Source organism: Amycolatopsis nalaikhensis, assembly GCF_030264295.1.
GTDB classification, from domain to species: Bacteria; Actinomycetota; Actinomycetes; order Mycobacteriales; family Pseudonocardiaceae; genus Amycolatopsis; species Amycolatopsis nalaikhensis.
In genome coordinates this window covers 8,912,019-8,968,321 of sequence record NZ_CP127173.1, presented here as the reverse complement: position 1 = coordinate 8,968,321, position 56,303 = coordinate 8,912,019, and the positions used below count along the sequence as shown (strand labels likewise).

Sequence of the window (56,303 nt, the reverse complement as noted above, 5' to 3'; positions counted from 1 at the left end):
TGGGACCCGGCAGATCGCCGAGGTCATCGCCGCCGAGCTCGGCGAGTCCGGCCTGAGCGTGGACGTGCGCGACGCCGCGGACGTCGCGGGGGTCGACGACTACGCCGCGGTCATCGTCGGCAGCGCCCTCTACTACCACCGCTGGCGCCCGGAGGCCGTCCGGCTGCTGGAGCGCAATGCCCGTGCCCTCGCCGAGCGTCCGGTTTGGTTGTTCCACAGCGGACCGTGCGGGCCGGGGGCGGCGACGCACCAGGTCAGCCTGCCGGCGAACGTGGCGCTGCTGGCCGCGCGCATCGACGCCGAGCGCACCGCCACCTTCGGCGGCAAGCTCGACCCGGCGACCGTGCGCGGCCTGATCCCGCGCCTGATGGCGTCCGGGCGGCGGGCAGGCGACTTCCGCGACTGGGACCGGATCAAGGCGTGGGCGCGTGACGTCGGCCGGCGCGTCCGGACCCGCGTCGCGCTCTGATCGCTCTTGCCCGCACGCGGTGGTGGGTGCTACACCGTCCTGGGGGTCTTCCGGTGAGAAACCGACGGGACGGGGCGAACGTGACGGATCGGCAGACGGCGGGCACTCCGGCCAAGAAAGCGCTTACCCCCGATCAGCGCAACAGTTTCCTCGCCGCACTGCTCGGCTGGAGCATGGACTCGTTCGACTACTTCCTCGTCGTGTTCGTGCTGGCGGACATCGCGAAGGACAAGTCGTTCGGCGCGACCGCGACGCAGCTGGCGTTCATCACCACGGCGACGCTGGTCATGCGCCCGGTCGGCGCCCTGCTGTTCGGCCTGTGGGCCGACCGCGTGGGACGGCGGATCCCGCTGATGGCCGACGTCCTGCTGTACTCGGTGGCCGGGCTGCTGTGCGCGTTCGCCCCGAACTTCACCGTGCTGCTGGTGCTGCGGTTCGTCTACGGCATCGGCATGGGCGGCGAGTGGGGGCTGGGCGCGGCGCTGGCGATGGAGAAGATCCCGGTGGCGCGCCGCGGGTTCTTCTCCGGCCTGCTGCAGGTCGGCTATTCGATCGGGTACCTGCTGGCCGCGCTCGCGTACCTGCTGTTCCACTCGGTGCTCGACCTGCAGTGGCGCTGGATCTTCGTGCTGAGCATCTTCCCGGCGCTGATCACGCTGCTGATCCGGGCGCGCGTGCGCGAGTCGGAGGTGTGGGAGAGCGCGCGGGAGAAGCTGCGCGTGACGCGGACGTCGGTCAAGGACATCCTGCTCAACCCCAAGGTGATCCGCCGCTTCGGCTACCTCATCCTGCTGATGACGGCGTTCAACTGGATGAGCCACGGCACCCAGGACGTCTACCCGAGCTTCCTCAAGGCGCACGAGAACGGCGGGGCCGGGCTCAGCGCGTCGACGAGCACGTGGATCGCGGTGCTGTACAACGTCGGCGCGATCATCGGCGGGCTGACGTTCGGCACGCTGTCCGAACGGCTGGGCCGCCGCCGCACGATCGTCACGGCGGCGGTGCTCGGCCTGCCGGTGATCCCGATCTTCGCGTTCGACCACGGGGCCGGGATGCTCGCGCTGGGCTCGTTCCTGATGCAGGTGATGGTGCAGGGCGCGTGGGGCGTGATCCCGGCGCACCTGACCGAGATGTCGCCGGACGCGATCCGCGGCTTCTACCCGGGTGTCACCTACCAGCTCGGGAACCTGCTGGCCGCGCTGAACCTGCCGATCCAGCAGGCGATCGCGGAGTCCCACGGGTACACCTCCGCTCTGGTGTGGACGGTGGTGCCGGGGCTCGTGGTGGTCGCGGTGCTGACCGCGATCGGCAAGGAGGCCAAGGGAATCCGCTTCGGCGAGTCGGCGGTCGCGACGGCGCCGACGGGCACGCGGTAGCTCACCGGGCGCGGTCCGCTGGGCTGAAGGGCCCTTTCCTCGCATCAGATGCGAGGAAAGGACCCTTCAGCGCGTCAGATGAGATGAACGTCCCCTTCAGCGCGCCCGGGTCCCGGCGGCGAGGAAGAACGGGACGGCCACGAACAGCCGGTCCTCGCGGGCCCGGGCCGTCTGCTCGTCGAGCCAGGCGCCCTCGCCGCCGAGGTTGACCAGCAATGGCAAGGCACCCTCGCCGGTCCAGACGATCGTGTGCACCTCGACCGTGACGTCGGTGAACCCGTTGTCCAGCAGGAGGTTCCGGTACCGGCGGGCGATCCGCGGGTGCGGCATGCCGTCCGCGCGGGCGTGGACGAGCGCGCGGGTGCGCGCGGCGTCGTCCGAGTCGATGACGAACGTGTCCCAGTCCTGGCCGACGAGCACCGCGCGGCCGCCGTCGGCCAGGACCCGGTGGGCCTCGGCGACTGCCGCGGCGGGCTCGGCGAGGGCATGCAGGACCTTGTCGGCGCGGTAGCCGGTGACCGAGCCGTCCGCCAGGGGCAGCGCGGTCGCGTCGGCGACGTGGAACTCGGCGCCCGGCCAGCGTTCGGCGGCGAGTCGGACCATGGCCGGGTCGGCGTCGACCCCGACGGCCGCGACCCCGCGGGCGGCCAGCTCGCCGACGACCCGCCCACCGCCGCAGCCGACGTCGACGACCGTGCCGCCGAGTCCGGCGTAGGTGTGTTCCCGCAGGGCACGGGCCTGGGGGAGGGCGTCGTAGGCGTCGAGGAGGTTCAGCATCGTGGACATGTCCGCCATGCTGCGACTTAATGGTGACATGAAGTCAATCGGCGAAGTGGCCGCGCGCTTCGGGCTGCCCACGCACGTGCTGCGGCACTGGGAGGCGGAAGGCCTGCTGTCCCCGGCGCGCGTGGGCGACCGGCGCCGCTACGCCGACGAGGACGTCCAGCGGGTCGCGGCGATCCTGGTCTCGAAGGAGGCGGGCTTCGGGCTCGCGGACATCCGGGCGATGCTGGCCGCGCGGACCGCGCCGGAACGCACCGAGGTGATCGCGCGCCACCGCGAGGAGCTGCTGGCCCGGATCGCCCGCGCGCAAGCCGCGCTCGAGATGCTCGAGGGCGACTGCCCGCACGACGACATCATGACCTGCCCGCACTTCCGGGGGCTGCTGGCCGAAGTCACGGCGTGACGAGCCCGGCTTCGTAGGCGAAGATCGTCAGCTGGACGCGGTTGCTCACGTCGAGCTTCGCGAACGTGCGGGTGATGTGCGTCTTCACCGTGGCCTCGCTGAGGAACAGCTCCGCGGCGATGTCCGCGTTCGGCTTGCCCCGGGCGACCGCCGTGACGATCTCGCGTTCGCGGCCGCTGAGCAGTTCCAGCTTGCCCTGCGCCCGGGCGCGCCGCGGGTTGGCGCGGGCCGCGACGAACTGGCCGATCAGCTGTTTCGTCGTGCGCGGCGACAGCATCGCGTCGCCGTTGGCCACCACCCGCACGCCTTCGATGATCTCCTGCGGTGAACCCTCCTTGAGCAGGAAGCCGCTCGCGCCGGCGGCGAGCGCTTCGAACACGTACTCGTCGAGGTCGAACGTCGTCAGGATCAGCACCTTCGGCGGCCGCGGCTGGGCCAGCACCGCCGCAGTCGCGGCGAGGCCGTTCATCCGGCGCATCCGGATGTCCATGATCACGACGTCCGGTGCGTGCCGCGCGACCTGCTGGACCGCCTCGTCGCCGTCACCGGCTTCGCCGACCACGGAAATGTCGTTCGTGCTGCCGAGGATCATCGACAGCCCGGTGCGGACCAGCGGGTCGTCGTCGACGAGCAGTACGCGCACGCTCACCCGCCCATGCTAGGGCGCGGGTGCCGCCCACGGCAGCCAGGCCCGCAGCGCGAACGCCCGCTCGCCGTCCGGGCCCGCGGTGAGCGTGCCGCCGAGCAGGGAGATCCGCTCGGTGACGCCGGTCAGCCCGGTGCCGGACCCGGGCGAGGGCACCGGGTGCGGCGGCAGCGGGTTGACGACCTCGAGCACCAGCCCGGCGCCGGGACCGCCGCGCACACTGACGTCCGCGGGCGCGCCCGGCGCGTGCCGGAGCACGTTCGTGAGCGCCTCCTGCAGGATGCGGTAGGCGGCGGTGCCGAGCGGGGCGGGTGCCGAGCCCGCGTGGTCGAGCAGGATGGTGACGTTGACCGGAAGCCCGGCCTGCCGCGCGCCGGTGACGAGGTCGGGGATGTCGGCCAGGGTCGGCTGGGGCGGTTCGGCGGGGCCGCCGGGCGCCCGGTCGGCGAAGCCCGCGCCGCGCAGCACGCCGATCACCTGGCGCAGGTCGTCGAGCGACTGCCGGGCGGTGGTCCGCACGGTCTTGGCCGCCTCGGCGGCGTCCGGCGTCGTGGCCGTGGTGACCTCCAACGCGCCCGCCTGCAGGGAAAGCAGCGACAGGCGGTGCCCGAGGACGTCGTGCATCTCGCGCGCGATCCGCGCCTGCTCCTCGCGGCGCGCCATCTGGTCGCGCAGCGCTTCCTGCTCGGCGATCCGGCGGCGCGTCTCGGCCAGGCTGTGCCGCACGATCCCGACGGTGAGCGGGATCCCGGTGAACAGCAGTGCGGTGAGGACGACCCCGGTGAGCTTGGCGCCGGTCGTCTCGGTCGACATCCAGGCCTCGGCGAGCGACACCTCGGGGTAGCGGCTCGCGTCGTGCCAGACCGCGAGCCCGGTGGCGGCGAACGTGAGCGTCGCCGCGCTCCAGCGCCACCAGCCGACGTACTGGGTGGTCAGCGCGGCGAGCGCGATCAGCGCGGCCATCGAGTCGCCGGTCAGCAGCAGCGGCGGCACCAGCGCGATCCCGGTGACCAGCAGCGGCCAGCGGTGCCGCCAGACCAGCATGACCGACGCGCCGATCCCGGCGAACCAGCCGAGCAGGCCCAGCGCCGACAGCACCGTGTCCGGCACACCGGGCACCGAACTGTCCAGTGCGACGTTGACGGTGCTGCTCAGCACGCCCGCCGCGACCGCGAGCACGGTGCACACCACCCGAAGCACGGACCGTCCCATGGGGGAGAGCGTACGAGGCGGTCCGTCAGCCCTTCCGCTCGTCCACCCCGCCGCCGGTGACGACTTTCGTCGTACGCGGTCGAGGCCCGCGGATGACGCGGGCCGGGCCGCCGCGCTGGTTTCCTGCTCGCCGTCCAGCAGAGGTGAAAGGAAAACCCCGATGACCGACTACACCCCGATCCAGCAGCAGTACCCGGCCCCGCAGGCCGCGCCGCCCCGCAACGGACTCGGCACGGCAGGGTTCGTCCTCGGTCTGGTCGGGCTGGTGTTCTCGCCGATCCCGTTCGTCGGGGTCGTGGCCTGGCCGCTGGTGGTGCTCGGCCTGATCCTGTCCGCGGTCGGCGTCGCGCGGGTGCGGGCCGGGAAGGCCACCAACAAGGGGCTGGCGATCGCCGGCGTCGTCGTGTCCGTGCTCGGCCTGGTGGTGAGCGTCCTGTGGGTGGTCGTCATCGGCAAGGCGATCAGCGACGTCAACGACCAGGCCACGCGGAAGTACACCATCGTCTACTCGGTGACCGGGGACGCGAAGACCGCCGACATCGACTACAGCACCTTCGAGCAGTCGACGTCGGTGCACAGCGAAACCGGCGCGGCCGTGCCGTGGACGAAGACGGTCGAGGCCACCGGCATCTACGTGGGCGCGTTCACCGCGACCACCGGCGAAGACGGCGGCACGGTGACGTGCAAGGTCGTCGTCGACGGCAAGGAGGTCAAGACGGCGACCGCGTCCGGGGAGTACGCGGTCGCCAGCTGCACCGGCTTCTGACGGAGGCGGGAGGAGCGGGTGGGACCCGGCCAGGGGGCGGGTCCCACCCGTGTTCGTCAGCCGCAGTGCTCGAACTCGCTGTTGTAGGCCTGGCCGTCGGCCGAGCCACCCCACTTCACGCACTTGTCCGCCGCGGCCGCGGAAACCGGACCGGCGAAGTAGGAGAACGCGCCGGAGTCGGTGATCCGCGACGAGCCCTGGACCTCCAGGTAGGCCGACGTCTGCGTGGCCTTCCCGGCGGACGTGCTCTTCATCGCGCTGACGCAGTTCTTGCCCGTGGAAGCGTTGTAGGACAGGTAAGCCGTGCCCGCCGTGCCGAGCGGGGCCGAGTCGATCACGCCGTAGCCGAGGCCGCAGGCGGGGGCGCCGAGCGCGGCGTCGGTGACGGTGGCGTAGCGGATCGTGTCGTTGGCGTGGTACTCCGGCCCGGCCTCGAACAGCACGCCGGCCGAGGTCTGGGACAGCTGCACCATGTCGGAGTAGGCGGCGTCCTGGCCCCAGACGAGCAGGCTGCCCGCGGTGCCGGTCCAGTTCGCGCCCTCGTCGAACGACGAGTGCACCCGCAGCTCCTTGCGGCGGTCGCAAGTGGACGGTGCGGCGAACAGCACCCGGTTGTACTTGCCGCCGGTGTCGGTGGCGCTCATGCGGGCCGTCGAGCCCTGGACGGTCGGCGCGACGAGGTCGGTGGCGAAGGCGAACTTCGAGCTGAACGTCTCGCCGCCGTCGGAGCTGATGGCGAAGGTGCGGTTGCGCGTACCGCCTTCCAGGCACTTGTTGTCGTCGTTGGCCTGGTTGCGCGCGGCCGCGTAGACCCGGCCGTCGAGCAGTTCGGTGACGCTGATCTCCTGCGGGTTGATCGCGGTGGTCGGCGAGTCGGTCGCGCCGCGGTGCCAGGTGACGCCCTGGTCGTCGCTGTAGATCACGGCGCCGGTGTTCTTGCCGCTGATCGTCCAGCTGATGCCGGCGACGAGCCGTCCGGCGTGCGCGCCGCGGGTGAGCACGATGCCGTGCGACGGGCCGGTGGCGAGCCAGCCGGGCGCGCTCGCGAAGCCCAGCTCCGTGGTCAGGACCTTCGGCGCGGCCCAGGTCTTGCCGTTGTCGTCGCTGATGGACACGCGCGGGATCCGGCCGCAGGAGGGGTTGGTGTAGCACTGCATGGTCGACAGCAGCACGATCCGGTTGCTGCCCGGGATGACGATCGGCGCCGGGTTGCCCTTGACGTCGCCGTACGCGGTGATGACGGTTTGCAGAGCACTCCACGTCTTGCCGTTGTCGGTCGAGCGCTTCATCACGAGGTCGATGGCGCCGAGGTCGTTGCAGAAGCTGGCGCCGCCGTTGCGGCCCTCGGCGAAGGCGAGCAGGTCGCCGTTGTTCGCCTTGACGATGGTGGGGATGCGGTAGCAGTCGTGGCCTTCGGTGTTCTTGGTGAACACCAACGTGCTGGCCACGTCCGCCTGCGCGGTGGCGGTGCCGACCGCCGCCGGGGCGGCGACGGCGGCGCACCCCAGCAGCCCGGCCAGCAGGCCTCGGGCGAGTCGGGTGATCTTCACGGGTACTCCCTGTGGATTCGTTCTACGTCCTACGTCTCGGCGGTAGCGTCGACGCGGCCCGTACAAGACCCGTACAACCCGGCGTATAACGACCTATACGTGACTTCGAGGGAAACTTCAGGTGAACGCGGCCAGCGCGCCGAACCCGGTCGCCAGCACGAGAAGCGTGGACAGGAGACCCAGGAGCAGCGCCCGGCCGCCGCCGCGCAGGAGCGGTCCGAGCCGGACGGCGCAGCCGAGGCCGAAGAGCGCCCCGGCGAGCAAGAGTGTCGACGCCGTTTTGGCGACGTCGAGCGCGAACGCCGGGACGAGCCCGGTGCTGCGGACGGCGACCATCGCGAGGAATCCGAGGACGAACAGCGGCACGAGCGGCGCGTGCCCGCCGCGGCGGGTGCGTTCGGTGGCGCCGACGAGCGCGACCACTGGGGCGAGGAGCACCACGCGGCTCAGCTTGACCACGATCGCGATCGCGACCGCGGCGGCCCCCGCCGGGCCGGCCGCCGCGACGACCTGGGCGACCTCGTGCACCGAGATCCCGGCCCAGCTGCCGGTCCGGGTGGCGTCCAGGCCGAGGGCGCTGGCGAGCAGGGGCAGGACGCCGAGGGCGATGCTGCCGTAACAGGTGACGAGGGCGACGGCGGTCGCGACGTCTTCGTCGTCGCGGTCGACCACGCCTTCCATCGCGGCGATCGCGGAGGCGCCGCAGATCGAGAACCCGGTGGCGACCAGCAGGGCGAGGCCGCGCGGGACGCGGACGATCCGGCCGAGGCCGAGCGTGCCGAGGAACGTGACCGCCACGGTCACCACGACGGCGGCCAGCGTGCCGGGGCCGAGCGCGAGCACCGCCGGGACGGCGAGCTGGAGCCCGAGCAGCACGACACCGGCGCGCAGCAGGCGTTTCGTGACGCGCGCGACGCCGTCGCGGAGTTCGTCGGTGAGGAAGGGGGTGCTCCCCGCGACGATGCCGAGCACGACGGCGACGGTCAGTGCCCCCGCGACGGGCCAGATCGAGCTCAGCGCGTACGCCGCGGCGACACCGAGTGCGGTGATCGCCAGGCCGGAAGTTTTCGCCGACGTCAATGCCATGGCTCCAGCGTCGCCTCGCCGGTGCGTTTGCGGTAGCCACCCGTCGCCGGGGAGGTCATAGACTGGGGCTATGACCGGACCGGATCTGGACTCGCTGCGCCTGCTGGTGCTCGTCGAGGACCTCGGCAGCATCGGCCAGGCGGCGGGCGTGCTCGGCATCGCCCAGCCGTCGGCGAGCAAACGCCTGTCCACTTTGGAGCGCCAGTTGGGACTGTCCCTGGTGGACCGCACCCGGCGCGGCTCGGCGCTGACGCCGGACGGCCGGGTGATCGCGGGCTGGGCCCACCGCGTCCTGACCGAAGTGGACGGACTGCGCACCGGCGCGGAGGCCCTGCGGACCCAGCGCGGCGCGAAGCTGAGGGTGGCCGCGAGCATGACGCTGGCCGAGCACTTCGTCCCGGCGTGGATCGGCGAGGTGAAGCGGACCGGGCCGGACACCTACGTCGGGCTCGAGGTGGTGAACTCCGAGCACGTGGCGGACCTGGTCGCCCGCGGGAAGGTGGACCTGGGCTTCGTCGAGTCCCCGGGACCGTGGCGGGGGCTGGCGACGCGCCGGGTGGCGGTCGACCGGCTGGTCGTGGTGGTCCCGGCCGGGCACGCGTGGACCCGTCGGCGGCGAGGGTTGACCGCGGCGGAGCTGGCGGCGACCCCGTTGGTCGTGCGCGAGCCGGGCTCGGGAACGCGCGAGACGGTGGAGGCGGCGTTGCGCCGGGCGGGCGTGGGACCGGTGAAGCCGTTGCTGGAGCTGGGATCGGCGTCGGCCGTGCGCAACGCGGTGATCGCGGGTGCGGGTCCGGCGGTGATCAGCGAGCTGGACGTGGTGCGCGAGGTGGCGGGGCGGCGGTTGGTACCGGTGCCGGTGGCGGGCGTGGAGCTGGGCCGGGTGCTGCGGGCGGTGTGGCCCGCGGGACGGCGGCTGACGGGCCCGGCGGCGGACCTGCTGACGCTGGCGGTGAAGTCCGGGCAGGGCTGAGGCGCGCGTCTTGAATGAGTCATTCAGGTCTTCGGAGGTCCTGAATGACTCATTCAAGACCTCGGTGCCGCCGCGAGGGCCGCCGACTCGGGCCCGGTCAGGTGCGCCTCCAGGGTCTTGCACGCCGCCGGCAGGAGGCGGTTGCGGTCGCCCGCGCGGGTGGCCAGAACGACGTGACATGGCTCGACGCCCTTGAGCGGGACCGTCGTGACGTCCGGGCGGAGACGGCTGAACCGCACGCCCGCCGGGACGATCGACACGAGCTGACCTGCCGCGATCAGTTCGAACTTTTCTTCGTAGCCGCCGATCAGCGGGCCGTCGGGGGCACTGGAGCCGTCGGGGCGGGGGTCGATGCGCCAGAACGCGTTCCACGCCGGGTCGTCGAGGCGGGGGAGCGGCTCGTCCGCGATGTCCTCGAGCGTGACCGACTCCCGGCTCGCCAGGCGGTGGTCCGTGGACACCACGAGCACGCGCTCTTCGTCGTAGAGCACGGTCACGCGCAGCTGGTCGGTCGCCAGTGGCAGCCGCGTCACGGCGACGTCCACCCGGTGCTCCAGCAGCGCCTCGCGAGCTTCGGTCCAGCCGAGGTGCCGGGTGAGCACCTCGGCGTCCGGGTGGCGGCGGCGCAGCTCGCGCACGGCCGGGGTGACGAACAGGTTCGTGAGGTAGCCGATCGTGATCCGGCTCGGCGTGGCCGCCGCGCGGGTGCTCGCCGCCGCCTGCTCGGCCGATCGCAGCAGCGCCTTCGCCCGCGGCAGGAACACCTCGCCGGCCTCGGTGAGCCGGGTGCCCTGGGGTGTGCGGTCCAGCAGGCGCGCGCCGAGCTGGCCTTCGAGGCGGCGGATCTGCCTGCTCAGCGACGGCTGCGTGGTGTGCAGCGCGGCCGCGGCGCGCCCGAAGTGCCGGTGCTCGGCGACTGCCGTGAAGTACCGGACAACGCGGAGGTCGAGATCGGTCACCGGTCCAGTCTACCTGCGGTGATGCCTGAGGCGTATTACCCGATGAGGAACAGGCTTTGGACGTCGGGGCCGCGTCGGCCGAACGATGGCAGCACAGTCACCACCACTTTGGAGGAGCACGAAATGCGTGTGTTCGTCACCGGCGCGACGGGGTTCGTCGGGAGTGCCGTCGTCCGGGAACTGCTGGACGCGGGCCACGAGGTCGTCGGTCTCGCCCGGTCCGACGAGAAGGCCGCGACGCTCGCGGCGACGGGCGCCGAGGTCCGCCGCGGCACCCTGCAGGACGTCGAGGGCTTGCGTGCGGCGGCAGCGGATGCGGACGCGGTCATCCACACGGCGTACATCCACGACGACTTCGCCGACCTGACGGCCGCGGCGGCGACCGACCGAGCGGCGATCGCCGCCCTCGGCGAGGCGCTCGAGGGGAAGCCGTTCGTGGTGACGGCCGCGACGGGCCCGGTGGCCCCCGGTCGCGTGGCCACGGAGGAGGACGTGGCGGACCCGGACTTCCCGCGGTCGCAGTCCGAGGCGGCGGCGCTGGCGTTCGCCGAGCGCGGGGTGCGCGTGTCGGTGCTGCGGTTGCCGCACTCGGTGCACGGCGAAGGCGACCGGCACGGGTTCGTCCCGGCCCTGATCCGCCTGGCCAGGGAGAAGGGGGTGTCGGCGTACCCGGGCGACGGGGCGGGTCGCTGGGCGGCGGTCCACCGCCTCGACGCGGCTCGTGCGTACCGCTTGGCGGTGGAGGCTGGGCTGAGTGGCGTGCGGCTGCACGCGGTCGGGGACGAAGGTGTGCCGCTGCGAGTGCTGGCTGAGGTCATCGGGCGGCATCTGGGTGTGCCCGTGGGGTCGGCCGCTCCGGATCACTTCGGCTGGCTCGCCCACTTCGCGGCGCTCGATTCACCGGCTTCGAGTGAGCTGACGCGGAAGTGGCTCGGGTGGGTGCCTGAGGGGGCGGGGCTTGTCGCTGATCTCGAGGCTGGGCACTACTTCGTGGAGTAGTTCGGTCCGGGCGTGGTTGCGGCCGATCGCACGGCGATATATCGTGCGAATGTCGGCGATACGACTACGGGAGGAGCGGGCGATGGATATGAGCGCGGGGCGGATCTTCGCCGGGTTTGGGCGGCACGGGGTGTTCGGCCATGGCGGGGCTGGGCATTCGGGCCACGGCCACGGCCCGGACGGGTTCGGCGTGCTGGGCGGCCACGGGCTGGGTGGGCAGGACCATGGGCGGGGCGAGCACAGCCACGAGCGAGGTGGCCATGCCCACGGGTCGGGCGGGCACGGCCACGATCTGGGCGGCCTCGGGCACGGGCCCGATCCGGTTGGGCATGGCCACACGCCAGGCGAGTTCGGCGCGCTGGGCGGCCATGGCCACGGGGCGGGCAGCCACGGGCCAGGCGGGTTCGATGTGCCGGACCACGAGGACTGGGACTTCGGCCCCGAGCTGGCGCGAGGCGGCCCTCCCGGCGGCTTCCCGCCCCACCCGCCGCACCCACCCCAGCCACCGGGCCCGCCCGGTCCGCCCGGAGCACCCGGTTTCCCCGGCTTCCCAGGCGGCCCCGGCTCCTTCGGCGGCCCCGGAGGCTGGTTCGGAGGCGGCGGCCCCTGGCAGCGGGTGCGGGAATTCCGCGGCGGCGGGCGACCAGCAGCACGCCCGGTACGTCCGGCCGTCCTGGCCCTCCTCGCCGAAGAGCCCATGCACGGCTACCAGCTCATGCAGGAGATCCGCCGCCGGACCCACGACCGGTGGCGGCCCAGTCCCGGGTCGATCTACCCGATCCTGCAGCAGCTCGAAGACGAAGGTCTCGTCCACACCGCCGAATCCGGGGGCCGCCGGGTTGCCGAGCTGACCGACGCCGGTCGCGAGCACGTCGCCGGGCGGGAAGACGAGTTCGCCGCCCTCTGGGCCGAGCCCGAGGACGAACCCGGTGCCGATCGGTTCGCCGCCCTCTGGCATGCGCTCGGGGAGCTTTCCGGCGCGGCCGCCCAAGTCGGGTACAGCGGTACCGATGCCCAGGTCGCCGAGGTCAAGAAGGTCCTCGCCGATGCCCGGCGCAAGGTCTACGCCGTGCTGGCCGATGCCGAGCTGGAAGACGAAGACAGCTGACCGCGGGCCGGATCGTCCGAAGTGGACGATCCGGCCGCCCGGTATGCTCGGGTCGCATGGAGGAAACGGACTTCGCCGCGCACCTCACGGCCACCATGACCGGCAGCGCCCTCACCATGCTGATCGGCCTCGGGCACCGCACCGGGCTGTTCGCCGCCGCCGCTGACGGGCCCGCCACCAGCGCCGGACTCGCCGAACGGGCCGGGCTCGAAGAGCGCTACGTCCGCGAGTGGCTCGGTGCCATGGTCACCGGCGGGATCTTCACCCACCACGACGGCGTCTACACCTTCCCGCCGGAGCACGCGAAGTTCCTGCTCGGCGAGACCGCGTCGAACCTGATGCCGTCCCTGCTCACGCTCACCGCGTTCACCGGCATCCTCCCCGACCTCGAACGCTGCTTCGCCGAAGGCGGCGGCGTCCCGCGATCGGCGTACGGGCCCTACCTCGAGACCCTGGGCGCGAAGACCGGCGACAGCTGGAAGCACATCTACCGCGAACACCTCGTCGACGGCTTCTTCGGCAAGGTCCCCGGCTTGAAAGAACGGCTCACGGCGGGAGCGCGCGTGCTCGACCTCGGCTGTGGCACCGGGAACGCGATCGCCGTCGCCGCGCGCGCGTTTCCCGCGTCGCGGTTCACCGGGCTCGACATCAACCCCGGCGTCGTGGAACAGGCGCGGGAAGCCGGGTTGCTGAACGCCGAGTTCCTCGTCGGGGACGCCGCCGAGCTCACCGCCGACCCGCCGTACGACGTGATCACCGCGTTCGACGCGATCCACGACCAGGACCGGCCGGACGTGGTGCTGCGCCGGATCCGCGGCGCGCTCGCCCCGGACGGCCTCTTCTTCATGGTCGACACGAACTTCTCGAGCCACCTCGACAAGAACGTCGGCAACCCGCTGGCGGCGCTCACCTACTCGATCAGCCTGATGTACTGCACGACGACGTCGCTGGCCGAAGGCGGCGCCGCGCTGGGCGCGGTGTGGGGCACCGAAAAGGCGACCGAACTGCTCGCGGACGCGGGGTTCGGGCACGTCGACGTGCTCGAGTCCCCGCGTCCGCAGAACTGCATCTACGCCTGCCGCCCCTGAGTCACTGCTGGTACGGCGCCGCCGCGGCCTTCGCGGCGGTGATGAACGCGCCCTTGTTCTTCGGCCAGAACGTGCTGTCGACGCAGGTGTACTTCGGCAGGAAGCCGCCGCACGTGCCGCTCGAGCTGCCCACCTCGAACGTCACGCTGGCCACGCCGAGCACGCCGTAGGTGAAGTCGTCGGTGGTGCCGGTCGTGTCGTAGCCGACGGTCTCCTCGTTGGTGCCGACGAGGTAGCCGTTCGACGCCGAGTACTTCGCGCCGAGCTTGCGGTACTGCGCGTCGTTCGGCGACGTCGCCTGCGTGAAGCCCCACGGGATGATGATGTCGTTGCCGTAGCTGTGCAGCGTGATCATCGTGCCCTTGGCCGTCGCGGGCGCCGGGTCGTTGTCGCCGGTGCCGCGCTGGTCCGGGAAGATCGCGCGGGCCAGCTTTTCCAGCGCCTGGACTTCGGGCTCGGAGCCCGCGCTGACGCCCTGGTAGGTCTCGGAGCAGGCGGAGTTGGAGTCGCCGCCCCACTTGAACGTCGAGTTGCGGTTCAGGTCGACGCCGATGTTCGTGCCGCTGCAGTTCCCGCGGGAATTGTCGGCGTTCTTGCGCTGTAGTTTCGGCGAGTTGCCGCCGGAAGCGACGATGTCGACGCCGTCGGGGTTGGCGATCGGCACCACCCACACCTCGGTGGTGTCCAAAATGGACTTCGCGGTGGCGTCGGTGGCGTAGCCGTCGGCGAGGTAGTCGATCCAGCGCCAGGCGAGCTCGCCGGTGGACAGCTCGCGCGCGTGGATCTGCGCCATGATGAAGAACTTCGGCTTCGGCGACGTCGTCGAGAGCGTGCAGTCGCCCGCCTGCTTCTTGGTCAGGCAGATGGCCTGGATGTCGTGCCCGCCCAGGCCTTTCGTCTTCTTCCACGACTGGCCGATGGTGTACTTCGTGGCCAGGTCCGGATGCGCGGAGGCGACCTGCGCGAGGTGGTTCTCGTGCGCGGTGACGGTGCGGTAGCCGCCGTAGAAGGTGTCGGCCGCCAGCGCGTTCCCCTGAGACGCGGGCAGTTCCTTGTAGACGGTGTCGAAGAAGGTCGGCCGGTAGCCGAGTGCTCGCAGCTTCGCGGCGACGGCCTGCCCGCCGACGACGTTGACCGTGCCCGCGTCACCCTCCTCGACGTCGAAACCGGCTTCGCCCAGCGCCTGCGCCTGCGCAGCGGTGGCGGGCACGCGCCAGAACACGGGCTGGTCCGCCGCCTGCGCGGTGGCGGTGCCGCCGAGCACGGTGGTGAGCAGGACCCCGGTCGCCGCGAGGGCGAGCCGGGACAAGGACCTTGACGCCATCGGGGATCTCCTCACGGCCGCACGGATGGGCGCAGCGGCTCGGAACCCGCGGTCACCGAACCGGCACGCACAGTGTGTCGGCGGGGACGAAACCGCCATACCCCCGAAAGTCGCGAAAGCCGCCCGTAGCATGAACTTCCGGGACCACGAAGGGGGACGCGGTGATCGAACCGCTCTACGTCGACCAGGCGCGGCTGGACGAGTACTACTCGCAGGTCGTGACCAAGCCCAAGGTGCGGCGGGTGCCGACCTACACGATCAGCGCGGGGCTCAGCCCGTCGGTCGGGCTGCAGGGAACGGTGACGCAGGTTCCGGTCGGGCTCGCCGAGAAGCTGGAGACGGTCTGCGCTTACCTGGGCGGCCAGGAGGTCCTCGGCCTGGCGCGGCCGAGCATCAGCGACCGGTGGGACAACGCGTCGCCCGATCCCGACCTGCCCGAAGACGTCTGGCAGGAGCTTCGCCGGACATTTCGCCGGGAGACCTGCGAGGTGCGGTCGGTGCTGCTGCCCGCGCCCCCCGACGGCGCCCCGAGCGGGCCGGCGCTGTGGGTGTCGGAGCGCCCGCTCGAGCAGGCGGCCGGGGCCGCTCGCCGCCGGGCCGTCGGCGCCCTCTACCTCGTCCAGGAGTTCCCCCACGAGGACGGACCGGCGCACTTCGTCTCCGGGGTTTCCCTGCTCCACATGCTCCACGAGCTCGACCTGGGCGGGCTCGCGGCGAGCCTGGTGCGGACGGCCCGCGATGCGGCGCCTCCGGGAGTGCGGCCCGGCGGCGTCGGGATGCGCGAGCTGATCGACCGCGGCCGGGTGGGCCCGCCGAAGATGGTCGACGTCCTGTACCGCATCCGCGGGTCCTACCTCGATCGCGAGGACGGCTTCAGCGTCACGACGATCGCCTACCCGATCGCGATGCTCCGGGCCTGAGCACCCCCGAGGGCGGCACTTTCCCTACGAAAGTGCCGCCCTCCGCGCGTGACGCTACTTCTTCAGGCCGTGCTCGATGGCCTCGATGATGCGGGGCCGCAGCTCGGCCGCGCTGATGATCGCGTCCACCGAGCCGACCTCGACCGCGCGCTGGATGCTGTGCACCCGGTCGAACTCCGCGGCCACCTCGCTGACCTTCTCCGCGCGGACCGCCGACTGGACCTCCGCCAGCTGGGCGCTCAGCGCCGCGCGGGACGAAGCGTCGGCCGCCGCGACCTGCGCCTGCAGCTCCGTCACGCGGGGGTCGTTGGCCGTGCGGTTGTTCACCTCGCCCGCGAACACCACCGCCGCCGCCGGGGCGCCACCGAGCACCGATGCGAACGAGCCCTCCAGGGCCAGCACCGTCATGTTCGGGTTGAGCGCCTTGGAGAACACCACGAACGCGCCGCCGTGGTAGCGCGAGATCACGCAGAACACGATCGGGCCCTCGAAGTTGACGATCGCCCGGCCGATCTCCGCGCCGTACTCCAGCTGCAGCTTGCGCAGCGACTCCGGCGATCCGTCGAAGCCCGAGAGGTTCGCCAGCACCACCAACGGACGGTTGCCCGACGCCGCGTTGATCGCGCGCGCCGTCTTTTTCGACGAGCGCGGGAACAGCGTGCCCGCGGTGTAAGTGTCCGGCCCGTCGGTGGGCGGGAAGCCGCGGCGGGGGACCGACCGCGACTCGATGCCGACCAGGCAGACCGGGCGGCCGCCGATGTGCACGTCCTGCACCGCCGACGTCTCCGCGTCCGCCATGCCCGCCCAGCGCTCCAGCACCGGGTGGTCCTGGTCGGACAGCGCGCGCATCACCGTGCGGATGTCGAACGGCTTCTTGCGGTCCGGGTTGTGCTCGGCCGAGAAGATCTCGCCGACGGTCGTGAAGTCGCTGCCCACGATCGCGTGCGGGTACGCCGAGACGTCGCGGTCGACCGGGTCGTTCGTGCCCACCTTGCGCGGCCCGGACTCGCCCGGCACGACGTAGGTGTGGTCGTAGTACGACATCAGCACCGCGCGCGCGGCCGGCAGGTTCGGCGCCCAGTACTGCGCCTGGCCGTTCGGGCCCATCACGCGGTCGTAGCCGCCGATGCCGTAGTTGTCCTCGGCCGACACGCCACCCGAGAAGTCCAGGGCCTGCTTGCCGGTGAGCACCATCGCCGAGTCCGGCGTCATCACCAGGATGCCCTTGGTGTGCATGAGCATCGTGGCTTCGGCGTTCCAGTACGGCTGGGCGCCGACGTTGATGCCGTTGACGACGATGTTGATCTCACCGCCGTCCTGGGTGAACCGGACGATCCGCTTGAGCGCCGCGGCGACCCAGTCCATGTTCTCGGTGCCCGAGGTCATCGAGATCCGCGCGCCCGAGGACAGCGCGAACCACTCCAGCGGGACGCGCATCCGCTCGGCCAGGTCGAGCGCCGCGATCACCCGCGAGCACTCGGGTTCCGACAGCGCGCCCAGCGACTTGGTCGGGTCTCCCAGCAGCACCACGCGCGTGACGCCTTCGGGGTGCCGTTCGGTCGGCGTCGTCACGACACCCGCCACCATCGCGGCGGAGTTCCGGCCCTTCGGCCGGTCCACCGGGACCAGCGCACCCGAATCGTCCAGGTCGTGCTCGACGAACGTGCCCTCCGGCCCGGCGAGCAGGTCGGTCAGCTCGTACGGGTAGACGGTGCCGCGCCGCGCCGCGCGCAGCACCTTCAGGCGGTAGTCGTCCAGCGGCTTCACCGGCTCGGTCGACGGCGGCTCGAGGTGCAGCCGCGCGCCGTGCCCGGCGTCGAAGGCGATCCGGACGGCGAGCTCGGTCAGCTTGCCCGCGTCCGTCCGCCGCCGCGCGAGGAACTGGACCTCCTCCAGCCCGGCGCCCACCGACGTCGGCAGGATGCGCTGGACCAGCGTGTTCAGCTCGTCGGTGGTCAGGTCGGTCGGCGGCCAGACGTACATCATGATCCGGTTCGTGTCGAACCGCTTCTGCGGCGGCCGCTGCGCCTGGATGTTGCGGATCGCGTCGAGGCACGCGGTGACCGCGTCCTCGAGCGCGGGCAGCGCGACCAGCCTGCCGTCGGCTTCGCGCAACGGCGTCAGGTCGCGGACCTGGCCCATCGCGATCAGCCGCTCGTCGGCCGGGTTGCTCTTCGCCGTGGCCTTGAAGAGGTAGATCTCCTCGTCGGCCGACGGGAGCCGGGTGAGGTCGAACTCGCGCAGCCGCTGCAGCTGCAGGCGCTGGGCGATCTGCGGGTGCAGGCCGCGGATCAGCCGGTCCTCGGTGAGGCCCGCGCCGTCGCGCTCGAACGTGAAGTGGTGGTGCATCACCGCGCCGCCGGTGCCGGCCACGGTGACCACGACCCGGCGCACGCTCGCCGGCACCGGGTGCTCGGCCAGCAGCGCACCGAGGCGCTCCGCGGTCGCGTCGACGTCCGGCTGGTCCTCCCAGCGCAGGTACAGGTCGGCGACGACGCCGTCGGTGGCCACCTCGCCGAGCGCGCGCAGGGCGTCCGGCAGGTCGGCGATGTCGACGGCCGTGGTGACCAGCGGCAGGGCGCCCTCGGCGGTGTTCAGCTCGGCGGTCAGCCACCGGCAGCCGCCGACGTCGCGCACCGCGACGCCGGAGAGCCTGCGGTTGCCGTAGTAGCGGCGGGTCAGCACTTCCAGCAGCGGCGCGTGGTCGTGGCCGGGACGGCCGATCCGCTGCCCGATCACCCGGACGAGCGGCTGCGAGCCGGTGATCATGGCCTGGATCCGCTCGGCGCGGTCCGGCGCGTCCGGGTGCTGGTCGAGGTAGCGCAGCTCGGTGCGGACCGCGGCGTAGACGCGGGCGCGGTTGCGGCGCAGCAGCGGCTGGGCGAACCAGCGGAACACGACGCCGCGGGCCAGGTCGGACACCGCGGGGAAGCGCACCTGCGTGGCCTGGACCAGGTGCTCCAGCACGAGGCCGGCGCGCTCGCTCAGCGCCTCCACCGGCGGGGCACCGGCCAGCCACTGCCGCAGCAGCTCCGAGACGACGGCGACGTCGGCCGCCATCCGCTGCTGCGCCAGGAAGATCCGGAAGACCGCGGCCTCCAGCTCCGGGGTGCGCTCCAGGTCGGTTACGCCGTAGTGCGCCAGCACCTGCCGCAGCCGGGCCTGGAAGCCTTCGGAGACCCCGGCGCGTTCGACGTCGAGGCTCTGCAGGTAGCTGTGGAAGAACTCGCGCGGGCTGTGCACCGCGCTGTTCGACGCGGTGTCCTCGCCGCCCGGGGTGTTGCGGCTCAGCTCCGACAGGTCGGCGAAGACCGTGAGCAGCTCCAGCTCGCCTTCGATCGGGCGGTCGCCCAGCTCGGCGCGCGCCTCCAGGTAGGCCGCGACGAGCCGCTTGCGCTCGGCGGGCTCGACGTCGAAGCCGAGCAGGAGGCTGCGCAGGTCCTGCAGCCCGCGCTCGACGCGCTCGGCCGCGGACACGCCGTCGGGCACCGAAGGCAGCTCGATGTCGACGGTTTCGGTCTCCTCGGCCGCCTCCTCCTCGGCGCCGTCGGCCAGCGGCTCCAGCCGCATCAGCGGCGCGCCGGTCTCGACCTGGCTGCCGACCGACACCGGGCACTCGCGGACGCGGGCGCGGAACGGCGCGCGCAGCACCGTCTCCATCTTCATGCTCTCCAGCACGAGGATCGGCGCGTTCGCCTCGACCTCGTCGCCGACCGACAGCGGCGTCGCGACCACCAGCGCGGGCGCGGGGGAGCGGACGACGCCGCCCTCGTCGCGGCTGACGCGGTGGGTCACGCCGTCGACCTCGACCAGGTGGATCGGGCCGTGCGTGGCCGCGACCAGGCGGAACCGCTCGCCGTTGACCCGGATCTGGCCGCTGTGGGCGTCGAACCGGTCGAGCTCGACGTCGGCGTGGTGGACGTCCGAGCCGCCGGCCGAGATGCCGACGCGGAAGCGCTTCCGGCCGGCGCGGGCGACGCTCACCCGGTAGCCGACACCGCGGAGCTTGAGGTCGAGGGGTCGGCCGCTCTCGTGCTGCACCTGCGGGCGCCCGCCGTGCGCGGTGGACAGCAGCCGCTGGACGGAAACCTCTTCCTCGTCCTCGTAGGCCTCGATGGCGGCCGCGGCGAGCGCGATCGCGGAGTGCTTGTGCGTGACCAGGCGGCCTTCGGCGCGGACGCGGTCGATCCAGCCGGTGTCGGCGCTCGCGTCGATGACCTCGGGCTGGTCGAGCAGGTCGAGCACGAAGCTCTTGTTGGTGGCGCCGCCTTCGATGATGACGGTGGTTTCGGCCATCGCGCGGCGCAGGCGGCCGAGCGCCTGCTCGCGGTCACGGCCGTAGGCGATGATCTTGGCGATCATCGAGTCGAAGTCCGCGGGGATGCTGTCGCCTTCGCTGACGCCGGTGTCGACGCGGATGCCCGGCCCGGCGGGCAGCGCCAGCCGCGCGATGCGGCCGGGGGAGGGGGCGAAGTCGCGGTCGGGGTCTTCGGCGTTGAGCCGCGCCTCGACGGCGTGCCCGCTTTCGGCGGGCTGTTCGCCTTCGAGCTTGCCGCCGTTCGCGACGTGCAGCTGCAGCCGCACCAGGTCGGTGCCGGTGGTGATCTCGGTGATCGGGTGCTCGACCTGCAGGCGGGTGTTGACCTCGAGGAAGGCGAACAGCTTTTCGCCGGGGTGGTACAGGAACTCGACGGTGCACGCGCCCCGGTAGCCGACCGCGACCGCGAGCCGCTCGGCCGACGCCTTGAGCTCGGCGGTCTGCTCCGGCTCGAGGACCGGGGAGGCGGACTCTTCGATGATCTTCTGGTTGCGCCGCTGCACCGAGCAGTCGCGCACGCCGAGCGCCCACGCCGTCGCGCCGTCGGAGATCACCTGGACCTCGACGTGGCGGGCGCCGGTGACCAGGCGCTCCAGGAACACGACGCCGGAACCGAAGGCGCGCAAGGCTTCCTGGCTGGTGCGCTCGTAGGCGTCGGCCAGTTCGTCGGCCGAGGAGACCTTGCGGATGCCGCGCCCGCCGCCGCCCGCGGTCGCCTTGAGCATCAGCGGGTAGCCGATCCGGTCGCCCGCGGCCAAGGCGTCTTCGAGGGTCGCGACCTCGCCGCGGCTCCACGGCGCGACCGGCACGCCGACCTCTTCGGCGATCAGCTTCGCGCCGATCTTGTCGCCGAGCTTGCGCATCGCGTCGGCGCTCGGCCCGACGAAGGTGACGCCGACCTTCTCGCAGAGTTCGGCGAAGGCCGGGTCTTCGGCGACGAAGCCCCAGCCGACCCACGCGGCGTCGGCCTTCGTCTCGACGAGCGCCAGCTCCAGCTTGGCGAGGTCGAGGTACGGGCGCGCCGAAGCGGGGCCGAGGTCGTAGGTCACGTCGGCTTCGCGGACGAACGTGGCGGTGCGGTCGGCGTCGGTGTGGAGGGCGACCGTCTCGATCCGCGTCCCGGTTTCCGCCGACAGGTCCCGGACGGCGTGGATGAGCCGCATCGCGGCCTCTCCGCGGTTGACGATGGCGACACGACTGAACACCGGCTGAGCCTCCCAAGTACCCACGCACAGAAGGCGACGCACCCGGTCTGGAGCGTCGCCTGCACCTGTCTACACCCTGCTGGATGACCACCGGGTAGACCAATGTCCGCCATGGCGCATGCCGAGACGGCTGCGTTGTGGGAACCCCACAAAAAGCGACCCGCGCCACACCGCCGCGGCCGGGTTTCCCGCGAGGTCTGCCACAAAGCCCGCCGGGCGGCCCACGACCAGGAAAACAGCGGGTTGCGGGCCGGTGATCAGGAGGCGAGGACGACGTCGGACTCCAGGACCTGGCCCAGCTCGCGGCGTTCGGCCTCCGACAACGGGACGGCGGCGACCCGGCACCGGCCGTCCGCGCCCGGCGCGGTGGTGACGGCCAGCACGGGCCGCCCGTCGATCTCACGCAGCGTGACGCGGCCACCACACGACAGGTCCACGGTCACGCCGGGGCGCTCGCGATGCCTGCCCAGCCAGCGGCTGACGAAATCGAAGGTCATCGCGGTCTCCCCTCGGTACGGGCACATCCCTCGGAACACAGGTGTCCTTCGTTAATGCCCGGGATACCCGCCGTTTACACGTCGGCGGACGGGCCGACACCCCCCGACGTGGTGTCGGCCCGTCCCGTTCCGGTGGGCTCAGCGCAGCGGGGCCTCCACGACGTACCGCTTCGCGAGCCCGGCGCCGCAGTCGACCTCGACCGTCCGCCGGACGACCTGCTCGCCGTTGTCGCCGCGCATCGCGTAGCCGACCGCCGTCGAGTCCGGGATCGTGCGGACCTCGGCGGGCACCCGCCCGCCCGCCGAAAGCCGGCGCAGCAGCCGCTGCAGCGGGGCGTCCAGCGCCTCGTCCACAGTGGACGGTTCGCGGGCTTCGGAGCGGGCCGCGGCCGGGGCCGCCGGTGCGCTCTCGGTCAGCCGGTCGACCTCGCGGGTGGCGTCGACGATCGTGGTGACCGTGCCGGCGCCGTCGATGCCGACCCGCACCTCGCCCAGGCCGGGCGTGACGACCGGGTGCCCGTCGACCAGCTGCGTGAACACCACGTGCGTCTCGCGCACCCGCGGGTCGGTGACGTCCTCGGCCGTGCCGCCCGCGTGGTACTGGTGGCGCACCTTGTCCGCGACCAGGTCGACGCGGTCGGCGAGGCCGAACGTCTCGACCGCGTCCTGGGCGATCCGGACCGCCTCGGCGGCGCTCGGCGCGTCCCGGCCGGCGCCGTCGGCCTCGGCGAAGGTGATCTCGCGGACGCCCCGGTGGTCGACCGACAGCCGCGGCCCGCCCTGGTCGGCCCCGAGCACGACACCGTGCGGACCCATCTCGGCCTCGGCCCCGCTGCCGAGGCGGACGCCGTAGTGCCCGGCCAGCTCGGCCAGCCGCGCGGGTGTCAGCCGCGGCGGCGCGAACCGCGCGGTCCGCGGCGCGCCGGGCAGCTCCAGCCGCGGCGCGTCGATGCTCTTCGCGGCGTCGTACCAGGTCCACCACCACCAGTTCTTCGACGCGGCGGCGGTGTTGAAGATGCCTTCGTTGAACAACCGGTCCTGCGCCTCGGCCTGCGTCGCCCCGCAGGCCACCGCCGAGGGTGCCTGGTGGTGGTCGATGTCCCACGAAGCGTCCAGCCACGCCTTGGTGAACTTGTGGCCGTTGGCGTTCCACTTGTTGAAGAAGAACGCGCCGTAGTTCGGGCTGTCGACGCTGGTGCTCTCGAAGCCGAAGATCATCCGCAGGCCCAGGTTCGCCACGTCCCACGTGCGGATCGGGCTGTTGCCGTCGCCGATGCGCAGCGAGAGGCAGGTGGAGAAGAACAGGTAGCGGGCGACCTCGTTGCCCAGCCGCATGTCGGCCGAGCTCGCCCAGGCCGAGCCGCCCCAGGTGCCGCCCATCGGCATCCAGAACACGCCGTTGCCGTCCATCGTGCCGTGGCCGGAGTGGTATTCGGCGACGCAGGCGTCGAAGCCGTAGGTGCCCTGCCAGTCGTCGTACTGCTCGCCGTAGATCCACGACAGCACGCCGCCGTCCTGGTACCAGTAGTTCGGCGCCGCGAACTGCTTGACGTAATTGTAGAAACCGCCCGCGTCCTCGTGGGTCGCGGACAGGTCGTTGATTCCCGGCGGGAAGTCCTCGATCGAGCAGACGCCGTACCGGTTGGCGCCCCGGTCGGCGGCGACCCCGGTCGAGGCGAACGGATCGCCCGAGGTCAGCGGCTGCGCGGCGGCGGGCGCTCCCGGTGGCGCGGTGATCGCGCCGTTCTTGAGCAGTGCCATGGTTCCTCCCCGTGGATGACGTGATCGAGCGATTCGACGCTACCGGCCGAATGGCGTACGGCTTTCGGATACATCTTTTTGCCACACCTTCAGCGCAATTTTTTCAGGGCTGCACCGATTCCGTTGCTCATTCCCGCGCGGAACGGGGAACCGGTCAGCCGGAACCGGCCACAGTGGACAGCGCGGCGGAAGGCGCGCGGCCGGGCGGGACCGGGGGAGAATGGACGGCATGCACCTCGGGCAACTGGCGTCGGCGGCGCGGGACCTCTTCTCCGCGAGACTGGTCTACGGCGAACCGGTGGAACGCGACGGCGTCGTCGTGATCCCGGCCGCCACGGTGTTCGGCGGCGGGGGCGGAGGTGGGGACGACACCGGCGCGCTGCCGGTGCGGGAAGGCGCCGGGTTCGGGGTGTTCGCCCGGCCCGCCGGGGCGTTCGTCGTCCGGGACGGCGGTGTCGTGTGGGTGCCCGCCGTCGACGTCACGCGGCTCGGGCTGGCCGTGACCGTCGGCGTCGTCGCGCTCGCCAAGATCCTCGCCCGGCGCGCCAAGGCTTGACCGGGCACCCGCGTCGCGCGCCGAAAGTTCACCGGTGGTTCTTGTCGGTGTTCGCGTAGCTCGCCTAGCGTCGGAGCGTCTTTCGATGCGGAGGTATGCATGAGTTCTGGGGACTTCAGCCGTCGCGCGCTGCTGCGCGCGGGCGGGGTGGCGGCGGCCGGCGCGGCGATGGGGATGCTGCCCGGCGTCGCGTTCGCCGACCAGCCGGGCGGCACCGGCAGCCAGACCCGGACCGTCACCGGCACGCTGAAGCCGGACGTCCCGGACTGGTATTACCTGCCCGTCGACGTTCCGCGCGGGGTGCGGCGGATCGACGTCGTCTACTCCTACGACAAGCCGCCGGTGCCCGCCGGCACCCGCGGGAACGCCTGCGACATCGGCATGTTCGGCCCCGAAGGCCACGACCTCGGGAACGCGCGCGGCTTCCGCGGGTGGTCGGGCGGCTTCCGCGACCGGTTCTCGATCAGCGCGTCCGAGGCCACGCCCGGCTACCTCGCCGGGCCGATCAAGCCCGGCCGGTGGCACGTCGTCCTCGGTCCGTACACCGTCGCGCCGCAGGGCCTCAACTACAAGGTGGACATCACGCTGACCTTCGGCCCCGACGGCGCGCCGTTCAAGCCGAACCCGGCGCCGGAGACCGCGCCAAGGCGGGAGCGCGGCCGCGCCTGGTACCGGGGTGACGGCCACCTGCACACCGTCCACTCCGACGGCCGCCGCACGCCGGAGCAGCTGGTCGCCGACGCGCGCGCCGCCGGGCTCGACTTCATCGTCTCGACCGACCACAACACGTCCAGCTCGCAGCTGGTCTGGGGCGACTACGCCACCGACGACCTGCTGATCCTCAACGGCGAAGAGGTGACGACGCGGTCCGGGCACTGGCCGGCCATCGGCCTGCCCGCCGGTACGTGGATCGACTGGCGCTACCGCGCGGCCGACCCGAAGGACTTCCGCCGCTTCACCGACCAGGTGCACCGCGCGGGCGGCCTGGTCACCGCGGCGCACCCGTTCGCCAACTGCTTCGGGTGCACCTACGAGTTCGCGTACGAGATCGCCGACCTCGTCGAGGTGTGGAACGGCCCGTGGACCCAGGACGACGAGGCGAGCGTCATCCACTGGGACGGCCTCCTGCGCGGCGGCCGGTTCATCCCGGCGATCGGCGACTCCGACGCGCACAACCCCGACCAGCGCGTCGCCCTGCCGCACACGGTCGTGCTCGCCGACCGGCTGCGCCGCCAGGAGCTGCTGGCCGGGCTGAAGGCTGGCCGGTCGTGGCTGGCCGAGTCGTCGGCGGTCCAGCTGGACTTCACGGTCACCGGCGGCGGCGCCTCGGCGGGGATCGGCGAACGGCTCGCGGCGGGAACCGGCACGCCGGTGACGGTGAAGGCGGTGGTCGGCGGGGTGCCGGGAACGACGGTGACGTTCCTGGACCAGCTCGGTCCGGAGCACACCGAGACGATCGGCGACGCGGGAGCGGCGACGGTGACGTGGACCACCTACCCGCGGTACTCGCGGTGGGTGCGGGTCGAGGTCCGCCGCCCGTCCGGGGGCCCGAACACCACTCAGCCGAACGCGATGGTGGCGATGTCGAACCCGATCTTCCTCGGCGCCGCGGACTGAACCTCCACCCCGTGCCCCGCGTCCTTTGGCAGACTGGGACGAACGGGTGAAGGCGAGGCAGGGTGCGCGGTTGTGGCCTGAAGGTGGCCATCTTCCTGGGAGCGGTCGTCGTGCTGACCGCGGGGATCGTCGTGGTGGTGGTGCTGACGCGCAGCCCGGTGCGGACGCCGGGCTGCACCGTGGCCCTGCCCGGGCAGCAGGCGTACACGTTCTCGCCGGAGCAGATGAACAACGCCGCGACGATCTCCGCCGTCGGGACCAAGATGGGGCTGCCGCCGCACGCGGCGACGGTCGCGCTGGCCACCGCCTTGCAGGAGTCGAAGCTGCGCAACCTCGAGGGCGGCGACCGCGACTCGGTCGGGCTGTTCCAGCAGCGGCCCAGCCAGGGCTGGGGCACGATCGCCCAGCTGCGCGACCCGGTCTACGCGGCGACGGCGTTCTACGAGAAGCTCGAGCAGCTGCCCGGCTGGCAGACGATGCCGATCACCGAAGCGGCCCAGGCGATCCAGCGTTCGGGCGTCCCGGACGCGTACGCGCAGTGGGAGCCCCAGTCGCGCGCCATGGCGGCGGCGTTCAACGGCCAGTTCCCGGCGGCGCTGACCTGCCGCAACCTGACCCTGGCCGCCCCGGGCGACCTGGCGACGGCCGCGACGGAGGAACTGGGCACGGCGAAGCTGAGCGGCGCCCACCCGGCCGGCCAGGGCTGGACGTACGCGAGCTGGCTGGTCGGGCGGGCGGAGGCGCTGGGCGTGGACAAGGTGAGCTTCGCCGGCCAGACGTGGACGGCGGAGTCCGGGGCCTGGGCCCAGGACTCCGCCGCCGGTCCGGATCTCACCCTCCACCAGGCCCCGGCGGCCCAGCGGAGCGAGTAGCGGCCCTACGGCACCAGGATCGCGCGGCCGCGGATGCGTCCGGCGTCGAGGTCGTCGAGCGCGGACTGGAACTCCTCCAGCCGGTAGCGGGCCGTGTGCAGCTTCACGCGGCCCTGCGCCGCCAGCACCATCAGCTCGCACAGGTCGTTGTACGAGCCGACGAGGTTGCCGATCAGGTTGATCTCCGTCGAGATGACGTCGATCGTCGGGACGTCGATGTTCTCGCCGTAGCCGACGACGTGGTAGTCGCCCGCGCGCCGGAGCATCGCGATCCCGTCGGACGTCGCGCCGCCTTCGCCGACGAAGTCGATGACCGCCTCCGCGCCGTGGCCGCCGGTCAGGTCCAGCACCTGCGAGACCTGCGTGCCGTCGCCGACGACGCCGTGGTCCGCGCCGATCGACACCGCCAGCTTCACCGCGTCCGGGTTGCGGTCGACGACGATCAGCTCGGCCGCCGAGATCGCCTTGAGCACCTGGATGCCGATGTGCCCGAGCCCGCCCGCGCCGATGACGACGCACTTGTCGCCCGGGCGCAGCCGCCGGGCCGCCTTCGCCGCCGCGTGGTACGCCGTCAGCCCGGCGTCGGCCAGCGCCGCGACGTCCGCCGGTTCGAGCGAGTCGTCGATCTTCACGACGCTGCGGGCCGACGTCTTGAGGTACTCCGCGTAGCCGCCCGCGGTGTCGATGCCCGGGAACTGCGACTGCTCGCAGTGGACGTCGTCGCCGAAGCGGCAGGCCCGGCAGAGCCCGCACGTGATGAGCGGGTGCACGATCACCTTGTCGCCCTCGGCGACGTTCGTCACCGCGCTGCCGACCGCGTGCACCCAGCCCGCGTTCTCGTGCCCGATCGTGTAGGGCAGCGTCACCCCGGACTTCTCCCGCCACTGCCCTTCCAGGATGTGCAGGTCGGTGCGGCAGACACCGGCGCCGCCGATCCGGACGACGACGTCGTGCGGGCCGGTCACCGCCGGTTCGGGGACGTCGGTCATCCGCAGCGGCTCGTGGTAGCCGACGACCTGGACCGCTTTCATGCTGTTGCCTCCACAGTGGACTCGGGGTAGCGGGTGCGGAGCAGGCCGCGGCAGAAGTGCGCGTTGCCCTCGATGGAGATGCGGACCGACCGGGCGAACCGCAGCCGCAGCGGGATTTCCTCGCGCGGGAACGGCGTTCCGTCGTGGTCGACCAGCACCGGCGCCGCGGGATCGGACGGCAGCCCGAGCGCTTCGCGACGCCGCAGCAACGCCTGCGACGCGGGAACGTCCGGCAGGTCCGCGAGGGTGACGTCGTGCAGGTCGACGTCCTCGTCGGCGCGCAGCAGCCCCGTCAGCGCTCGTTCCATCGCGGCCTGGTGGGCCTTGCGGCGGAAGGTCTCCCGCAGCTCTTCGAGGTCCTCCTCGGCCTCGTGGCCGAACGTCCCGCGGTAGCCCGCGTCGGCGGCGAGGCCGCGGTTGATCAGGTCGGAGTCGTGGTGGTCGTCGAGCCGCACCACGACCTCGGTGGTCCACGGCAGCGCGGTCAGCACGTCCTTCGCGTCGGACGCCATGAGGTAGGCGAAGTTCGGCGCGCAGAACGACGTCGGCAGTCGCAAGTGGACGGTCACCCGTCCGCCGTCGACGTCGACCGACTTCACGAAGCCGAGATCGGTGATGGGCTCGTCGAGCTCGGGATCGAGAACCGCGTCCAGCGCGGTGTAGGCGTCCATGTCAGGCCACCGAGACGGCCTGCGGCTCCACCGGCGCCAGCTGCAGCTCCGACGGCACCGGGATGTCGTACATCGCCGCCGCGTTCAAGCCGAGGATCTTCTTCTTCTGGGCGACGGTCAGCGGCGCGTACTCCGGCATGTCCTCGGGGATCTGGAAGTCGACGAACCGTTCGATCAACCAGCGGGGCGTCCAGAGCGCGTAGTCGCTGGAGAACTGGATGCGGTCCTCGTCCAGCCAGTACAGCAGCTCGCCGATGATCTGCGCGAAGTACCGCGGCCGCGTGTGGATGAACGGGATCGCCACCGCGAGTCCCGCGTGGACGTTCGGCTCCTGCGTCGCGATCCAGCAGAAGTCCTCCAGCCGCGGCAGCCCGCAGTGCTCCACCACGAAGTTGAGGTCGGTGAAGTCGGTGGCGACGTGGTCGACGTCGGCGACGTCGAAGGCGTCGCGGTCCAGCGGCCGGATGGTCGGTCCCTTGTGGATGTGGATGTTGCGGATCCCCAGCTCCTGGCACGCTTCCAGGTACTTGTAGGTCCACTTGTCGTCGAGCTTGTAGCCGCGCGAGTCGCCCTGCCACTCGGCGGTGTAGAGCTTGACGCCCTTGAGGCCGAAGCGCTCGGCGTCGCGGCGCAGCTGCTCGATGCCCGCCTGCTCGAACCGCGGGTCGAAGAAGTGGTTGTAGGTCAGCTTGCCCGGGTGCTGCTTCGTCAGCGCGAACGCTTCCTCGGTCTGCCCGAAGCCGTTGTGGTAGAACGCGCCGAGGTGCGCGGGCTGGAAGATCGCGTGGTCGACGTAGCCGTCCTCGAACAGGTCCTTCACCAGCCGCTCGCCGCCCTGGTAGAGGTACTCCTCGTAGGGCCAGACCTCGGACTCGGGGCTGAGGTTGCGGTGGTAGTCGTAGAAGCAGTCGATGAACTGCTTGCCGTGGATGTTGCGCTGGTTCTCCGGGCGCGCGTCCCAGAGCGCCACGTGGGCGTCCACGATGAAGTACGTCTCGCCGTCCTTGCGGTACATCCGGGTCCTCCACGTCGTCGTGTGTCGGTGCGACGGTAGGGACGTCGGCGCAGGTCAGGGACCCGTCGCGTGTCTCAGTTTGAGACAGCGGGCCGCGGTGGGCCACGATCGGAGGACGTAGCCTGGGGGAGTCCGACGCAGAGCCGCGTCCCGGGAGGCCGAGGTGGAGAACCCGCAGGTGCACGTCACGCGCTCGGGCGACGCGCGGGCCGCGATCGCCCCGCGGCTGCGGGCGTCCTGGCAGCGCAGCGAGCGCTACGGCGTCCCCGAGGACGAGGTCGTGCCGGTGTTCTCCGGCGCGGTCGACACCGGGTCGCTGCTCTACGAGTGCGGCACCGAGGTGCTGCGCGGCCTGCAGGCGACGCTGGCCAACGAGCCGATCAGCCTGATGATCACCGACAGCGAAGGCCTGGTGCTGAGCAGGCTGTGCACCGACGCCTCGATCAACCGCTCGCTCGACAAGGTGCACCTGGCGCCCGGCTTCTACTTCGCCGAGAGCAACGCGGGCACCAACGGCCTGGGCCTGGCGCTGGCCGACCGGGCGCCGTCGCTCGTGCGGGCCGCCGAGCACTACTGCACCGACCTGCGCGGCTACACGTGCGCGGCGGTGCCGGTGCTGGACCCGCTGACCGGGGCGCTCGCCGGCAGCGTCAACCTGACCACGTGGTCGGAGCAGTCGTCGGAGCTGCTGCTGGCGCTGGCGCAGGCCGCCGCGGGCAACACCGCGGCGCTGATGCTGGCCCGCGCGTCCGGCCGCACCGCCCGCCCGACCCCGCGGGGCGAGGTCTTCCGCGTGTACGCCGACCGCGTCGACCCCGGTGACCTGCCGCGGCTGTCGCCCGCTTGGACCACGGCGGTCGCCGAGGCGCATACGGCGTTCGAGGCGAACCGCGTCGTCGTGGTCGTCGGCGAGCCGGGCGCGGGCAAGACGGCGCTGGCCTCGCTCGCCCGGCGGCGGCTGCGGCCCCGCGACCGGCTCCTCAACGCCCGCCCGCCGGCCCCCGACGACGTCGACACGTGGCTCACCGTGTGGACGCCCGAGCTGGCGAAGGACGGCACGTGCGTGATCGTGTCGGGCGTGGACGCGCTGCCCGCGTGGGCGGCGGAGGAGCTGGCCCGGCGGTTCGCCGAGGTCCGCGGGGACGGGCCGCCGCCGTTCGTGCTCACCGCGGAGGACGCCGGTGCGGTGCCGGCGGCGCTGCGGCCGCTGGTCGACCGGGTCGTCGAGGTACCGGCGCTGCGGTTCCGCCCCGACGACGTCCTCCCGCTGGCCCACCACTTCGCCCGCCGTGACCGCGGCCGCGACGTCACGTTCACCTCCGCGGCGGCTCGCGCGCTGGCGGCTTACGACTGGCCGGAGAACGCGAAGCAGCTTCGGCGGGTGGTGCGCGAAGCCGCTTCGCGGTCCGATGTCGTCGACACCGCGCACCTGCCCGCCGAGGTGTTCAGCGCGGTCGGGCACCGGCTGAGCCGGCTGCAGGCGCTGGAACGCGACGAGATCGTGCGCTGCCTGTCCGAGCCCGGGGCCACGGTGGTGCACGCGGCGGAGAAGCTCGGGATGGGCCGGGCGACGCTGTACCGGAAGATGGCGCAGTACGGCCTCAACGCGCGGCAGCTGAAGTCGTAGCCCAGCGCACGGCCGGGCCCATCGCCCAGCCCGCGGCGAGGAAGACCGCGCCCATCAGCAGCCAGCCGGGCAGGCCCCAGCCGACGACGACGGTGCTCAGCAGCACCGGCCCGACCGCGCGGGCCACCGAGACGCCGGTGCCGAAGAAGCCCTGGTACTGGCCCTGCCGGTCGGCCGGGGCGAGCGCGAAGCCGATCTCCCAGCTGCCCGCCGACTGCAGCATTTCGCCGAGCACCTGCACCAGCGCCCCTGCCACCAGCACGGCGAAGGCAAGCCACGGCGACGTCCCGGACGCCGCCAGCGCGAAGGCGACGCACGACGCGAGGAGCAGCACACCGGAGTGGCGGACCATCCGCGCCGCCGCGCCGATGCTCGCCAGCCGTCCCGCGACGCGGACCTGGAGCACCACCACCACGACCGTGTTGAGCACGAACAGCGCGGACACCGTCCAGCCCGGCGCGGCCGTCCGCTCGACGATCCACAGCGGGATCGCGACGCTCAGCAACGGCATGCGCAGCAACAAGACCGCGTTCAGCAGCGTCACCAGCGCGTAGGGCCGGTCGCGCAGCACGGCCAGCTTCGGCTCGCCCGTGTGCGGGGCCGACGAGCGCGGGACGGCGGGCAGCCGGAGCAGCAGCGCCGCCGTCACCACGAAAGTCACCGCGTCGAGCACGAAGACCGTCAGGTACGCCGACGCCGTGTCGGCCGAAAGCGCGAGGCCACCCAGCCCGGCGCCGACCGCGAGCCCGGCGTTGCCCGCCGACTGCAGCTGCGCGCGGATCCGCGTCCGCCGCTCGGGATCGGCGAGCGCGGCCAGCAGCGCCTGGCGGACGGCGGCCAGCCCGGTCTGGCAGCTGCCGTAGAGGCACGCGGCGAGGACGAACAGCAGCGGCGAGCGGACCAGCAGGAACGTCAGGATCGACGCGCCCGTCGCCAGCGCCAGCAGCACGGCCGAGCCGCGGGCGCCGCGGCGGTCGGCGAGGTGGCCGAGCGGCACGCCCGCGACCGACCCGACCGCCCAGCCGAGCGTGAGGCCGAGCCCGACCTGCGCCGGGGTGAGCCCGGCGATCCGCGTGAAGAACAGCACCGAGCAGGTCAGGAACGCGCCGTCGCCGAGCGAGCCGGCCAGCTGGGCGGCGGCGAGCAGGCGGCTCGTCGTGGCCGGGCGTTCCGAGAGCAGCGTCATGCTCGTTACGGTAGAGGCGAACTTGGCCCGGTCCCAGAGCCAATTCTGGCTTCGAGGATTGGGCCAATGTAGGTTCGGTCGATGGACTTCCACGTCACCCTGGCCGGGCGTGGCGACCTGTCCGCCCGGATCTACCGGCAGCTGCGCGACGCCGTGCTGGACGGCCGGCTGCGGGCGGGGGAGCGGCTGCCCCCGACGCGCGAGCTGGCGCGCCGGCTGGCCGTTTCCCGCAACACCGTCGCCGTCGCCTACGACCGCCTCACCGCCGACGGCTTCCTGACCGGGCGGGTCGGCGCGGGCACGTACGTGAGCGCGTCGCTGCCCGCGCCGAAGCGGCGCAAGGCGCCGTCGGCTCAGGGCCCGCGGCCGAAGGCGGTCTGGCGCTCGCTGCCCCCGCCGGTCCAGGCGTCGGCGGCCGCGGAGTTCGACTTCCGCGTCGGCGTCCCGGACGCCGCGTTGTTCCCGCTGGAAACCTGGCGACGGCTGCTGGCGCGGGAGCTGCGGGACGCGGCCGGGTTCGCCGACTACGCCGACCCGGGCGGGCACGCGAGCCTGCGCGCGGCGATCGCCCGGCACGTCGGCGTCTCCCGTTCGGTGCGCGCCGAGGCCGACGACGTGCTCGTCACCCAGGGCGCGCAGCAGGCACTCGACCTGCTGTGCCGGGTGCTCGTCTCCCCAGGCGACCGGGTGGCCGTCGAAGAACCCGGCTACCGGCGGGCGAAGCTGCTTTTCGCCTCGCACGGCGCCGAAGTCGTCGGCGTGCCGGTGGACGGCGAAGGGCTGGACGTCGACGCGCTGCCGCCGCGGACGAAGCTGGTGTACGTCACGCCGTCACACCAGTTTCCGTTGGGGACGCCGATGTCGCTGGCCCGGCGGACGGCGCTGCTGGCGTGGGCCGCGCGGGCGGACGCGGTGATCGTCGAGGACGACTACGACAGCGAGTTCCGGTTCTCCGACCGTCCGCTGGAGCCGTTGCAGAGCCTGGATCGCGCTGGGCGCGTGGCGTACGTCGGATCGTTCTCGAAGACGTTGCTTCCCATGCTGCGCCTGGGTTTCCTGATCGCGCCACCGTCTCTTCAGGACGCGTTGCGGCACGCGCGGCAGCTTTCGGACTGGCACGGCGACGTGCCCGCGCAGGCGGCGCTGGCCCGGTTCGTCGACGAGGGCCTGTTCGCCCGCCACATCCGGCGGGCGACGAAGGTTTACGCGGAGCGCCACGAGCGTCTGACGTCCATTTTGGACTCGCGCTTCGCGGGCCGGTTGCGCGTGGTCCCCTCGGCGGCGGGCCTGCACTTGTGCGCGCTCGCCGAGGAGGACACGGAGCCGATCGCCGCCCGGGCCCGGCAGGCGGGGGCGGCGGTGCAGACGCTTTCCGATCTGTGCGGCGGCTTTCCGGCCGCCGGGCTGGTGCTCGGCTACGGCTCGATCCCCCTGGAGCGCATCGACGCCGGGCTCGCGGTGCTGGACCGCGCCTGGGCTAACGGCCGCTGAGGAGGGTGCTGAAGTCGACGTCGAAGTCGCTTCCCCCGGACAACAAGGCGATGCAGGAGTCCGTCATCCGGCGCGGTGCGTTCGGGCCCAGCTTTTGCCGGCACGCACCGGTCAGCTCGGCCGAGTTGTCCCGGACGTAGTCGAAGGAAAGGGCGCGGAGCCCCTCGAGCCGGGGACGCAACGCCGGAGCCTGCTCGCCCGCGATGAGGAGGTTGTGCGCACCGCAGTCGGCCGCCCGGTTCAGCAGCGCGTCGGACAGGACGACTCCGCGCAGGTCGTAGGTGTGGTTCGAACCGCCGCTGCCGCTCTTCAGCTGAGCGCATTCTTCGTCCGAAATGCCGTCCTTGAGCTCACCCGGCAGTGGACCGCCCGCGGCCTTGGTGAAGTCGAGGCGGTTCTTGACCAGAGCCTCCGCGTAGCGCGAGGCGAGCCGCGGGAGTTCCGGATCCGGAATCGCGATCACCACCGGATCGTCGAGGTACGGCACGTCCACCCGGGAATGGTTCCCGTCGAGGGTCACGATCGCGGTCGGCCTTTCTCCGCGGTGCGGGTGCGACGCGCCTTTGAGCTCGGTGTAGGTCGACGTCAAGGCGTTCATCGAGGCATCCCCGGCGCCTTCGCCGTCGACGTAGACGAAATCGACGACGATGGGCTCTTCGGCCAGGCTCTGCGCGGCGGCGATGCCTTGGAGCACCGCACGCAGGTCCGCCGCGGGGATGTCGGGGAACTTGCCGGCGACGACGACGATCGAGTAGTCGGACGGGTCCTCCGATTCCCGCACCGACGCTATCTTCGCCAAGAGCTCGGAGTCGGCCGCGGTCCTCGCCAGGTGGTGCAGGTCGTCCTCGCCGAGGTAGGCGAAACAGCCGGACTCACGGTCGTCCACGGTGCGGGAGATCCGGGCGTCGAGGCCCGGCCAGCCGGTCGGCGTACAGGCCTGAGGCTCGTTGAAGGCGATCAGCGAAACGGCGGTGATCAGCACGGCCGCCGCCACGGTGACACCGGCGATCCGCCAGCCCGTGCGGCGGTGGGCGGGCTTCTTCTGCGCCTCCGAGACCAACCGCTCCTGCAAGGTCACGTGCCAGAACTGGTAGGACGCTCCGGCGACCCGCAAGACGCCGTGGTCGCGGGCGCCATCCAGCCGGTGGATGGCCCGCAAGGGCGCCCGCCGCCCGACGAACAGGAGCACCCGCGTGATCGCGAACCACGTCCAGGGGTGACTTCCCAGCAGAATCGCCGCAGCGAGGACGAAGACTTCGGCCATGCCGGTCGCGGCGAGCAGGAAGTCGGCCGACACCGAGGACGGCCAGATGCCGTAGTACGCCGTGTGCGGGAGGTGGATGCCCGCCACCGTGGGAAAGGCGAAGGCGATGGCGATCCGTTCGCCGAAGTGCCCGCCGAGCGAGGCCGCCACGGTCGCGAGCGGGATGCTCACCGCACCGGCCGTCAGGCCACCGGCCAGTGACGACAGGACCGCGGTCCGGCGTGACTGACGCAAGAACTGGGCCGGGCCGCCCTTCTTCGGCATCGTGGTCGCGCGTCTCACCAGCTGGTGGATCCCGGCGGCGGAGCCGGCGACCAGTGCCGACGCCAGCAACGCGGTCGCCTTCGCGCAGATCTTCGCAACGTCGGTGAAGTCCGAGTTGCCGTCCAGCGAGCTGACCTCCAGTGCGATGTAGAGGCACCCGATGACCACCACGCCGAGTGTGCCGGTCACGGCCCCCGACCAGAAGCCGCGACGCCGGGTCGGCGGGCTGGTGGACAGGCCGAGCGCCGAAGTGGTGAGGCCCAGCAGGAAGATCCCCACGGCGGGAGTATCGAAGAGGAGGGGCTGCAGGCCGAGCAGCTCCGTGCCGGTGATCAGGTGGACCAGCGACTTGACGCCGGTGAGGACCAGTACGGCCGCGAAGAAGGCGACGGGTATCGACCCGGCCGACGACACCTTGCGCTCGGCGAGCGTCCACCAGTCCAGATCGCGCTCACCGTGGCCGTGCAGGTATTCGGCGAGGTGGGTCAGCCACCTCTTCTCCTCGCTCGCCGCTTCGGTGCCCGCCGGCGGATAGGCAGTGTCCACGAGCTGGTCCAGCAGGTAGTTCTCGACGGCGTGGCCGGTCTTGAACTCCTTGTCGAGGAACACTTGCGGATCCCGCCGCTCGAAGGTCGCGGTGAAGAGGGACAGCATGAGCGGCGTGGTCAGCGTCGTCCCGATGGGGCTTCGCGGATGCTTTTCGATGTGGTCGACCACGTCCGCCCACCGGGGGTTGTCCTGCAACGCCCGGACGACGTCGGCCGTCCGCACCGGGAGGATTTCCACGACCGGAGCCCGCAGCAGGACCGGGGCCCCGCCGGTGATCTCCTCGCGGTATTCGTTCGAACGGCACGTGAGGACGAGGGGCAGGTCGCCCTGCAGGGTTTCGTTGATCCGGCTGATCGCGGGACGGCGCAGGTGTTCGGGCAGTTCGTCGAGACCGTCGAGGATCGGCAGGACGAGCTGCTGGGAAAGGAGCGTGCGCGGAATCGCCGGATCGTCGCCGTAGTGCAGGGAAGCCAGCGTGTCGACCAGCCAGTCGTCGAGGCTGTCGACCACCGGGTCCCACGACGAAAGCGACAGGAACATCGGGACGGCGGAGCCGGGGGTGCGCGACCGCAGCAGGCCGATGTTGAGGATGATGCCGAGGAACGTCTTTCCCGAACCGGGCTTGCCGATGACGACGAGCCGCCGACTCGGAACGCTGTTGAAGGCTTCGGCGAGGTTGAGCGCGGCCTGGTCGGGATTCGTCCCGGTCCGCCCGTCCAGCTTGAGTTCGACCTTGCCGAAGTGCCCGTCGTCCCCGAAGACGGTCGCCGGATCGGCGGCGAGAACGGGATCGGATTTCCGCCACGTCAGCGGGACCGTCCTGGCGTTTCCGAAATGCTGCCGCCGGTGCCGGATTTCCGCGGTCCACTCGGTCAGCATGCGGGCGGCGATTTCGTCCGCCGCCTGGGTGCCGGGCGGGGTGGGCTGCCGGCGGAGCGAAAAAGCGATCACCGAGGCCGCGGTGGTGCCCATCCCGATGAGGGAGGCCACGATGTTGCCGTAGGAGACATTCTCCTCCAGCGAGCTCGTCACTAGCGAAATCGCCGACAGCACTCCGATGATGGCGACGACGAATCCGGTGGTGACGAAGAGGACTCTCCGGCGGCGTCTCGACATCAACGGCTCACCTCACGGGTCGGCGGACTCACTAGCAGTCGACCGGTGGGAACGGCCTGTTACAGAAGCGGTGCACGCGCGGGAAAACCAGTCGCCGCGCGGTGGGCGTAGGTCGACAATGCCGGGATGACGGCCGCACGGTGGACGAAGGCGACGGTGTTCCCCGACATGTGGGTCGATCCGGACGACGATCCGCGCGAAGCCGGGCCCGCGCCGGTCGGTGAACGCGCCGTCCTGCTCAAGCAGCTGGACTACTACCGTCGGACCATCGAGCTGAAGTGCGCGGGCCTGGACGCGGAGCAGCTCGCGTGGCGGTCGGTGCCGCCGTCGACGATGTCGCTGCTCGGCCTGCTTCGGCACCTCGCCGAGGAGGAGCGGCACGTCCGCCGCGTGATGGCGGGCGAAGACGCGCCGAAGTTGTACCGCACGGCCGAAGACCGCGACGGCGACTGGAACGGCGCGGTCGCCGACCCGGAAGTGGTCGCCGACGCGTGGCACCGCTGGCGAACCGAAGCGGCGGCCACCGACCGGTTCGTCGAGGGCGTCGCGGACCTCGGCACACCCAACGCGGGAGCGTCGGACTACGGCCCCGACGGCGCGGACGTGCGGCTGCGGGACGTGCTGGTGGGTCAGGTCTCGGAGTACGCAAGGCACTGCGGCCACGCGGACCTGTTGCGCGAACGCATCGACGGCCGCGTGGGCCAATGAGCCGCCGCCGGAGGTCTTGAATGAGTCATTCAGGACCTCCGAAGACCTGAATGACTCATTCAAGACACCGGGGCGGGGGCCGGAACGTGCTCGGCGTGGTGGTCCGTGCGGCGGCGCGCCGCGATCAGGACGCCGCCCACCACCGTCGCCGCCGCCGTCGCCAGTACTACCAGCCAGCCGCGGCGGAAGTCCGCCAGGTCCGGTGTTCCCGCGAAGACCGCCACCAGCACCGCCGTGCCGAGGACCGTGCCGATCTGCCTCGTCGTGTTCACCATCGACGATCCCGCGCCCCAGCGGGCCGCCGGCAGCACCGTGCCCACCACCCCCGACAGGCTCGGCAGGATCAGGCCCACGCCGATGCCGGTCAGCAGCTGCCCCGGCAGCATCGACGCCACGTAGTCCGGCGTGGAACCCATGCGCAGCAACCAGATCAGCACCCCGGCTCCGAACGAGACGCCGCCGAGCGCGACCACCGGGCCCGGTCCGAACCGGGGCACGAACCGGCCGCCCAGGATCGACACCGGCACCACCATCAGCGGGCCCGGGGCCAGCGACAGCCCGGCGACCAGGATCGAGTCGTGCCAGACCGACGTCAGGAACAGCACGTTGCCGAACAGCATCGCGGCGAACCCGGCGGCGAACACGCCCGTGGTCACGCAGGCCAGCCACAGCGTCGGGACGCGCAACGCCGGCAGGTCCAGCACCGGCACCGCGTGCCGCGCCGACCGCAGCGGTACCCACGCCAGCGCGGCGAAAGCCACCGCGAACGCCATCAGGACGCCGGACGAGGACCAGCCGTGGTCCGGCGCCTCGACCAGCGCGTAAGCCAGCGCGCCGACGCCGACCAGGAGCCCGGCCGCGCCGAGCAGGTCGGGGACGCCGGTCGAGGTGTCCCGCGACTCGCGCAGCACCCGCGGCCCGGCGAGCAGTGTCGCCATGCAGATCGGCAGGTTCACCAGGAACACCCAGCGCCACGACGCCTCGACGAGCAGGCCGCCGACGGGCGGGCCGAGCGCGGCCGCGGCGGCGCCCACCGACGCCCACACCCCGACCGCCAGCGGCCGCCGGTGCGGCGGGAACGCCGTCAGCAGCAACGCCAGTGACGTCGGCATGACCAGCGCCGCGCCGATCGCCTGCACCGCGCGGAACGCGATCAGCACCCCGATCGACGGCGCGGCCGCGCACGCGGCCGAAGCCAGCGTGAACACCGCGACGCCGACGAGGAAGAGCCGTTTGCGGCCGTACCGGTCCGCCAGCCGCCCGGCCGGGGCGAGGCAGGCGGCGAACAGCACGGTGTAGCCGTTGAGCACCCACGACAGCGTCGCGAGGTCGTCGCCCGGGAACGCCAGCCGGATGCCGGGGAAGGCGATGGTGACGATGAACGTGTCGAGGCTCGCGAGGAACGCCGCCGTCGAGACGACCAGCAGCACGAGGCCGGGCTTCGGCGCGGTGTCGGTCATGTCCCTCCTAGGTCCGGAAAAGCAACCTAGCTGGAGAGAGCAAGTTTCAACAAGAGACTTACCTGTTTGAAGCGACCTACCTCACGCGGCGGCGGCCCGCTCGGCACGCGCCTTCAGCGCGGCGAGGGTGTGCTCGATCGACTCGACGTTGTAACCGGGCCGGTCGGCGCGGCCGGTGACGCGCGGGCCCATGAACTTCCGCACGACCCAGCTGCCGATCCGGTACCAGTTCTCGGTGACCCGGCAGCCGCCGTCGCCCGGGGTCAGGACGTACTCCCAGCGCGACACCCGCGACCCGAACGGCGTCCGCACGTCGAAGGCGAACCGGCGCTCCGGCTCGAACGCGACGACGCGCACCCGGGTCCACCACCGCAGCTCGCCGTTGCGGTTGCGGCCGCGGAACCGCGCCCCGAGCGCGGGCCCGGCGCCGTCCAGCCACCGCCCGCCGACGTTCTCCGGGCTCAGCTCGCCCATCCGCGGCAGGTCGGTGACCCACGACCAGACCGTGCCCGGCGCGGCCGGCACGTCGATGCTGCGCGAAATCGTCGGTTCCACCCTCCGACGGTGACAGCGGCGCGCCGCGCCGGGCAAGAGCCGCCGCCGGGGTCCGCAGCCGAGGAGAGGCGGTGAAAAACTCCCGGTCGCATCCGGATTGCCGCCCCCCGATTCTGGGTATCTCGCGCGCGGAGGAGAACCGACACGGAGGGTGCGTGGTCAGCGTGATCCCGATCGAGGTCGTGGGGATGGCCGTCCCGGTGCCTGGTGAGGCACCCCTGATGCTGCTGCGCGAGCCGGAAGGGGCCCGGCGCTGGCTGGCGATCATGATCGGGTACGGCGAGGCCGAGGCGCTGGTGCGGGCGCGGGAGCAGATCGCGCAGCCGCGGCCGGGCACGATCGAGCTGCTCGGCGACGTGCTCGCGGCGTTCGGCCAGGGCGTCGCCGCGGTGGAGCTGACCGAGGTGCGGGACGGCATCTTCTACGCCGACCTCGTGCTCGTCTCCGGGACCCGCGTGTCGGCCCGCCCGAGCGACGCGGTCGCGCTCGGCCTGCGCCAGGGCGCGCCGATCAGGGTCGCCGAAGAGGTGCTCGACGTCGCCTCCGTGCAGCTCGAGGTCGAGGAGCAGGAGGCCGAGGGCCCGGCCGCCGACGTGCTGGACACCGAAGCCGAGGTCGAGCGGTTCCGCGCCGAGCTCGACGGCCTGCGGCCGGAGGACTTCGACGACCGGTAGGGCATGATCTCCCGGACGGGGCGGACGGGAGACTGATGCGGGACTTCGCGGCGCACACCGAGCCGCACCGGCGCGAGCTGCTGGTGCACTGCTACCGCCTGCTCGGCTCGGTCCACGAAGCCGAGGACCTGGTGCAGGAAACGCTGGTCCGCGCCTGGAAGGCGTGGGCGGGCTACGACCCGGCGCGGGCGTCGGTGCGCACCTGGCTCTACCGGATCGCGACCAACGCCTGCCTCACCGCGCTGGAAGGCCGGGCGCGGCGGCCGCTGCCGTCCGGGCTCGGCCGCCCGAGCGAAGACCCGGCCGCGCCGCTGACGCCGTCGTTCGAGATCCCGTGGCTGCAACCCTTGCCGGACGACCCCGGCGACCGGGCGGTCCGCCGCGGCACACTGCGGCTGGCGCTGCTGGCGGCGATGCAGACCCTGCCGCCGAAGCAGCGCGCGGTGCTGATCCTGCGGGACGTCCTGGAGTTCAGCGCGGCGGAGGTGGCCGGGTTCCTGGACACCACGCCCGCCGCGGTCAACAGCGCGCTGCAACGGGCGCGCGCCGGGCTCGGCGGCCTGAGCGTGGACGACGTCGGCGCCCCGGACGACACCGCGGTGGCCGCGGTCCTGGACCGCTACGTCCGCGCGTTCGAACGGGCCGACGTCGCCGGGCTCGTCGCGCTGCTGACCGACGACGCCGTGCTGGAGATGCCGCCGGTGCCGCTGTGGTACCGCGGCCGCGACGGCTACGGCGCGTTCATGGACCGCCTGTTCGCGATGCGCGGCCCGGACTGGCGCCTGACGCGCGCGGCCGCCAACGGCCAGCCCGCGCTCGTGGCGTACTGCCGCGACGAAACCGGCGGGTACCGCCTGCACACCTTGCAGGTCTTCACGATCGCCGGGTCGCGGGTGGCGCACAACGTCGTGTTCGCCGATCCCGCCGTGCTGGCGCTGTTCGACCTTCCCGCCACTCAGCCCGCGGCGCGGGCCTCCGACGGACGGCCGTAGGCACCGCCGTCGTTGCTGCGCTGCAACAGGCCTTCGTCGACGAGGTAGCGCCGCAGCGTCGCGTGGTCGTCGTGCACCATCGAGAGCTTCTCGCGGACGTCCTGCTCGGTGTAGAGCCGGCCGGGCTCGAACCGCTCGGCGAGGTGGGCCAGCAGCAGCTGCCGTCGCTTGCCCGAATGCGGGATGGTGACGAGCCTGCCGCGGCGGAACAGCGCGTCGAGCGGATCGGCCGGCGCCTTGGCCAGCGCTTCGCGGAAGGCCGCGGGCACGGCCCGGTAGCGCTCGCCGTCCACGGTGACGAGGCCCGCGTCGAGCAACCGTTTCGCGAGCTTCGTCGTGCCGCCGTCCACGGGAAGTCCCTCGGGCGCGGCGCAGATGCGGGCGAACAGGTGCAGTCGTTCCGGGTCCGCGAGGGCGGACACCAGGGCTTCGGGTGCGGCCATGGCCCGCAAGGTACTCCCGGCACGGGCCTCGGCGCTCGGGTCTTTCCGGCGCGCGGTAGGTTGCGCGGCGTGCCCCGTCCGACCGCGCCGGTGACCGTGCCCGAGGACGTGCTGCGCACCTCCATCGTCGAGCGGCTGTTCGCCCGCGCGGACGACGACCGGCCGCTCTTCACCCACCAGGACCACAGTCGCGGGGTCGAGCACACGCTCACCTGGGCGGAGTTCGCCGCGCGCGTCCGCGTCGTCGCCGGCGAGCTGCGCCGGGTCGCGGAGCCGGGGGAGCGCGTCGCGGTCCTCGCGGGCCAGGAGCTCGCCTACCCGCTCGCGTTCTTCGGCGCGCTGGCCGCCGGGCTGGTCGCGGTGCCGCTGATGGTGCCGTCGAACCCCGCGCAGGCCGACCGGCTCGCCGGCGTCCTGGCCGACTCCGGCGCACGCGTCTGGCTGACGTCGTCGGCCGCGGCGCCGCGGCTGCCCGCGCACGAGCACGTCGTCGTGGCCGACGAGCTGACCGGGCCGGGCGCCGATCCCGTGCCGGTGGCCCCGGAAAGCGCTGCCTACCTGCAGTACACGTCGGGCTCGACGCGGGAACCGGCGGGGGCGGTGATCCCGCACCGCGCGATCGTCGCCGCCTGCTGGCAGGGCAGCCGCGCCTACGCCGTCGACGAGGGCACGACCTGCGCGGGCTGGATCCCGTTCTTCCACGACATGGGCCTGATCCAGCTGCTGTGCCTGCCGGTCTTCAGCGGCGGCCGGGCGGTCTTCATGGCCCCGGCCGAGTTCGTGCACCGGCCGCGCCGGTGGCTGCGGCAGCTGGCGGACTACCCCGCGGTGTTCACCGCCGCCCCGAACTTCGCCTACGACCTGGCGGCCGACGCCGGTGCCGAAGCCGGTCTGGACCTTTCGGACGTCCGCGTCGCGCTCAACGGCAGCGAGCCCGTCCGGCCGCGGACCGTCGAGCGCTTCCAGGAGGTCTTCGGGCCGCACGGCTTCCGGCGGGAGGCCCATTGCCCGTCCTACGGGCTCGCCGAAGCCACGGTGTACGTCGCCAGCGCGGGACCGGACGGGCCGCGGGGCGCGGTGTTCGACCGGGAAGCGCTTGCCCAGGGCCGGGCGGTCGAGACGCCGGACGGGCAGGAGCTCGTCTCGGTCGGGCGACCCGTCGGGCAGCTCGTCCGGATCGTCCGCGACGGGCGCGCGCTGCCCGACGGCGAGGTCGGCGAGATCTGGGTGCACGGCCCGAACGTCGCCACCGGCTACTGGGGCCGCGGCGACGCCACGGCGTTCGGCGCCACCCTCGGCGGCCTCGGGGGCTGGCTGCGCACCGGCGACCTCGGCGTCGTCCACCGCGGCGACCTCTACGTCACCGGACGGCTCAAGGACCTCATCGTCATCGACGGCCGCAACTTCCACCCGCAGGACATCGAGGCCGCGGCGGCGGAAGCGCACCCGGCGGTGCGGCGCGACCGCGTCGCCGCGTTCGGCGTCACCGACGACGACGGCGAAGGGGCGGTGGTGGTCGCCGAATGGGCGCGCGGGGCCGACGCGGACGTCAAAGAGGTGACCCGGGCCGTGCTGCGGGCGGTGTCCGCGGAGCACGGACTCACGCTCCGCACGGTACATCTGGTCCCTTCCGGTGGACTTCCGCGCACCTCCAGCGGGAAGGTCGCCCGGTCGGCCGCGAAGGCACGTTATGGTGGCGACCGTGGGTGATCACCGCGCCGAGGTCACGAAGGTCGTCAGCGACACCTTCCGGCTCGACCCGGCCCTCGTCGAGCCCGACGCACCGCTGGAGGAGCTGGGCATCGACTCGAAAGGGCGGATCAAGCTGCTGGCGGCGTTGGAGGTCTACTACGGCGTGACGATCGAGCTGGACCAGCTCGACCGGTTCACCGACGTGGGTTCGGTGGCCGCCGTGCTCGCGGAAGCCCTGGGAACTGGCGGATCTGAGGAAAGGCGCTGAAATGAGCGGCGGGGGGTACACCGCGACGACCGAGGCGTTGTCGACGGCCTCGAAGACGATCGGTGACCTGGCGGAGAACCTGCTGGACGACAACCCGGACCTGCAGACCCCGCAGGTGACGGCGGAGAAGTTCGGCCGGGCGCACGGCACCCACGCGGAGAAGTACACCGCGGGCGCGCAGGCGCTGTGGGCCGCGGTCTCCGGCTACAGCAGCACGCTGGGCTCGTTCGGCACCAACCTCGGCACCGCCGGGCAGAGCTACGGCGCCAACGAGGACACGCAGTCGGGCACGATCACCAACGCCGGAGGGGCGCTCTGATGGCGGAGGGCAAGAAGTGGTCCGACGTCAAGGCGCTGCTGGACGACCCGAGCGTCCCCGCCGCGCAGAAGAGCGCGCTGATCAGCAGCTGGCTGCGGGAAAACCCGCCACCGCCGCCGTTCCTGGCCGACCAGGAACCCGACGACATCAAGCAGAAGCGCCAGGAAGCCGACAAGTACGCGCAGGCCTACAACGCGAACCCGTTGTTCGCCGGGCAGTCCGTCGACGAGGCGTTCGACAAGGCCAAGCAGAGCGGCGACCAGAACTCCTACAACGAGGACCAGGAGAAGAAGGCCGTCGACGAGGGCAAGACCAAGCTCGACGCCACCCAGCCGCCCGCCGCCGGTGACGACGGCGCCACCAGCGGCACGAAGACGTCCGACGAGCTCTTCGACGCCGCCGCGCCCGCGCTCAAGCTGTTCGAGACGTTCGGCTCGCTGCTGGCGAAGATCCCGGCCGACTGCCGCGGCAACACCCGCGCGATCGACCTCGACAACGACATCCGCAAGCCGTTCGACGAGCAGCGCGGCATCAGCTTCGCCGACTTCGTCGCGGACGCCGCGCACTTCAAGCGCGGTTCGGAGACGGTCGACCGGACGATGCAGGACACCGGATCGCAGCTGGGCACGCTCTACCAGACGTGGAGCGGCGCGGGGGCCGACGCGGCGTCCGACACCTACAACGACAAGATCCAGCCGAAGGCGGCCAAGCTGTCGCAGACGCTCGGCACCGCGAGCGAGGCGACGCTGACCACCGCCACGACGGTGTTCCAGCTCTGCAAGGGCAAGGCCGACGCGGTCATCGGGATGTACACCGACCTGGTCGGCAAGGCCGACTACACGATGGCGCAGAAGGTCGTCGCGGTCGCCAACGGCGAGCACGGCAACGAGCAGGACCTGGCCCAGATCGCCGGCTGGATGGACCTCAACTTCGGCACCAACCTCGTGCAGACGCTCAACGACCAGGGCTGCTGCGACGGCGACGAGATCAAGAAGCACGGCCAGGACCTGGCCAAGCAGTGGGTGCAGAACCAGTTCAACCCCGACATGTGGGACCGGCTGTACAAGGGCTTCGAGAAGACCTGCAAGGACACCAAGGACCTGGTCGACCAGGCCTACGACGCGCTCGACAAGGTCATGGGCGCGGTCAAGAACGAGTTCGAGGGCGTGTCCCTGCCCGGCGGTCCGGGCTCCGGTTCGGCCGGGGGTTCCGGCGGTGGTCCGGGCGGCTCGGGCGGCGGGGCTGGCTCGGGTGGCGGGGCTGGCGCTGGCGGCGGGTACGGCGCGGGCGGGTCCGGCGGCGGCGCGGGCTCGGGTTCCGGGATTCCGGGTGATGGTTCGGGTTCCGGGATTCCCGGTGGCGGTGCGGGTTCGGGTGTTCCCGGCGGCGGTGCGGGTGGTTCCGGCTCGGGCGCCGGTGGCTCGGGTGGCCAGGTGCCGCCGATCCCCGACACGGGTTCCGGGTCCGGCGTGCCCGGCGGTGGCGCGGGTTCCGGTGGCGGTTCCGGCACCGACCTGCCGAGCGGTGCGGGTGGTTCCGGGTCGGGCGGCGGCGGTCCGGTGCCCGACATCCCGGAGGGCTCGGCGGGTTCCGGCGGCGGTTCCGCGGGTGGGGGTTCCGGCTCGTCGGACGGCGGCCAGGACGACCGCGCGGCCGCGGCGGAAGCGGCCAAGCAGCAGGCGGCCCAGGCCGCCGAAGAGGCGAAGAACAAGGCCGCGGACGCGCTGAGCCAGTTCAGCGGCCCCGGCATCCAGACGGAGTCCGGCGCCGGTGCGGGCCTGGGCGGCGACTCGCGTTCGGGTCTGGGCGGTGACTCCGGCGCGGGTTCGGGCGGTGGCGCGGGCCTGGGTGGCGGCGCCGGTTCGGGCAGTGGCCTGGGCGGCGGCTCGGGTGCGGGTTCCGACGACACGAGTCCCTCTTCGATGCCGTCGCCGTCGGCGAGCGGGCAGGAAGCCGCCGCCGCGGCGGCCGAGGAAGCCAAGAAGAAGGCCGCCGACGCGTTGAGCGAGTTCAGCGGCCCCGGCATCGAGACCGAGTCCGGCGACGGAGCCGGTGGCCTCGGCGGCGATTCCGGCGCGGGCGGCGACGACGGCAAGGCCGCGGCCGAGCAGGCCGCGCAGGACGCCAAGGACAAGGCGGCCGAAGCCCTCAAGGGCCTGGACGGCGACCCGATCAAGACCGACGACCCGGGCGGCACCGGCCTGGACACCGACCACGACGGCAAGCCCGACAGCCTCCTCGGCGACGACAAGGGTGACGACAAGGCCGACGGCAAGACCGACGACGACCCCGATGTCCTCAAGGTCAAGCAGGGCGACAAGACCTTCGAGATGACCGAGCCGGACCACGACGGCAAGATGGACATCAAGGTCGGCGACGGTCCCGGCGATCCCAAGGACTTCAAGCTCGACTGGTCCGGCGAGAAGCCCGGCGACAGTCCACAAGGGACCGACGACGACACCTACCGCCCCGGCCCGGACGGCAAGATCCACATCCAGGACGGCGACCTGAAGATCACCGCCGAGCGGCCGGACGGCGAGGGCGGCCCGACCGTCGTCACCGTCGACGACGGCAGCGGCAAGCCGACGACCTACACCCTCGGGGAGGACGACAAGCCCTCGGACGCGCTCGGCGACACCCCCGGCAAGAAGGCCGACGACGACCTGCCCGCCCACCGCGGCACCCTCGAAGACCTCAAGCCGCACGACGGCGGCACCGGAGGCGGCGGCCCGGCTCCGGCCGGGATCGGCGGCGGCTCGCCGGGCGGCTCCGGCCTCGCCGGCGCGGGTTTCGACCCGGGCGGCGCGGGACTCGGGGAGACGCCGATGTCCGGGAGTGTCCACAGTGGCGTCGGGGCGGCGCAGGCCCAGCCCGCCGCCGCGTTCGCGGCCGCGCCCACCGCGGCGGGCGCGCCCGGCCAGTCGATGGCCGGGATGCCCGGCATGGGCGCGATGGGCGCCGGCGCCCACGGTGGCGGGGGCGGCGACACCGAACGCCGGTCGCCCGCCTACCGCGTCGAAGGCGCCGTCTTCGACAACCTCGGCGAGCCCGGCCGCCGGATCATCGGCTCCCTCAACGACGACGAAGACCCGCCGTCCACGCGGTCCTGGTAGGAGGACGCATGACCGACATCGCCGCGATGAAGGCCGAGCTGGACGGCCTCGTCCGGGAGCAAGCCGACCGCCGTGCCCTGCGCGAGCAGCAGGGCGAGGAGATCAAGGCGCGGTCCCAGGAGTACATGACCAAGCAGGTCCAGGCGGCCGAGCGGTACGTCCAGCACGTCCGGGAAATGGCGCAGCGCAAGACGAAGTCGGGCTGGAGCACCGACCGGTCCCACGCCGAGGCGCCCTCGGCGTTCGACGCGGAGGAGTACCCCGGCGCGGCGCCGTCGTTCGCGCCCGCCGCGGACGCGCGACCGGTTCGGGAAGAGCCGCGGCCGTCCCGCCGTCCGCGGGCGGCCGTCGAGGAGGACGAGGACTTCAACAACCCCTGGTGACCGGCCACCAGAGGTCGACGGCGATCTCGCGCGGCCGCTCGGTGAACGTCCCGGCTGGGTTCGCCGCGCGCAACAGCCGCCGGAGTTCGGCCTCGAACTCGTCGCGGCGGTCGCCGAACAGGTGGGGTGCCGCGCTGGACAACGAAAAGACGCTGTCGACGACCTCGTCGGCGCCGCGGGTGACGGCCGGGCTCGCGACCTCGAACCGTCGCGGACCCCGGAACCCCGCGGCGCGGTAGATCTCCGCCTCGCCGCCCGCCGTGCCGTCCGGCAGCGCGCCCCGGCCCGCGCGCCGCACCGGGCCGAGGTACTTCCGCACCAGCTCGGTGATCGCCGCGCGGGGCACGGACCCGTCGCCGCCCTCGTGCGTCGTCGCGTGGACGTGGGCGAGGACGCCGCCGGGCGCGAGCATCCCGCGCACCGCCGCGGCCACCCGCGGCCGGTCCAGCCAGTGGAACGACTGGGCGAACGTCACCAGCCGGAACACCCCGAGTCCGGCGGGCAGCTCCTCGGCCCGCCGGTGCACCCACCGGCAGTTCCGGGCGCCGAGCCGGGCCGCCTCGCCGAGCATGTCCGCGTCCGCGTCGAGCCCGACCGCTTCGGCGAAGTACCCGGCCAGCACCCGCGTCAGCGAACCCGGCCCGCAGCCGACGTCGAGCAGCCGACCCGTGCCGTCCAGCCCCAGCTCGGCGGCGAACGCCTCGCCGAGCGCCGCCGGGTACGGGAGCCGGCCTCGCGCGTAGTGCGCGGCGCTGCCGGCGTACAGCATCGGATCCCACTCCCAGGTCACGATCCGAGCGTACGGCCGCGGGTCCCGGATACTCGGGTGTCATGGACGCGAACTGGTGGCGCGACGCCGTGGTCTACGAGGTCTACGTACGCAGCTTCGCCGACGCGGACGGCGACGGCACCGGCGATCTCGCCGGGCTCCGCTCCCGCCTCGGCTACCTGGCCGGCCTCGGGGTCGACGCCGTGTGGACCACGCCGTGGTACCGCTCGCCGATGGTCGACGGCGGGTACGACGTCGAAGACCACCGGGTCGTCGACCCGCTGTTCGGCACCGACGCCGACCTGACGGCCCTGGTCACCGAGGCGCACCGGCTCGGGCTGCGGGTGCTGATCGACGTCGTGCCGAACCACACCTCCGACCGGCACCGGTGGTTCCGCGACGCGCTGGCCGCCGGGCCCGGCTCACCCGAGCGGGCGCGCTACCACTTCCGGCCCGGCCGCGGCGCGGACGGCGAGCGGCCGCCGACCGACTGGCGCAGCGTCTTCGGCGGCCCCGCCTGGACCCGCGTCGCCGACGGCGAGTGGTACCTGCACCTGTTCGCCCCGGAACAGCCCGACCTGAACTGGGACCACGCCGAAGTCCGCGCGGAGTTCGAGGACCTGCTGCGGTTCTGGTTCGCCCGCGGGGTCGACGGGGTCCGCATCGACGTCGCCCACGGCCTGCTCAAGGACCCGGCGTTCCCCGACCTCGGCGTCGACGACGAAGAGATCGCGCGGCCGCCGGACCGCAGCGCGCACCCGCACTGGGACCTCGACGGCGTCCACGACGTCTACCGCGCCTGGCGGAAGATCGCGGCCGAGTTCGGGCCGGACCGCGTGTTCGTCGCCGAGGCGTGGGTCGACCGGCCGGACCGCCTGGCGCGCTACGTCCGCCCGGACGAGCTGCACACCGCGTTCAACTTCGACTTCCTGCGCTGCGAGTGGGACGCCGCCGCGCTGCGCGAGGTGATCGACCGGACCCTCGGCGCGCTGGGGGCGGTCGGCGCGCCCGCGACGTGGGTGCTGTCCAACCACGACGTCGTCCGGCACGTGACGCGGTTCGGCGGCGCGGAACTCGGCCGCCGGCGGGCGCGGGCCGCGTTGTTGCTGATGCTCGCCCTGCCCGGCGGCGCCTACCTGTACCAGGGCGAAGAACTGGGGCTGGAGGAAGTCGAGGACCTGCCCGAGTCGGTGCTCGCCGACCCGACGTGGGAACGTTCAGGGCGCACCAAGCGTGGCCGGGACGGCTGCCGCGTGCCGCTGCCGTGGTCGGGGACGGCGCCGCCGTTCGGGTTCACCGCCGACGGCGCGCCGACGTGGCTGCCGCAGCCGTCGCGGTGGCGGGAGCTGACGGCGAGTGCGCAGGAGCGCGACCCGGGCTCGATGCTGGGCCTGTACCGCGCCGCCCTCGCCGTCCGCCGCGAGCACCCGGCGCTGGGCGACGGGACGCTCACGTGGCGGCCCGCTTCTCCGGGTGTGCTGTCCTTCGCGCGGGAGCCGGGCTTCGCGTGCGTGGTGAACCTCGCGGCCGAGCCGTGCGAACTGCCGGACGGGGCGCGGATCCTGCTGGCCAGCGCCCCGCTCGAGGACGGACGGCTTCCGCCGGATGCCGCGGTGTGGCTCGCCGGGAGTTGAGCGGACCCGGCCCGGGAAGGTTCGGTGTGAACCCGAGTGCGGCGGGGTACCCGGTCGCGTTCGCTTCGCCGCCGAATGATCCGGAGGTTTCCGATGCCCGTGCGAACCACCACCCCGCCCGCCGGCGACGTCGTCGGCCTGGCCCTGGAAGTGCTTGCGGCCCAAGGACTCTCGGGCCCGGCCGCCCACGCGGCCTTGGTCGAGCTGGCGCAGGAGAGAGGACTGCCGGTGACGCGGTGCGCGGCACTGGTCGTCGCCGCGGTCGACGGACGGGGGGCCTGATGGCGTTCGCGGGCGGGTTTTCGCGGGCCGGGAAGGACGACCCCGCCGCGGTGGGCGGGGGCGTGCTGCTGGCCGTCGGGCTGGTCGTCGCGTTCTTCACGTGGTGGTCCTGGTGGACGGTGGCCGGGATCGCGCTGGCGATCGCGGGTGCGGTGTGGCTGGCGGTGGGGCGCCGCGAGGAGTAAGCGGCCCGCGGCGGGGAAAGCCTCCGGCGACATCGACGCGAGGAGGCCCCCATGCCGGAGCACGACGAAGACGTGATCGAGCTGCTGGAGCGGCAGCACCGGGAGATCCGAGAGCTGTTCGCCGAGCTGGAGACCGCGACGGGCGACGAACGGCGCGAGCTGTTCCACGGACTGGTGCGGCTGCTGGCGGTGCACGAGACGGCGGAGGAGCTGGTGGTGCACCCGGAGATCCGCGACCTGGAAGCGGCGGCGAAGCCGGTGGTCGAGGCGCGGCTGGGGGAGGAGCACCGGGCCAAGGAGCTGCTGACGACGCTGCAGAAGATGGGCCCGGAGGCGGACGGGTTCGACACGCTGCTGGTCCAGCTGCGCGACGACGTGCTGGCACACGCGGAGCACGAGGAGCGCGAGGAGTTCCCGCTGCTGCGAGCCCACCGGCCCCCGGAGCGCCTGCACGCGATGGCGGCGACGGTCCGGGTGGCGGAGGCGGCGGCCCCGACCCGCCCGCACCCGGGAGTGGAGACCGCGACGGCGAACCTTTTGCTGGGTCCCCCGGCGGCGATCATGGACCGGGCGCGGGATCTGATCCGCGGCGCGCTGGGCCGCTGAGCGAGGGGCGGGGCGCGGGGCTGGCCCCGTGCGCTGAGCGCTGGATCGGGCGACCGCGGGCGCGAGTGCGCTGGGGCGGTTGACCGGGCTGGCGGGCGCGGCGAGCGGTGGCGGTTGTGGATGCGGCCGGTGTGGCGATCACGGACCGGGCGCGGGCCTTGATGCGCGGCGCTCTGGGCCGCTGAGCAGGCGGCGGGGCGCCGAGGCTGACCGGCGGCGGTCGCGGATGTGACCGCACCCGGCGGTGGCGAGCAGCGGACCAACCGCCGACCCGACCGCGCTGTGCGCGACCGCCCTCGGTCCGGAACCGCGGCGGCGGCCAAAGATCGCACGCCGGGTTGATCGAACCTCCCGGAGTGGGTACTCCCGGGTCATGGCCGATGCCCCGGGCCGCAAGCTGCGGCGCTACCAGGAGATGCGTGACTTCGCCCGCACCGCGGAGCCCGCCGGTGGAGCCGCCGGGCCCGCGGGGCACCGCTTCGTCGTGCAGCGGCACCGGGCGCGGCGGCTGCACTACGATTTCCGGCTGGAGCTCGACGGTGTCCTCGTCAGCTGGGCCGTCCCCAAAGGACCGACCCTGGACCCGAAGGCGCGGCGGCTGGCCGTGCACGTCGAAGATCACCCCATCGAGTACGCCGACTTCGAAGGCGTCATCCCGAGCGGGGAATACGGCGGTGGGGACGTCATCGTCTGGGATCGCGGTGTGTGGCGGCCCGTCGACGCCGATCCGGCCGCCGCGCTCGAAGACGGGACCCTGCACTTCGACCTCGACGGCGAGAAGCTCGCCGGGCGGTTCGTGCTCGTCCGCACCGGGCGCGGGAGCTCGGACAAGGAACAGTGGTTCCTCCTGCACAAGCAGGACGAGCACGCCCACACCGGCTGGGACGCCGAAGACCACCCCCGCTCGGTGAAGAGCGGCCGCACCAACGACGAGGTCGCCGCCTCGCCCACCGCTCTGTGGCACGGTGACCGCCCGGCCGCCGAGGCCGAGGAGCCCGTCGGGTGGGAGCCCGTCTCCGAGGACGAGCTCGCCGCCCTCGATGCCTTGGGCGCCAAGGGGAAGTGGTCGGTCGCGGGGCGGAGCTCGCCCTGACCAACCTGGACAAGGTGCTCTTCCCCGCGCGCGACGGCGGCGAGCCCGTCACCAAGCGGGACGTCATCCGGTACTACGCCACCGTCGGGCCGGTGATGTTGCCGTACCTGGCCGGGCGGCCGCTCAACACCCAGCGCTTCCCGCAGGGCGTCACCGAGCCGGGCTTCTGGCAGAAGGAAGTTCCCCGGCACGCGCCCGAATGGCTGACGACGTGGGAGAACGACCGCGCCGAGGAGGGCGAGAGCCGCCGTTACGTCGTCGCCGACAGGGTCGCGACGCTCGCCTGGCTGGCGAACTACGGCGCCCTCGAGCTGCACGCCTGGACCTCCCGCGCCGCCGACGTCGACCACCCGACCTGGGTGCTGTTCGACATCGACCCCGGCCCCGAGACGACCTTCGCCGAGGTACTGGAGCTGGCGCGGCTGCACCGCACGGCACTGGAGCACTTCGGCCTGACCGGGCGGCCGAAGGTGACCGGGCAGCGCGGGATCCAGGTCTGGGTGCCGATCGCGCCGCACTGCACCTACGAGCAGACCCGCGCGTGGGCGGAAACCGTGTCGAAGACGATCGGCCGCGTGCTGCCCGACCTGGTCAGCTGGGCGTGGACGAAGGACAAACGCCGGGGCCGCGCGCGGCTCGACTACACGCAGAACGTCCAGAACAAGACGCTCGTCGCGCCCTACAGCGTGCGGCCGAAGCCGGGCGCGCCGGTCTCCGTCCCGCTGGACTGGGACGAACTCGACGACCCGGACCTCACGCCGGACCGCTGGACCGTCCGCGACGTCCCACCGCGCCTCGCCGAGCGCGGCGACCCCTTCGCGGCGCTGCTCGGCCTGGCACAACGGCTGCCGGGACTCTAGGCGTCCACCGTTTCCGGCTGTCGCGGCTGGAGGCGCTCGAGGTCCGGGCGGGACAGGCAGGGGCGGCCGCCCGCGTGCTCGGTCGTCGCCGCCGCGGCCGCCACCGCCAGGCACGCCGCCGTCTCCAGCGGGCGACGGCGGGTGAGCGCCGCCGTCAGCGTCGCGACCAGCGCGTCCCCGGCGCCCGTCGGGTCGACGACCTCGGTCTCCACGTGCGGCACGAACCAGGTGCCTTCCGGGCCGGCGAAGAGGTTGCCCTGCCCGGACACCTCGAGCACGACCACCGACGGCCCGCGCCGCCGGAGGTCCGCGGCCGCCCGCGCCGCCGCGCCGACCTCGTCGACGCTCTCCCCGGTGAGCAGCTCGGCTTCGTGGCCGTCGGCGCGCACCACGTCGGCCAGGACCAGCAGGTCCCCGGTCAGGGACTCGTCCTGGGGCGCGCCGTCCAGCACGACGCGGGTGCCCGCCGTGTGCGCGAGCCGCGCCGCCAGCAGCGCGGCCGGGGTCGGCTGCTGCAGCTGGACGATCAGCGAGCCCGCGGCGCGGATCGGGCCGGACGCGGCGATGACGTCGGTCTCGGTGACGAGCGTCCCGTCCGGGATGTGCTCGAGGTAGCGGCGGCGGCCGTCGTCGTCGACCACGTCGACGATCAGCGCGGTCTCGGTGCCGGGGCGGCGCACCACGTGCGACGTCCCGATCCGGTCGGCCCTGGCCTGGGCGCGCAGGGCGTCGCCGGTGCGGTCCTGGCCGACCACCCCGACCAGCGACACGGACGTGCCGAGCTGGCTCAGCGCCACCGCCTGGTTGGCGCCCTTCCCGCCGAGCAGCTCCCGCCGGTGCCGCACCGCCGCCGACGAGTCGGGGGCGGGCGCGTCCGGAACCTCGATCACCAGGTCGCGGGCGATCTGCCCGACGACGACGACTTCACTGGGCATCACCGGTACCGCGCCTCCTCGGGTCCGCTGATCGGCCGTTCGGGTCGCGGCGACGTCGGATGTGGATCTGGCCGGATTCGGGTAATCAAGGAGGGCCGACGAACGGGAGAATGCGGGTGACCGAGTCGTTGATGAACGCCGCGGACCGGTGGAGACCGCTGACCGAGCTGCTGTGTGCCCCTGCTGGAACGGGTGACCGGCGAGCTGCCGGGGTGCCTCGGCGCGGCATTGACCGTCGGCCGGTGCGACCGGCCGGCGCGGGTGCTGGCCGCGGTGGGCGCCGCCGAGGTGCTCGCGCCCGCCCAGCTCGCCCACGGCGGCCCGGTCGCGATCGCGGCGGCCACCGGCGAAGCGGTGACGACGGACGACCTGTTCGGAGACCCGCGCTGGCCCGGGCTCACCCGCGACGGGGTGTTCGCGGCCGCTCCGGAGGCCGCCGAGCGGTACGCCGGGGTGCGCGGGGCCGTCGCGCTGTCCGGGCCGTGGGACGACACCGGCGCCGTCGTGCTTTCGGCCACCCTCGACCGGCCGCCCGGCACCGAAACACTGGCGGTGCTGCGCCGCTTCGCGAAGCTCACCGAGGTGACCCTGGTCGTCGCCGAGGCCGCGATCGCGGGCGACCCCGACCAGACCCTGGACCTGCTGGCTTCCCGCGCCGCGATCGAACAGGCGAAAGGCGCGATCATGGCCGTCCGGCGGTGCTCCCCGGACGAAGCCTGGCAGACCCTGCGCCGCGCCAGCCAGGAGTTCAACGTCAAGGTCCGCGAGCTGGCCGTGGCCCTGGTCGAGCACCTCGGCGGCCGTCCGCTGCCCTGGGTGGAGGGCAGCCGGGAGATCCGGCCCGGCCCCGCGGCCCACGACGCGGCGGAGCGGCTCTGGTCGGCCTTCACGTCGCTGTCCCCCTGAAAAGGGGCGTTTCCCGATCGGACGATTGGGTATCAAGACCCCGTCCTCGATCACGTCGCAGCGACGCCGGCCCGCGCCGGCGCGGAAGGCTTGAAGAACCCGTGTCCCCGACTCCACCGGTCCCGAGCCGGTCCGCGCCGCTCACGGCGCGCCGGACGGTGTACCGCCCCGGTCTCCACGTGCTGACCTTCGCCGGCGAGATCGACGCGCTGACCTTGCCGATCCTGAAGCGCGAGCTGGGGACCGCCCCACCCGGCACGACGATCGTCGACCTGACCCGGGTGGCGTTCGTCGGCCTGGCCGGCGCCCGCGTGCTGGCGGCGGCCGCCGAGCGGGCCGGGAGCGAAGGGCGGCGGTTCGGGGTGGTGGCGCACAGCCGCACCCTCGCGCGGCTGTTCCGGATCACCGGGCTGGCGGCCGTGGTCCCGATGTTCGCGTCGCTGTCCGACGCGCTGCGCGAGCTCCTGGCGGCCGGGGTGCACGACACCGCCTGCTGACGTTCAGCTGGGCACCCACCGGGCGATCAGGACCCCGGCGTCGTACCGGAGGCCGTCGGCACCGTGCGCGAGGACCGCGCGGGTGATCCGGCGTGCCGTCTCCGGCGGCAGGGCGTCGGCGCCGTGCTCCAGGAGCTCCGCGGCGCGCGCGTGCCCGAGTTCCTCGGCCACGCCCCGCGAGTACACGGCGAGGACGTCGCCGGGTTCGAGCCGGGTCTCGGTGACCTCGGGCGCCGGGTCGTCCGCGGTGAACCGCGCGGCGGCGGGCTCGGCACGGGGGAGGGCGTGCCCGCGGCGGACGACCACGGGCGCGGTGGGCCCGGTGGCGAGCCAGTGCAGCCAGCCGGTGCGCAGGTCCAGCTCCGCGATCACACCGGTGAGGTCCGGGGCCCTGCCCGCGAGCTCGGCGCCCACCGCGGCGTACTGCCCAGGCAGCGAGGCCCCGTCGCGACGGGCCGCGCGGTAGGCGGCGAGGGCGTTCACGACGGCGACGCTCGCGCCGTCCGCGCGCGGGCCCGCGTCGAACATCGCCAGCTGCGCCCGGTCCTCCGAAAGCGCGTAGTCGAACACGGTGCCGCACAGGTCGTAGGCCGGCTGCACGCTCGCGCCGACGACGACGCTTTCGGTCGCACCGGTGAGCGGGGGCAGGCTGTGCCACAGCAGCTCGGCGGGGGAGGCCCGGTGCCGTCGCCGCCGCCGGGCGTCGAGGCCGTCGCCGTACTGGGTGGTGACGGTGACGAGGTGCCCGAGCAGCGTGGCCAGCCAGTGGCTCTGTTCGCGCAGCGCCGGGTCGTCGGGGTCGGTGCCCCCGGTCGGGACGATCTCCAGCACGCCGAGCCGCTCGACGCCGTCGAGGAGCACGGTCCACAGGGTGGGGTCGGTCCCGTCGCGCGTGACCGTCGTGCCCGCGCTGCGGAACACGTCGCCGGCGACCGTGCTGTCGATGTCGAGCTCCGCGGCGCCCGGCCGCAGCGGCACGAGCGTGCGCTGGTCGTAGTCGGCGAGGTAGACGCCGATCCGGAGGTCGAGCGCGCGGGCGGCCCTGGTGACGATGGCGGGCAGCCGTTCCGGCGGGGCTCGGTGCGCGCCTTCCAGGAGGTCGACGAGGGCCTTCAGCGGGCCGTGCAACGGCCGCCCGTCGGGCACCGAATGGCTGTAGGGCGCGCGCGGCGGCCCGGCCAGCTCGTCGAGCCGCTCGTTGACGGCGTGGGCGAGCATGTCCCGGTC

At 72.8% G+C, this 56,303-nt stretch carries 51 protein-coding genes (1 of these 51 only partly in view); 30 read left to right on the top strand and 21 right to left on the bottom strand.

Annotated elements, in window-relative coordinates:
* Positions 1–469: the 3' portion of a flavodoxin domain-containing protein gene (locus tag QP939_RS43560; RefSeq protein ID WP_285452686.1), read on the top strand. 38 nt of this gene lie to the left of the window's left edge; 469 of the gene's 507 nt are visible here — the last part of the coding sequence; its start codon lies off the left edge, out of view; its stop codon occupies positions 467–469.
* An 80-nt stretch (positions 470–549) separates the two neighbouring features.
* The gene (locus tag QP939_RS43555; protein ID WP_285452685.1) at positions 550–1,845 is read left to right on the top strand and encodes an MFS transporter; all 1,296 of its coding nucleotides are present in this window, start codon (positions 550–552) and stop codon (positions 1,843–1,845) included.
* Between the two features lie 96 nt (positions 1,846–1,941).
* On the opposite strand, the gene QP939_RS43550 is transcribed toward QP939_RS43555, so the two are convergent.
* A complete protein-coding gene (locus tag QP939_RS43550) occupies positions 1,942–2,631 on the bottom strand; it encodes a methyltransferase domain-containing protein (RefSeq protein ID WP_285452684.1) in 690 nt (229 codons plus the stop codon).
* 28 nt (positions 2,632–2,659) lie between these two features.
* Between QP939_RS43550 and QP939_RS43545 the strand changes: the two genes are divergently transcribed.
* Entirely contained in the window at positions 2,660–3,031 is a 372-nt protein-coding gene (locus QP939_RS43545) for a helix-turn-helix domain-containing protein (protein ID WP_285452683.1), read from the top strand.
* Here QP939_RS43545 and QP939_RS43540 read toward each other — a convergent pair.
* Positions 3,021–3,680: a response regulator transcription factor gene (locus tag QP939_RS43540; RefSeq protein WP_285452682.1), complete on the bottom strand. Its 660-nt coding sequence runs from the start codon at positions 3,678–3,680 to the stop codon at positions 3,021–3,023. The two genes, QP939_RS43545 and QP939_RS43540, sit on opposite strands and share 11 nt — an antisense overlap.
* 9 nt (positions 3,681–3,689) lie before the next feature.
* Complete coding sequence (locus tag QP939_RS43535; RefSeq protein WP_285452681.1) at positions 3,690–4,889, bottom strand: sensor histidine kinase; 1,200 nt, start codon at positions 4,887–4,889, stop codon at positions 3,690–3,692.
* A gap of 160 nt (positions 4,890–5,049) precedes the next feature.
* Here QP939_RS43535 and QP939_RS43530 point away from each other — a divergent pair, with 160 nt between their 5' ends.
* Positions 5,050–5,655 carry an MmpS family transport accessory protein gene (locus tag QP939_RS43530; protein ID WP_285452680.1) on the top strand — a complete coding sequence of 202 codons (606 nt, stop codon included), beginning with the start codon at positions 5,050–5,052 and terminating at the stop codon, positions 5,653–5,655.
* Positions 5,656–5,711: 56 nt separating this feature from the next.
* Here QP939_RS43530 and QP939_RS43525 read toward each other — a convergent pair whose 3' ends face one another.
* Positions 5,712–7,205, bottom strand: coding sequence for a sialidase family protein (locus QP939_RS43525; protein WP_285452679.1), 1,494 nt, complete (start codon positions 7,203–7,205; stop codon positions 5,712–5,714).
* A 117-nt stretch (positions 7,206–7,322) separates the two neighbouring features.
* Positions 7,323–8,291 (bottom strand): YeiH family protein, encoded by a 969-nt coding sequence (locus QP939_RS43520; protein WP_285452678.1) that lies wholly within the window; start codon positions 8,289–8,291, stop codon positions 7,323–7,325.
* 70 nt (positions 8,292–8,361) lie between these two features.
* Between QP939_RS43520 and QP939_RS43515 the strand changes: the two genes are divergently transcribed.
* On the top strand, positions 8,362–9,264 hold the full coding sequence (locus QP939_RS43515; protein WP_285452677.1) for a LysR family transcriptional regulator: 903 nt from the start codon (positions 8,362–8,364) through the stop codon (positions 9,262–9,264).
* A gap of 53 nt (positions 9,265–9,317) precedes the next feature.
* Here QP939_RS43515 and QP939_RS43510 read toward each other — a convergent pair whose 3' ends face one another.
* Positions 9,318–10,223, bottom strand: a complete 906-nt coding sequence (locus QP939_RS43510) for a LysR family transcriptional regulator (protein WP_285452675.1) — start codon at positions 10,221–10,223, stop codon at positions 9,318–9,320.
* Between the two features lie 123 nt (positions 10,224–10,346).
* Between QP939_RS43510 and QP939_RS43505 the strand changes: the two genes are divergently transcribed.
* The 3 genes from QP939_RS43505 (at position 10,347) to QP939_RS43495 (ending at position 13,418) form a co-directional block, all read left to right on the top strand.
* Positions 10,347–11,222, top strand: coding sequence for an SDR family oxidoreductase (locus tag QP939_RS43505; RefSeq protein WP_285452673.1), 876 nt, complete (start codon positions 10,347–10,349; stop codon positions 11,220–11,222).
* 82 nt (positions 11,223–11,304) lie between these two features.
* Positions 11,305–12,330, top strand: a complete 1,026-nt coding sequence (locus tag QP939_RS43500; RefSeq protein ID WP_285452671.1) for a PadR family transcriptional regulator — start codon at positions 11,305–11,307, stop codon at positions 12,328–12,330.
* 56 nt (positions 12,331–12,386) lie between these two features.
* The gene (locus QP939_RS43495; protein WP_285452669.1) at positions 12,387–13,418 is read left to right on the top strand and encodes a class I SAM-dependent methyltransferase; all 1,032 of its coding nucleotides are present in this window, start codon (positions 12,387–12,389) and stop codon (positions 13,416–13,418) included.
* 1 nt (position 13,419) lies between these two features.
* Here the strand turns inward: QP939_RS43495 and QP939_RS43490 are convergent, their stop codons facing one another.
* A complete protein-coding gene (locus tag QP939_RS43490) occupies positions 13,420–14,742 on the bottom strand; it encodes a M14 family zinc carboxypeptidase (RefSeq protein WP_285452667.1) in 1,323 nt (440 codons plus the stop codon).
* Between the two features lie 161 nt (positions 14,743–14,903).
* On the opposite strand from QP939_RS43490, the gene QP939_RS43485 reads away from it, so the two are divergent.
* Entirely contained in the window at positions 14,904–15,662 is a 759-nt protein-coding gene (locus tag QP939_RS43485; RefSeq protein WP_285452665.1) for a hypothetical protein, read from the top strand.
* 54 nt (positions 15,663–15,716) lie between these two features.
* Here QP939_RS43485 and QP939_RS43480 read toward each other — a convergent pair whose 3' ends face one another.
* The 3 genes from QP939_RS43480 to QP939_RS43470 form a co-directional block, all read right to left on the bottom strand.
* A complete protein-coding gene (locus tag QP939_RS43480) occupies positions 15,717–21,185 on the bottom strand; it encodes an ATP-binding protein (RefSeq protein ID WP_285452664.1) in 5,469 nt (1,822 codons plus the stop codon).
* A 257-nt stretch (positions 21,186–21,442) separates the two neighbouring features.
* Complete coding sequence (locus QP939_RS43475; RefSeq protein WP_285452662.1) at positions 21,443–21,682, bottom strand: hypothetical protein; 240 nt, start codon at positions 21,680–21,682, stop codon at positions 21,443–21,445.
* 138 nt (positions 21,683–21,820) lie between these two features.
* On the bottom strand, positions 21,821–23,443 hold the full coding sequence (locus tag QP939_RS43470; RefSeq protein WP_285452660.1) for a DUF6345 domain-containing protein: 1,623 nt from the start codon (positions 23,441–23,443) through the stop codon (positions 21,821–21,823).
* A 229-nt stretch (positions 23,444–23,672) separates the two neighbouring features.
* Between QP939_RS43470 and QP939_RS43465 the strand changes: the two genes are divergently transcribed.
* From QP939_RS43465 to QP939_RS43455, 3 genes are all read left to right on the top strand, one after another.
* Positions 23,673–23,999: a hypothetical protein gene (locus QP939_RS43465; RefSeq protein ID WP_285452658.1), complete on the top strand. Its 327-nt coding sequence runs from the start codon at positions 23,673–23,675 to the stop codon at positions 23,997–23,999.
* A gap of 99 nt (positions 24,000–24,098) precedes the next feature.
* Entirely contained in the window at positions 24,099–25,616 is a 1,518-nt protein-coding gene (locus QP939_RS43460) for a CehA/McbA family metallohydrolase (RefSeq protein ID WP_285452657.1), read from the top strand.
* Positions 25,617–25,693: 77 nt separating this feature from the next.
* On the top strand, positions 25,694–26,488 hold the full coding sequence (locus tag QP939_RS43455; protein ID WP_434219689.1) for a hypothetical protein: 795 nt from the start codon (positions 25,694–25,696) through the stop codon (positions 26,486–26,488).
* A gap of 5 nt (positions 26,489–26,493) precedes the next feature.
* Here the strand turns inward: QP939_RS43455 and QP939_RS43450 are convergent, their stop codons facing one another.
* From QP939_RS43450 to QP939_RS43440, 3 genes are read right to left on the bottom strand one after another with little or no spacing between them, the layout of a single operon-like run.
* The gene (locus QP939_RS43450) at positions 26,494–27,519 is read right to left on the bottom strand and encodes an NAD(P)-dependent alcohol dehydrogenase (RefSeq protein WP_285452655.1); all 1,026 of its coding nucleotides are present in this window, start codon (positions 27,517–27,519) and stop codon (positions 26,494–26,496) included.
* Positions 27,516–28,190: an iron-sulfur cluster assembly protein gene (locus tag QP939_RS43445; RefSeq protein ID WP_285452653.1), complete on the bottom strand. Its 675-nt coding sequence runs from the start codon at positions 28,188–28,190 to the stop codon at positions 27,516–27,518. The genes QP939_RS43450 and QP939_RS43445 overlap by 4 nt, the downstream gene beginning before the upstream one ends.
* Position 28,191: 1 nt before the next feature.
* Complete coding sequence (locus QP939_RS43440; RefSeq protein ID WP_285452651.1) at positions 28,192–29,205, bottom strand: amidohydrolase family protein; 1,014 nt, start codon at positions 29,203–29,205, stop codon at positions 28,192–28,194.
* Between the two features lie 163 nt (positions 29,206–29,368).
* On the opposite strand from QP939_RS43440, the gene QP939_RS43435 reads away from it, so the two are divergent.
* Positions 29,369–30,832 carry an AAA-type ATPase lid domain-containing protein gene (locus QP939_RS43435; protein ID WP_285452649.1) on the top strand — a complete coding sequence of 488 codons (1,464 nt, stop codon included), beginning with the start codon at positions 29,369–29,371 and terminating at the stop codon, positions 30,830–30,832.
* Here the strand turns inward: QP939_RS43435 and QP939_RS43430 are convergent.
* On the bottom strand, positions 30,807–32,018 hold the full coding sequence (locus tag QP939_RS43430; RefSeq protein ID WP_285452647.1) for an MFS transporter: 1,212 nt from the start codon (positions 32,016–32,018) through the stop codon (positions 30,807–30,809). The genes QP939_RS43435 and QP939_RS43430 overlap by 26 nt on opposite strands.
* A gap of 81 nt (positions 32,019–32,099) precedes the next feature.
* On the opposite strand from QP939_RS43430, the gene pdxR reads away from it, so the two are divergent.
* Positions 32,100–33,509: a MocR-like pyridoxine biosynthesis transcription factor PdxR gene (gene pdxR, locus QP939_RS43425; RefSeq protein ID WP_285452645.1), complete on the top strand. Its 1,410-nt coding sequence runs from the start codon at positions 32,100–32,102 to the stop codon at positions 33,507–33,509.
* Here the strand turns inward: pdxR and QP939_RS43420 are convergent.
* Complete coding sequence (locus QP939_RS43420; RefSeq protein WP_285452642.1) at positions 33,496–36,702, bottom strand: NACHT domain-containing protein; 3,207 nt, start codon at positions 36,700–36,702, stop codon at positions 33,496–33,498. The two genes, pdxR and QP939_RS43420, sit on opposite strands and share 14 nt — an antisense overlap.
* A gap of 126 nt (positions 36,703–36,828) precedes the next feature.
* On the opposite strand from QP939_RS43420, the gene QP939_RS43415 reads away from it, so the two are divergent.
* Positions 36,829–37,410 carry a DinB family protein gene (locus tag QP939_RS43415; protein WP_285452640.1) on the top strand — a complete coding sequence of 194 codons (582 nt, stop codon included), beginning with the start codon at positions 36,829–36,831 and terminating at the stop codon, positions 37,408–37,410.
* A 59-nt stretch (positions 37,411–37,469) separates the two neighbouring features.
* Here QP939_RS43415 and QP939_RS43410 read toward each other — a convergent pair whose 3' ends face one another.
* Together QP939_RS43410 and QP939_RS43405 are read right to left on the bottom strand one after the other, a co-directional pair.
* Complete coding sequence (locus tag QP939_RS43410) at positions 37,470–38,870, bottom strand: MFS transporter (protein ID WP_285452638.1); 1,401 nt, start codon at positions 38,868–38,870, stop codon at positions 37,470–37,472.
* Positions 38,871–38,951: 81 nt separating this feature from the next.
* Positions 38,952–39,425, bottom strand: coding sequence for an SRPBCC family protein (locus tag QP939_RS43405; protein WP_285452636.1), 474 nt, complete (start codon positions 39,423–39,425; stop codon positions 38,952–38,954).
* A gap of 155 nt (positions 39,426–39,580) precedes the next feature.
* Here QP939_RS43405 and QP939_RS43400 point away from each other — a divergent pair, with 155 nt between their 5' ends.
* Together QP939_RS43400 and QP939_RS43395 are read left to right on the top strand one after the other, a co-directional pair.
* Complete coding sequence (locus QP939_RS43400; protein WP_285452634.1) at positions 39,581–40,099, top strand: bifunctional nuclease family protein; 519 nt, start codon at positions 39,581–39,583, stop codon at positions 40,097–40,099.
* Positions 40,100–40,134: 35 nt separating this feature from the next.
* Complete coding sequence (locus QP939_RS43395) at positions 40,135–41,091, top strand: sigma-70 family RNA polymerase sigma factor (RefSeq protein WP_285452632.1); 957 nt, start codon at positions 40,135–40,137, stop codon at positions 41,089–41,091.
* On the opposite strand, the gene QP939_RS43390 is transcribed toward QP939_RS43395, so the two are convergent.
* Positions 41,055–41,534, bottom strand: a complete 480-nt coding sequence (locus tag QP939_RS43390; protein ID WP_285452630.1) for a DUF2087 domain-containing protein — start codon at positions 41,532–41,534, stop codon at positions 41,055–41,057. The two genes, QP939_RS43395 and QP939_RS43390, sit on opposite strands and share 37 nt — an antisense overlap.
* Before the next feature lie 69 nt (positions 41,535–41,603).
* Here QP939_RS43390 and QP939_RS43385 point away from each other — a divergent pair, with 69 nt between their 5' ends.
* From QP939_RS43385 to QP939_RS43365, 5 genes are read left to right on the top strand one after another with little or no spacing between them, the layout of a single operon-like run.
* Positions 41,604–43,244, top strand: a complete 1,641-nt coding sequence (locus QP939_RS43385) for a fatty acyl-AMP ligase (protein WP_285452628.1) — start codon at positions 41,604–41,606, stop codon at positions 43,242–43,244.
* Positions 43,237–43,494: an acyl carrier protein gene (locus QP939_RS43380; protein WP_285452627.1), complete on the top strand. Its 258-nt coding sequence runs from the start codon at positions 43,237–43,239 to the stop codon at positions 43,492–43,494. The genes QP939_RS43385 and QP939_RS43380 overlap by 8 nt, the downstream gene beginning before the upstream one ends.
* Position 43,495: 1 nt before the next feature.
* Positions 43,496–43,813 carry a hypothetical protein gene (locus QP939_RS43375; protein ID WP_285452625.1) on the top strand — a complete coding sequence of 106 codons (318 nt, stop codon included), beginning with the start codon at positions 43,496–43,498 and terminating at the stop codon, positions 43,811–43,813.
* On the top strand, positions 43,813–46,926 hold the full coding sequence (locus tag QP939_RS43370) for a WXG100 family type VII secretion target (protein ID WP_285452624.1): 3,114 nt from the start codon (positions 43,813–43,815) through the stop codon (positions 46,924–46,926). The genes QP939_RS43375 and QP939_RS43370 overlap by 1 nt, the downstream gene beginning before the upstream one ends.
* Before the next feature lie 8 nt (positions 46,927–46,934).
* Positions 46,935–47,309: a hypothetical protein gene (locus QP939_RS43365; protein ID WP_285452622.1), complete on the top strand. Its 375-nt coding sequence runs from the start codon at positions 46,935–46,937 to the stop codon at positions 47,307–47,309.
* On the opposite strand, the gene QP939_RS43360 is transcribed toward QP939_RS43365, so the two are convergent.
* Positions 47,293–48,099, bottom strand: a complete 807-nt coding sequence (locus tag QP939_RS43360; protein WP_285452620.1) for a class I SAM-dependent methyltransferase — start codon at positions 48,097–48,099, stop codon at positions 47,293–47,295. The two genes, QP939_RS43365 and QP939_RS43360, sit on opposite strands and share 17 nt — an antisense overlap.
* 41 nt (positions 48,100–48,140) lie before the next feature.
* Here QP939_RS43360 and QP939_RS43355 point away from each other — a divergent pair, with 41 nt between their 5' ends.
* From QP939_RS43355 to ligD, 6 genes are all read left to right on the top strand, one after another.
* Complete coding sequence (locus tag QP939_RS43355; RefSeq protein WP_285452618.1) at positions 48,141–49,712, top strand: glycoside hydrolase family 13 protein; 1,572 nt, start codon at positions 48,141–48,143, stop codon at positions 49,710–49,712.
* Positions 49,713–49,805: 93 nt separating this feature from the next.
* Positions 49,806–49,994: a hypothetical protein gene (locus QP939_RS43350; RefSeq protein WP_285452616.1), complete on the top strand. Its 189-nt coding sequence runs from the start codon at positions 49,806–49,808 to the stop codon at positions 49,992–49,994.
* On the top strand, positions 49,994–50,179 hold the full coding sequence (locus tag QP939_RS43345) for a hypothetical protein (RefSeq protein ID WP_285452615.1): 186 nt from the start codon (positions 49,994–49,996) through the stop codon (positions 50,177–50,179). Before QP939_RS43350 ends, QP939_RS43345 begins: the two co-directional genes overlap by 1 nt.
* Positions 50,180–50,230: 51 nt before the next feature.
* On the top strand, positions 50,231–50,785 hold the full coding sequence (locus QP939_RS43340; RefSeq protein WP_285452613.1) for a hemerythrin domain-containing protein: 555 nt from the start codon (positions 50,231–50,233) through the stop codon (positions 50,783–50,785).
* 373 nt (positions 50,786–51,158) lie between these two features.
* Positions 51,159–51,878, top strand: coding sequence for a DNA polymerase ligase N-terminal domain-containing protein (locus tag QP939_RS52330; protein ID WP_434219606.1), 720 nt, complete (start codon positions 51,159–51,161; stop codon positions 51,876–51,878).
* Entirely contained in the window at positions 51,848–52,738 is an 891-nt protein-coding gene (gene ligD / locus QP939_RS52325) for a non-homologous end-joining DNA ligase (protein ID WP_434219605.1), read from the top strand. The genes QP939_RS52330 and ligD overlap by 31 nt, the downstream gene beginning before the upstream one ends.
* Here the strand turns inward: ligD and QP939_RS43330 are convergent.
* A complete protein-coding gene (locus QP939_RS43330) occupies positions 52,735–53,673 on the bottom strand; it encodes a PfkB family carbohydrate kinase (protein WP_285452611.1) in 939 nt (312 codons plus the stop codon). The two genes, ligD and QP939_RS43330, sit on opposite strands and share 4 nt — an antisense overlap.
* A gap of 174 nt (positions 53,674–53,847) precedes the next feature.
* Here QP939_RS43330 and QP939_RS43325 point away from each other — a divergent pair, with 174 nt between their 5' ends.
* Together QP939_RS43325 and QP939_RS43320 are read left to right on the top strand one after the other, a co-directional pair.
* The gene (locus tag QP939_RS43325) at positions 53,848–54,579 is read left to right on the top strand and encodes an ANTAR domain-containing protein (protein ID WP_285452597.1); all 732 of its coding nucleotides are present in this window, start codon (positions 53,848–53,850) and stop codon (positions 54,577–54,579) included.
* A 101-nt stretch (positions 54,580–54,680) separates the two neighbouring features.
* Positions 54,681–55,076, top strand: coding sequence for an STAS domain-containing protein (locus QP939_RS43320; RefSeq protein WP_331659998.1), 396 nt, complete (start codon positions 54,681–54,683; stop codon positions 55,074–55,076).
* Positions 55,077–55,079: 3 nt separating this feature from the next.
* Here the strand turns inward: QP939_RS43320 and QP939_RS43315 are convergent, their stop codons facing one another.
* Positions 55,080–56,294: a SpoIIE family protein phosphatase gene (locus tag QP939_RS43315; protein ID WP_285452593.1), complete on the bottom strand. Its 1,215-nt coding sequence runs from the start codon at positions 56,292–56,294 to the stop codon at positions 55,080–55,082.
* Positions 56,295–56,303: the final 9 nt, after the last annotated feature.

What these genes read in the sequence shown, in the direction of transcription:
- QP939_RS43550 (WP_285452684.1), bottom strand. Translation starts at nt 2,631, where the DNA reads ATGTCCACGATGCTGAACCTCCTCGACGCCTACGACGCCCTCCCCCAG.
- QP939_RS43545 (WP_285452683.1), top strand. Translation starts at nt 2,660, where the DNA reads ATGAAGTCAATCGGCGAAGTGGCCGCGCGCTTCGGGCTGCCCACGCAC.
- QP939_RS43535 (WP_285452681.1), bottom strand. Translation starts at nt 4,889, where the DNA reads ATGGGACGGTCCGTGCTTCGGGTGGTGTGCACCGTGCTCGCGGTCGCG.
- QP939_RS43530 (WP_285452680.1), top strand. Translation starts at nt 5,050, where the DNA reads ATGACCGACTACACCCCGATCCAGCAGCAGTACCCGGCCCCGCAGGCC.
- QP939_RS43520 (WP_285452678.1), bottom strand. Translation starts at nt 8,291, where the DNA reads ATGGCATTGACGTCGGCGAAAACTTCCGGCCTGGCGATCACCGCACTC.
- QP939_RS43515 (WP_285452677.1), top strand. Translation starts at nt 8,362, where the DNA reads ATGACCGGACCGGATCTGGACTCGCTGCGCCTGCTGGTGCTCGTCGAG.
- QP939_RS43505 (WP_285452673.1), top strand. Translation starts at nt 10,347, where the DNA reads ATGCGTGTGTTCGTCACCGGCGCGACGGGGTTCGTCGGGAGTGCCGTC.
- QP939_RS43500 (WP_285452671.1), top strand. Translation starts at nt 11,305, where the DNA reads ATGGATATGAGCGCGGGGCGGATCTTCGCCGGGTTTGGGCGGCACGGG.
- QP939_RS43495 (WP_285452669.1), top strand. Translation starts at nt 12,387, where the DNA reads ATGGAGGAAACGGACTTCGCCGCGCACCTCACGGCCACCATGACCGGC.
- QP939_RS43490 (WP_285452667.1), bottom strand. Translation starts at nt 14,742, where the DNA reads ATGGCGTCAAGGTCCTTGTCCCGGCTCGCCCTCGCGGCGACCGGGGTC.
- QP939_RS43475 (WP_285452662.1), bottom strand. Translation starts at nt 21,682, where the DNA reads ATGACCTTCGATTTCGTCAGCCGCTGGCTGGGCAGGCATCGCGAGCGC.
- QP939_RS43470 (WP_285452660.1), bottom strand. Translation starts at nt 23,443, where the DNA reads ATGGCACTGCTCAAGAACGGCGCGATCACCGCGCCACCGGGAGCGCCC.
- QP939_RS43465 (WP_285452658.1), top strand. Translation starts at nt 23,673, where the DNA reads ATGCACCTCGGGCAACTGGCGTCGGCGGCGCGGGACCTCTTCTCCGCG.
- QP939_RS43460 (WP_285452657.1), top strand. Translation starts at nt 24,099, where the DNA reads ATGAGTTCTGGGGACTTCAGCCGTCGCGCGCTGCTGCGCGCGGGCGGG.
- QP939_RS43450 (WP_285452655.1), bottom strand. Translation starts at nt 27,519, where the DNA reads ATGAAAGCGGTCCAGGTCGTCGGCTACCACGAGCCGCTGCGGATGACC.
- QP939_RS43445 (WP_285452653.1), bottom strand. Translation starts at nt 28,190, where the DNA reads ATGGACGCCTACACCGCGCTGGACGCGGTTCTCGATCCCGAGCTCGAC.
- QP939_RS43440 (WP_285452651.1), bottom strand. Translation starts at nt 29,205, where the DNA reads ATGTACCGCAAGGACGGCGAGACGTACTTCATCGTGGACGCCCACGTG.
- QP939_RS43430 (WP_285452647.1), bottom strand. Translation starts at nt 32,018, where the DNA reads ATGACGCTGCTCTCGGAACGCCCGGCCACGACGAGCCGCCTGCTCGCC.
- pdxR (WP_285452645.1), top strand. Translation starts at nt 32,100, where the DNA reads ATGGACTTCCACGTCACCCTGGCCGGGCGTGGCGACCTGTCCGCCCGG.
- QP939_RS43420 (WP_285452642.1), bottom strand. Translation starts at nt 36,702, where the DNA reads ATGTCGAGACGCCGCCGGAGAGTCCTCTTCGTCACCACCGGATTCGTC.
- QP939_RS43415 (WP_285452640.1), top strand. Translation starts at nt 36,829, where the DNA reads ATGACGGCCGCACGGTGGACGAAGGCGACGGTGTTCCCCGACATGTGG.
- QP939_RS43410 (WP_285452638.1), bottom strand. Translation starts at nt 38,870, where the DNA reads ATGACCGACACCGCGCCGAAGCCCGGCCTCGTGCTGCTGGTCGTCTCG.
- QP939_RS43395 (WP_285452632.1), top strand. Translation starts at nt 40,135, where the DNA reads ATGCGGGACTTCGCGGCGCACACCGAGCCGCACCGGCGCGAGCTGCTG.
- QP939_RS43390 (WP_285452630.1), bottom strand. Translation starts at nt 41,534, where the DNA reads ATGGCCGCACCCGAAGCCCTGGTGTCCGCCCTCGCGGACCCGGAACGA.
- QP939_RS43375 (WP_285452625.1), top strand. Translation starts at nt 43,496, where the DNA reads ATGAGCGGCGGGGGGTACACCGCGACGACCGAGGCGTTGTCGACGGCC.
- QP939_RS43370 (WP_285452624.1), top strand. Translation starts at nt 43,813, where the DNA reads ATGGCGGAGGGCAAGAAGTGGTCCGACGTCAAGGCGCTGCTGGACGAC.
- QP939_RS43365 (WP_285452622.1), top strand. Translation starts at nt 46,935, where the DNA reads ATGACCGACATCGCCGCGATGAAGGCCGAGCTGGACGGCCTCGTCCGG.
- QP939_RS43355 (WP_285452618.1), top strand. Translation starts at nt 48,141, where the DNA reads ATGGACGCGAACTGGTGGCGCGACGCCGTGGTCTACGAGGTCTACGTA.
- QP939_RS43350 (WP_285452616.1), top strand. Translation starts at nt 49,806, where the DNA reads ATGCCCGTGCGAACCACCACCCCGCCCGCCGGCGACGTCGTCGGCCTG.
- QP939_RS43345 (WP_285452615.1), top strand. Translation starts at nt 49,994, where the DNA reads ATGGCGTTCGCGGGCGGGTTTTCGCGGGCCGGGAAGGACGACCCCGCC.
- QP939_RS43340 (WP_285452613.1), top strand. Translation starts at nt 50,231, where the DNA reads ATGCCGGAGCACGACGAAGACGTGATCGAGCTGCTGGAGCGGCAGCAC.
- QP939_RS52330 (WP_434219606.1), top strand. Translation starts at nt 51,159, where the DNA reads ATGGCCGATGCCCCGGGCCGCAAGCTGCGGCGCTACCAGGAGATGCGT.
- QP939_RS43330 (WP_285452611.1), bottom strand. Translation starts at nt 53,673, where the DNA reads ATGCCCAGTGAAGTCGTCGTCGTCGGGCAGATCGCCCGCGACCTGGTG.
- QP939_RS43315 (WP_285452593.1), bottom strand. Translation starts at nt 56,294, where the DNA reads ATGCTCGCCCACGCCGTCAACGAGCGGCTCGACGAGCTGGCCGGGCCG.